Annotated in this window: 50 protein-coding genes, 1 pseudogene and 1 riboswitch (1 of these 52 running past the window's edge); of the genes and pseudogenes, 24 read left to right on the forward strand and 27 right to left on the reverse strand. The window is 41.8% G+C overall.

Going from position 1 to position 55,678, the window contains the following annotated elements; genetic code table 11:
* Window positions 1–289 carry the 5' portion of a 50S ribosomal protein L3 N(5)-glutamine methyltransferase gene (gene prmB / locus AC5YCD_RS08875; protein WP_496129695.1) on the reverse strand. 722 nt of this gene lie to the left of the window's left edge, so only the first 289 of its 1,011 coding nucleotides appear in the window; it begins with the start codon at window positions 287–289; the stop codon falls past the left edge of the window.
* 481 nt (window positions 290–770) lie between these two features.
* On the opposite strand from prmB, the gene AC5YCD_RS08880 reads away from it, so the two are divergent.
* The 4 genes from AC5YCD_RS08880 to AC5YCD_RS08895 all read left to right on the forward strand — a co-directional run bounded on the left by AC5YCD_RS08880 (window position 771) and on the right by AC5YCD_RS08895 (window position 4,264).
* A complete protein-coding gene (locus AC5YCD_RS08880) occupies window positions 771–1,751 on the forward strand; it encodes an aliphatic sulfonate ABC transporter substrate-binding protein (protein WP_496129696.1) in 981 nt (326 codons plus the stop codon).
* A 112-nt stretch (window positions 1,752–1,863) separates the two neighbouring features.
* Window positions 1,864–2,166, forward strand: a complete 303-nt coding sequence (locus AC5YCD_RS08885; RefSeq protein ID WP_496129697.1) for a hypothetical protein — start codon at window positions 1,864–1,866, stop codon at window positions 2,164–2,166.
* Window positions 2,167–2,353: 187 nt separating this feature from the next.
* A complete protein-coding gene (locus AC5YCD_RS08890) occupies window positions 2,354–3,727 on the forward strand; it encodes an ABC1 kinase family protein (RefSeq protein ID WP_496129698.1) in 1,374 nt (457 codons plus the stop codon).
* Window positions 3,728–3,778: 51 nt separating this feature from the next.
* Window positions 3,779–4,264 (forward strand): GNAT family N-acetyltransferase, encoded by a 486-nt coding sequence (locus AC5YCD_RS08895; protein ID WP_496129699.1) that lies wholly within the window; start codon window positions 3,779–3,781, stop codon window positions 4,262–4,264.
* A gap of 28 nt (window positions 4,265–4,292) precedes the next feature.
* On the opposite strand, the gene AC5YCD_RS08900 is transcribed toward AC5YCD_RS08895, so the two are convergent.
* Both AC5YCD_RS08900 and lpxB read right to left on the reverse strand, forming a co-directional pair.
* The gene (locus AC5YCD_RS08900) at window positions 4,293–7,022 is read right to left on the reverse strand and encodes a TonB-dependent receptor plug domain-containing protein (protein WP_496129700.1); all 2,730 of its coding nucleotides are present in this window, start codon (window positions 7,020–7,022) and stop codon (window positions 4,293–4,295) included.
* Window positions 7,023–7,527: 505 nt separating this feature from the next.
* Window positions 7,528–8,697, reverse strand: a complete 1,170-nt coding sequence (lpxB, locus tag AC5YCD_RS08905; RefSeq protein ID WP_496129701.1) for a lipid-A-disaccharide synthase — start codon at window positions 8,695–8,697, stop codon at window positions 7,528–7,530.
* Between the two features lie 405 nt (window positions 8,698–9,102).
* Here lpxB and AC5YCD_RS08910 point away from each other — a divergent pair, with 405 nt between their 5' ends.
* The 3 genes from AC5YCD_RS08910 (at window position 9,103) to AC5YCD_RS08920 (ending at window position 11,821) form a co-directional block, all read left to right on the forward strand.
* Complete coding sequence (locus AC5YCD_RS08910; RefSeq protein ID WP_496129702.1) at window positions 9,103–9,999, forward strand: sulfite exporter TauE/SafE family protein; 897 nt, start codon at window positions 9,103–9,105, stop codon at window positions 9,997–9,999.
* A gap of 127 nt (window positions 10,000–10,126) precedes the next feature.
* Window positions 10,127–11,218, forward strand: coding sequence for a 3-deoxy-7-phosphoheptulonate synthase (locus AC5YCD_RS08915; RefSeq protein ID WP_496129703.1), 1,092 nt, complete (start codon window positions 10,127–10,129; stop codon window positions 11,216–11,218).
* 78 nt (window positions 11,219–11,296) lie between these two features.
* Window positions 11,297–11,821, forward strand: coding sequence for a protein tyrosine phosphatase family protein (locus tag AC5YCD_RS08920; protein WP_496129704.1), 525 nt, complete (start codon window positions 11,297–11,299; stop codon window positions 11,819–11,821).
* Here AC5YCD_RS08920 and ispF read toward each other — a convergent pair.
* Entirely contained in the window at window positions 11,809–12,300 is a 492-nt protein-coding gene (gene ispF, locus AC5YCD_RS08925; protein WP_496129705.1) for a 2-C-methyl-D-erythritol 2,4-cyclodiphosphate synthase, read from the reverse strand. The two genes, AC5YCD_RS08920 and ispF, sit on opposite strands and share 13 nt — an antisense overlap.
* A gap of 100 nt (window positions 12,301–12,400) precedes the next feature.
* Here ispF and AC5YCD_RS08930 point away from each other — a divergent pair, with 100 nt between their 5' ends.
* Entirely contained in the window at window positions 12,401–13,036 is a 636-nt protein-coding gene (locus AC5YCD_RS08930) for an A1S_1983 family putative colistin resistance protein (RefSeq protein WP_496129706.1), read from the forward strand.
* A gap of 20 nt (window positions 13,037–13,056) precedes the next feature.
* Here AC5YCD_RS08930 and AC5YCD_RS08935 read toward each other — a convergent pair whose 3' ends face one another.
* Window positions 13,057–14,304 carry a D-amino acid dehydrogenase gene (locus AC5YCD_RS08935; RefSeq protein ID WP_496129707.1) on the reverse strand — a complete coding sequence of 416 codons (1,248 nt, stop codon included), beginning with the start codon at window positions 14,302–14,304 and terminating at the stop codon, window positions 13,057–13,059.
* Between the two features lie 122 nt (window positions 14,305–14,426).
* Window positions 14,427–14,510: riboswitch (glycine riboswitch) on the reverse strand.
* 120 nt (window positions 14,511–14,630) lie between these two features.
* Between AC5YCD_RS08935 and AC5YCD_RS08940 the strand changes: the two genes are divergently transcribed.
* The gene (locus AC5YCD_RS08940; protein WP_496129708.1) at window positions 14,631–15,395 is read left to right on the forward strand and encodes a hypothetical protein; all 765 of its coding nucleotides are present in this window, start codon (window positions 14,631–14,633) and stop codon (window positions 15,393–15,395) included.
* A gap of 35 nt (window positions 15,396–15,430) precedes the next feature.
* Here AC5YCD_RS08940 and rodA read toward each other — a convergent pair whose 3' ends face one another.
* The 6 genes from rodA to pyrG all read right to left on the reverse strand — a co-directional run bounded on the left by rodA (window position 15,431) and on the right by pyrG (window position 21,647).
* Entirely contained in the window at window positions 15,431–16,564 is a 1,134-nt protein-coding gene (gene rodA / locus AC5YCD_RS08945) for a rod shape-determining protein RodA (RefSeq protein WP_496129709.1), read from the reverse strand.
* Between the two features lie 106 nt (window positions 16,565–16,670).
* Entirely contained in the window at window positions 16,671–17,396 is a 726-nt protein-coding gene (gene ispD / locus AC5YCD_RS08950; RefSeq protein ID WP_496129710.1) for a 2-C-methyl-D-erythritol 4-phosphate cytidylyltransferase, read from the reverse strand.
* Window positions 17,353–17,751, reverse strand: coding sequence for a septum formation initiator family protein (locus tag AC5YCD_RS08955; protein WP_496129711.1), 399 nt, complete (start codon window positions 17,749–17,751; stop codon window positions 17,353–17,355). Before AC5YCD_RS08955 ends, ispD begins: the two co-directional genes overlap by 44 nt.
* 13 nt (window positions 17,752–17,764) lie before the next feature.
* A complete protein-coding gene (gene eno / locus AC5YCD_RS08960; RefSeq protein ID WP_496129712.1) occupies window positions 17,765–19,054 on the reverse strand; it encodes a phosphopyruvate hydratase in 1,290 nt (429 codons plus the stop codon).
* Window positions 19,055–19,118: 64 nt separating this feature from the next.
* Window positions 19,119–19,976 (reverse strand): 3-deoxy-8-phosphooctulonate synthase, encoded by an 858-nt coding sequence (kdsA, locus tag AC5YCD_RS08965; protein ID WP_496129713.1) that lies wholly within the window; start codon window positions 19,974–19,976, stop codon window positions 19,119–19,121.
* A gap of 30 nt (window positions 19,977–20,006) precedes the next feature.
* Window positions 20,007–21,647 (reverse strand): CTP synthase, encoded by a 1,641-nt coding sequence (gene pyrG / locus AC5YCD_RS08970; protein WP_496129714.1) that lies wholly within the window; start codon window positions 21,645–21,647, stop codon window positions 20,007–20,009.
* A gap of 226 nt (window positions 21,648–21,873) precedes the next feature.
* On the opposite strand from pyrG, the gene AC5YCD_RS08975 reads away from it, so the two are divergent.
* On the forward strand, window positions 21,874–22,368 hold the full coding sequence (locus AC5YCD_RS08975) for an internalin (protein WP_496129715.1): 495 nt from the start codon (window positions 21,874–21,876) through the stop codon (window positions 22,366–22,368).
* Here the strand turns inward: AC5YCD_RS08975 and AC5YCD_RS08980 are convergent.
* Complete coding sequence (locus AC5YCD_RS08980) at window positions 22,365–23,504, reverse strand: YheT family hydrolase (RefSeq protein WP_496129716.1); 1,140 nt, start codon at window positions 23,502–23,504, stop codon at window positions 22,365–22,367. The two genes, AC5YCD_RS08975 and AC5YCD_RS08980, sit on opposite strands and share 4 nt — an antisense overlap.
* A 319-nt stretch (window positions 23,505–23,823) precedes the next feature.
* Window positions 23,824–25,848: a 2,4-dienoyl-CoA reductase FMN-binding domain-containing protein gene (locus AC5YCD_RS08985; protein WP_496129717.1), complete on the reverse strand. Its 2,025-nt coding sequence runs from the start codon at window positions 25,846–25,848 to the stop codon at window positions 23,824–23,826.
* 122 nt (window positions 25,849–25,970) lie between these two features.
* Here AC5YCD_RS08985 and AC5YCD_RS08990 point away from each other — a divergent pair, with 122 nt between their 5' ends.
* Together AC5YCD_RS08990 and AC5YCD_RS08995 are read left to right on the forward strand one after the other, a co-directional pair.
* Window positions 25,971–26,525, forward strand: a complete 555-nt coding sequence (locus AC5YCD_RS08990) for a PadR family transcriptional regulator (protein WP_496129718.1) — start codon at window positions 25,971–25,973, stop codon at window positions 26,523–26,525.
* Entirely contained in the window at window positions 26,512–27,402 is an 891-nt protein-coding gene (locus AC5YCD_RS08995) for an alpha/beta fold hydrolase (RefSeq protein ID WP_496129719.1), read from the forward strand. Before AC5YCD_RS08990 ends, AC5YCD_RS08995 begins: the two co-directional genes overlap by 14 nt.
* Here AC5YCD_RS08995 and AC5YCD_RS09000 read toward each other — a convergent pair.
* The 3 genes from AC5YCD_RS09000 to AC5YCD_RS09010 form a co-directional block, all read right to left on the reverse strand.
* On the reverse strand, window positions 27,399–28,646 hold the full coding sequence (locus tag AC5YCD_RS09000) for a CaiB/BaiF CoA transferase family protein (protein WP_496129720.1): 1,248 nt from the start codon (window positions 28,644–28,646) through the stop codon (window positions 27,399–27,401). The genes AC5YCD_RS08995 and AC5YCD_RS09000 overlap by 4 nt on opposite strands.
* A 37-nt stretch (window positions 28,647–28,683) precedes the next feature.
* Window positions 28,684–30,078 (reverse strand): MFS transporter, encoded by a 1,395-nt coding sequence (locus tag AC5YCD_RS09005; protein ID WP_496129721.1) that lies wholly within the window; start codon window positions 30,076–30,078, stop codon window positions 28,684–28,686.
* A gap of 145 nt (window positions 30,079–30,223) precedes the next feature.
* Window positions 30,224–31,444: an acyl-CoA dehydrogenase gene (locus AC5YCD_RS09010; protein WP_496129722.1), complete on the reverse strand. Its 1,221-nt coding sequence runs from the start codon at window positions 31,442–31,444 to the stop codon at window positions 30,224–30,226.
* A 182-nt stretch (window positions 31,445–31,626) separates the two neighbouring features.
* Between AC5YCD_RS09010 and AC5YCD_RS09015 the strand changes: the two genes are divergently transcribed.
* Together AC5YCD_RS09015 and AC5YCD_RS09020 are read left to right on the forward strand one after the other, a co-directional pair.
* A complete protein-coding gene (locus tag AC5YCD_RS09015) occupies window positions 31,627–32,562 on the forward strand; it encodes a LysR substrate-binding domain-containing protein (RefSeq protein ID WP_496129723.1) in 936 nt (311 codons plus the stop codon).
* Window positions 32,559–33,269: an SIR2 family NAD-dependent protein deacylase gene (locus AC5YCD_RS09020; RefSeq protein ID WP_496129724.1), complete on the forward strand. Its 711-nt coding sequence runs from the start codon at window positions 32,559–32,561 to the stop codon at window positions 33,267–33,269. Before AC5YCD_RS09015 ends, AC5YCD_RS09020 begins: the two co-directional genes overlap by 4 nt.
* On the opposite strand, the gene dnaX is transcribed toward AC5YCD_RS09020, so the two are convergent.
* The 4 genes from dnaX to AC5YCD_RS09040 all read right to left on the reverse strand — a co-directional run bounded on the left by dnaX (window position 33,262) and on the right by AC5YCD_RS09040 (window position 38,183).
* Complete coding sequence (dnaX, locus tag AC5YCD_RS09025) at window positions 33,262–35,271, reverse strand: DNA polymerase III subunit gamma/tau (protein ID WP_496129725.1); 2,010 nt, start codon at window positions 35,269–35,271, stop codon at window positions 33,262–33,264. The genes AC5YCD_RS09020 and dnaX overlap by 8 nt on opposite strands.
* Window positions 35,272–35,397: 126 nt before the next feature.
* Complete coding sequence (locus AC5YCD_RS09030; RefSeq protein ID WP_496129726.1) at window positions 35,398–35,859, reverse strand: copper resistance protein NlpE N-terminal domain-containing protein; 462 nt, start codon at window positions 35,857–35,859, stop codon at window positions 35,398–35,400.
* Between the two features lie 69 nt (window positions 35,860–35,928).
* Window positions 35,929–36,771 (reverse strand): MaoC family dehydratase, encoded by an 843-nt coding sequence (locus AC5YCD_RS09035; protein ID WP_496129727.1) that lies wholly within the window; start codon window positions 36,769–36,771, stop codon window positions 35,929–35,931.
* A gap of 20 nt (window positions 36,772–36,791) precedes the next feature.
* Window positions 36,792–38,183, reverse strand: a complete 1,392-nt coding sequence (locus tag AC5YCD_RS09040) for a 3-oxoacyl-ACP reductase (RefSeq protein WP_496129728.1) — start codon at window positions 38,181–38,183, stop codon at window positions 36,792–36,794.
* A 271-nt stretch (window positions 38,184–38,454) separates the two neighbouring features.
* Here AC5YCD_RS09040 and AC5YCD_RS09045 point away from each other — a divergent pair.
* Window positions 38,455–39,735, forward strand: a pseudogene (locus tag AC5YCD_RS09045) (acetyl-CoA C-acetyltransferase); the annotation flags it as partial.
* A 29-nt stretch (window positions 39,736–39,764) separates the two neighbouring features.
* Here AC5YCD_RS09045 and aceI read toward each other — a convergent pair.
* Entirely contained in the window at window positions 39,765–40,193 is a 429-nt protein-coding gene (aceI, locus tag AC5YCD_RS09050; protein WP_496129729.1) for a chlorhexidine efflux PACE transporter AceI, read from the reverse strand.
* Window positions 40,194–40,286: 93 nt separating this feature from the next.
* Here aceI and AC5YCD_RS09055 point away from each other — a divergent pair, with 93 nt between their 5' ends.
* The 4 genes from AC5YCD_RS09055 (at window position 40,287) to AC5YCD_RS09070 (ending at window position 44,210) form a co-directional block, all read left to right on the forward strand.
* Entirely contained in the window at window positions 40,287–41,180 is an 894-nt protein-coding gene (locus AC5YCD_RS09055) for a LysR family transcriptional regulator (protein WP_496129730.1), read from the forward strand.
* A gap of 87 nt (window positions 41,181–41,267) precedes the next feature.
* Entirely contained in the window at window positions 41,268–42,251 is a 984-nt protein-coding gene (gene tal / locus AC5YCD_RS09060; protein WP_496129731.1) for a transaldolase, read from the forward strand.
* A 74-nt stretch (window positions 42,252–42,325) separates the two neighbouring features.
* On the forward strand, window positions 42,326–42,976 hold the full coding sequence (gene leuE, locus AC5YCD_RS09065; RefSeq protein ID WP_496129732.1) for a leucine efflux protein LeuE: 651 nt from the start codon (window positions 42,326–42,328) through the stop codon (window positions 42,974–42,976).
* A 61-nt stretch (window positions 42,977–43,037) separates the two neighbouring features.
* The gene (locus tag AC5YCD_RS09070; RefSeq protein ID WP_496129733.1) at window positions 43,038–44,210 is read left to right on the forward strand and encodes a benzoate/H(+) symporter BenE family transporter; all 1,173 of its coding nucleotides are present in this window, start codon (window positions 43,038–43,040) and stop codon (window positions 44,208–44,210) included.
* A gap of 9 nt (window positions 44,211–44,219) precedes the next feature.
* On the opposite strand, the gene AC5YCD_RS09075 is transcribed toward AC5YCD_RS09070, so the two are convergent.
* Window positions 44,220–45,206 (reverse strand): alpha/beta hydrolase, encoded by a 987-nt coding sequence (locus AC5YCD_RS09075; protein ID WP_496129745.1) that lies wholly within the window; start codon window positions 45,204–45,206, stop codon window positions 44,220–44,222.
* Window positions 45,207–45,431: 225 nt separating this feature from the next.
* Here AC5YCD_RS09075 and AC5YCD_RS09080 point away from each other — a divergent pair, with 225 nt between their 5' ends.
* Window positions 45,432–45,875, forward strand: a complete 444-nt coding sequence (locus AC5YCD_RS09080) for a universal stress protein (RefSeq protein WP_496129734.1) — start codon at window positions 45,432–45,434, stop codon at window positions 45,873–45,875.
* 9 nt (window positions 45,876–45,884) lie between these two features.
* Complete coding sequence (locus AC5YCD_RS09085) at window positions 45,885–46,334, forward strand: universal stress protein (RefSeq protein ID WP_496129735.1); 450 nt, start codon at window positions 45,885–45,887, stop codon at window positions 46,332–46,334.
* A 20-nt stretch (window positions 46,335–46,354) separates the two neighbouring features.
* Here the strand turns inward: AC5YCD_RS09085 and AC5YCD_RS09090 are convergent, their stop codons facing one another.
* The gene (locus AC5YCD_RS09090) at window positions 46,355–47,623 is read right to left on the reverse strand and encodes a DUF2254 domain-containing protein (RefSeq protein ID WP_496129736.1); all 1,269 of its coding nucleotides are present in this window, start codon (window positions 47,621–47,623) and stop codon (window positions 46,355–46,357) included.
* 83 nt (window positions 47,624–47,706) lie between these two features.
* Window positions 47,707–50,316 (reverse strand): aminopeptidase N, encoded by a 2,610-nt coding sequence (gene pepN / locus AC5YCD_RS09095; RefSeq protein WP_496129737.1) that lies wholly within the window; start codon window positions 50,314–50,316, stop codon window positions 47,707–47,709.
* 290 nt (window positions 50,317–50,606) lie between these two features.
* Between pepN and AC5YCD_RS09100 the strand changes: the two genes are divergently transcribed.
* Window positions 50,607–51,770, forward strand: a complete 1,164-nt coding sequence (locus tag AC5YCD_RS09100; RefSeq protein ID WP_496129746.1) for a hypothetical protein — start codon at window positions 50,607–50,609, stop codon at window positions 51,768–51,770.
* Window positions 51,771–51,781: 11 nt separating this feature from the next.
* Window positions 51,782–52,624 carry a hydroxyethylthiazole kinase gene (thiM, locus tag AC5YCD_RS09105; RefSeq protein ID WP_496129738.1) on the forward strand — a complete coding sequence of 281 codons (843 nt, stop codon included), beginning with the start codon at window positions 51,782–51,784 and terminating at the stop codon, window positions 52,622–52,624.
* Between the two features lie 157 nt (window positions 52,625–52,781).
* Here thiM and gltS read toward each other — a convergent pair whose 3' ends face one another.
* From gltS to AC5YCD_RS09120, 3 genes are all read right to left on the reverse strand, one after another.
* Complete coding sequence (gltS, locus tag AC5YCD_RS09110; protein ID WP_496129739.1) at window positions 52,782–54,005, reverse strand: sodium/glutamate symporter; 1,224 nt, start codon at window positions 54,003–54,005, stop codon at window positions 52,782–52,784.
* A 152-nt stretch (window positions 54,006–54,157) separates the two neighbouring features.
* The gene (locus tag AC5YCD_RS09115) at window positions 54,158–54,379 is read right to left on the reverse strand and encodes a hypothetical protein (RefSeq protein ID WP_496129740.1); all 222 of its coding nucleotides are present in this window, start codon (window positions 54,377–54,379) and stop codon (window positions 54,158–54,160) included.
* A 41-nt stretch (window positions 54,380–54,420) separates the two neighbouring features.
* Window positions 54,421–55,242: a hypothetical protein gene (locus AC5YCD_RS09120; RefSeq protein WP_496129741.1), complete on the reverse strand. Its 822-nt coding sequence runs from the start codon at window positions 55,240–55,242 to the stop codon at window positions 54,421–54,423.
* Window positions 55,243–55,421: 179 nt separating this feature from the next.
* On the opposite strand from AC5YCD_RS09120, the gene AC5YCD_RS09125 reads away from it, so the two are divergent.
* The coding region (locus AC5YCD_RS09125) for a transposase family protein (protein WP_496129742.1) at window positions 55,422–55,678 on the forward strand (257 nt) is incomplete at its 3' end.

Consider the following 55,678-nt stretch of genomic DNA (forward strand, 5'->3'; position numbering starts at 1 on the left):
AAGATGTTGGCACACGTTCGTTAATACGACGTTCGAGCAGGCTTAAAAATTCAGCTTTTTCACTTGGGAGAAGTTTAGCATCTAAGATTTCGTTGTCTGCATTCCAATCTAAAGACAAGGTTTGTAAAACCAAAGCAGAGCTTTCTGCAAAATAATCTTCTGTACCTTGACCTAAATGCGCATCGTATTGACGTAATGCTGTGACACCAAAACGAATAAAATCACGAATGGTGATTAGTGTTTCAGCGGCTTCCTGTAAATGTTCAGGGCTAATTGTCGGTCGATCCACTTAAGGCGTCTCCAAGGTTAATTTTTTAAAACGCTCTATGATACCTTGTTTTTAGTGCTTTTTCGCCCATCTGTATAGAAAAAATCCTCTAGCGCCTATGGCATCAAAATTCAGCCAAGCCCCCAAAATGCCTTTCGCTTAATCTGATTAGAATTGAATCTGTCGTATGCATTTTGCAACAGCTAAAATTTAGCTAAGTTAGGCTAAAATCTATAAATATTATGGATTCAAGAAGTTAAGCCACTATAGCATTTTCGTTGATGTGCTTATGCAAAAATTCTGCAGTAAAGCTTAAAAAACTACTTTATTTTGAATTTAGATCCACAACAACAGTATAAAACAATGAAAAAAATCATCTTTACATGGCTGTTTTCAGCTCAAGCTAAGAATCAACCATCGAGCTTAAGTGATGCGCGAATGGACATGTGTATTTTTCTTTAAATCCACATGTTCATTTTAAAACGATAAGAGGCATCCCAGCATGAAGGCACCATATTTCGCACTCACATTCATCACAAGCTGTGCTTTAAGCGCATGTACCCAACCTACCAATCAGACTACAAGCCCTCAACAACCTGCTGCGAACGAGTTAAAGCATTTGGTGATTGGTTATCAAAAATCATCTCTAAATTCAATTACGTTAAAATCTGATCCAACACTTTTAAAAACTTATTTCCCGCATACGCAAATTGAATGGAAAGAGTTCCCTGCAGGACCACAACTCTTAGAAGCTTTATCCGTAGGTTCGGTGGATTTTGGTTCAGCGGGCAATACTCCGCCGCTCTTTGCACAATCAGGCAATAAAAATTTAACCTATGTGGCTTATGAAAAATCGCATCCCAAAAGTTTAGGCTTGTTGGTGGATAAACATAGTCCGATTCAAAGCTTGCAAGATTTAAAAGGCAAACGTATTGCCCTGCAACGTGGTTCCAATGCACATGACTTATTGGATAAAATTTTACAAAAAGCTGAGCTGTCATGGTCTGATATTGAACCGATTTGGCTCGCACCTGCCGATGCACGCGCAGCTTTTGATAAAAAAACTGTGGATGCTTGGCTGATCTGGGAACCATTTCAATCTGTAGCCTTACAAGGTGGACATGCACGAGTACTTACCGATGCACAACCTTTTGAACAAGGCTATAGCTTTGTGATTGCCAATCCAGATTTTGTTCAACAACACCCTCAAGCAGTTACTCAATATATTCATGCTTCTAATGCAGCTGCAAAATGGGTGGTTCAACAGCATCAAGATGCAGTGCAACTGTATAGTAAAGCCATTGGTGTCAGTCCTGAAATTGCTGATATAGTTTTGCAAAAGCGTTATCAACCGTCTTTGCTGGCCACCCTGACACCTGATGTGGTTCAAGCCCAACAACATATTGCCGATCGTTTTAGCGCAGAAAAACTCATTCCGCAAAAAATTGAGGTAAGCAAATTTGTCTATAACAGCCTCCCATAACAACATGCATCCAAACTGTAGCAGCCTCTGGGCTGCTTTTTTTATCGGGCTTGATTTTTAAAAGATTGACCGCATATTGATGCTGTTTTTCTTTTTCAGCCAAATTATTTTTATGAGCTATAAGCACAATAACTTAATGGCCATGCGTCAACAGTACTGGCAAGATCAATCCGAGCAGGTTTGTCATGAAAAAGCCGCGCTACAACAGCTCATACATGAGCAAAAGCTATTTGCGCAGCCCAGCCTTGAAGATGCCAAGTACGTGTTCTTTCAACTTCCGAGCCAAATTATTATTCAAGGTTATGCCTTAGGTTTTATCCATCCCAAAGTGCAAAGTTTAATGATTGCCTTTTTAAGCGCCTATAAAGATCAATTGATGCAAAAATTACCTTTTAAAGTGGCTTATCGTTGTTAAGTTAATGCATATACAGCTCTAAGCTTATAATGTCGATTGATGTAAAGCTTAGGCTATTTTTTAGGTGATCTGTTGCCAAAATGTTGTTGCTTGAATGTTTGAACTTTTTTAATACGTTCAGACAGGTTAATATCCAGTACAATCAAATTATTCTGCGAATTATTGCATCTTCAAAGGTTTAATATACATGTCAGATCAGCACGATAAGCTTAAACAACTCAAAACCTCCTCTATGGATCGACGCTTATCGATCGCCAAGGCGTCGTTACTTGCCGGTACGCGTTGGGCTGCATCTAGTGCGACTTCGATGTTTTCAAGCGAAGCGGAAAAAGAAAAAAAGCGCAAGCAAGCCATGAAAGAACAAGCTGAGTATTTGGTGGCCGAAATTGGCAAGCTCAAAGGCTCAATTGTTAAAATTGGCCAAATGATGGCGCTGTATGGCGAACATTTTCTACCCGAAGAAATCACCCAAGCTTTAAATACGCTCAATAACCAAACTGTAGCACTCGATTGGCCTGCCATTAAAAGCCAGTTACGCAGTCAATTGGGCAATAAACTTGATGATTTAACCATTGATCGTGAACCTTTAGGCACGGCGTCTTTGGCTCAAGTGCACCGTGCAGTGCGTAAATCCGATGGTTTAGAGTTGGTGCTTAAAGTGCAATATCCGGGCGTGGCCGATGCTATTGATTCCGATATGAGTCTGTTTAAAAACATGCTTAAGTTGACTCGTATGGTGCCGCAAACCCGCGAATTTGATCAATGGTTTGATGAAGTACGCGAGATGATGCACCGTGAGGTGGATTATGAAATTGAAGCTGCCACCACCCGCCGCTTTAACCAACGCTTAAAACAAGACCCACGTTATATTGTGCCAACCATCATTGATGAGTATTGCACTAACCGCGTGTTGTGTATGACCTTTGAACGTGGTGTCCCCATCAACAGCCCTGTGATGCTGTCTTTACCGCAAGAACGTCGTAATCGTTTAGGTGAAGCCTCGCTTGAAATTGCGGTAAGGGAAATTTTTGAATGGGGCGAGATGCAAACCGACCCGAATTTTGGTAACTATTTGGTACGTTTGGGCAATGGCACAGAGATTCAAGACCAAATTGTGTTGCTAGACTTTGGTGCGATTCGTCAATTTGACCAGCATTTACTCGGCATGGCACGTAACTTAATTAAAGCAGGCTACCATCATGACCCTATTGCTATGGTCAACGCCATGCGCGGCTATGAGTTTTTTGATGCCATTCCTGAGGCGATTAAACCAGATATGGCCAAGGTATTTTTATTGGCTACAGAAGCATTTAGTAGTTTAGACAACAATAAACAAATTCCTGAAGGCGTGATGGATACAGATCATCGCTATGATTGGAAAAAAAGCCAATTGCATAGTCGTGTGATGCAACAAGCCTCTAAATCAATGGCATCGCGTTATTTTAGCGTGCCGCCTAAAGAATTTATGTTTATTAGTCGCAAGTTCATTGGTGCCTATACCTTTATGACCGTGATTGAAGCCAAAACCGATGTGCATAGCATGATTCAAAAATATATTTAACGATTGTGACGCTAAAGAGGTGCCCTGCATCTCTTTTTTTATGGGTTTATTATGTATTTTCTACGTTCGATTCAATCACAAGATGATGCCGCTTTAGCGACAATTATCCGCCAAGTTTCCCAAGAATATGGCTTAGCACCAGACTCTGGTTTTGCTGTCGCTGACCCGATTCTTGATCATTTATCAGAAGTTTATAGCCAGCCCAAAGCCGCGTATTGGGTGGTTAGCAATGATTATGGTGAAGTCTTTGGCGGTGGCGGAATTGCGCCCTTACAAGGCGCGGATCATATTTTAGAAATTCAAAAAATGTATTTTTTAAGCGATATTCGCGGGCAAGGTTTAGCCAAACAAATCTTAACGCAGGCTTTTGAATTTGCGCAAGCTCAAGGAGCAAAGCAAATTTATTTAGAAACAACCGCTTGCCTAAAAGAAGCTGTCAGCTTATATGAGCGTTTAGGTTTTGAATATTTAGATGCACCACTTGGCAACACTGGGCACAGCGCTGCTTGTGAAATTTGGATGGCAAAAACCTTATAAAAAAGCCCGCGATTGCGGGCTTTTTCAATTAAAAGGCGAATTTCAAATTCAGATAATACTGCTGTAAGCGTGGATCACTAAATTTACTTAAATAGGTATTGCTCATGTCTTTTTCTGCTTCACCAAACAGATTTTTGATGCCAAAGCTAATTTCAGGTGAGCCATATTGCGCTAATTTACTGCTATAACGTGCATACACATCATGGTACATCTGTGCATCGACTGTATCTTTGCCTTGTAGCAAAATTGCGGTTTCATTTTTTAGATCGTATTTTCCATAGTATTGCATGGCCCAACCAAAGCCCCATGCATCTGTGGCTTGTAAAAATGCCGCTGCATTAAAACGATGTTTTAATGGCCCTGCATCATCATTATTGGGGTCATTCAAATAGCTTGTTGCTGCTTTGCCGATTTGTTCTTGCTGATTATATTTTTCTGTCCAAGTATAACCAGCATTTAAGTTAAGCTCCCCCAAACGCGTGTTCATTTGATATGACAGTTGCGTATCAATGCCACTGGTTTCTAACCATAAGGCATTAAATGGCGTGGTATTTACAGTTTGTAAATTGCCCGCTGCATCACGGTGAATACGGTTGGCATAGCTCCCATCTTGGGCATTGGCATCTAAAATCGCCTGTGCACTTAAACTGGTAATGTTATTGTTTTTTTGAATGTTAAAGTAATCAATTGTCCAACGTAGACCTGCCAAGGCTTGCGGGGTAATCACTAAACCTGCTCCAAAACTGGTGGCGGTTTCTGGGGTTAAATTTGGATTCCCCCCGCCTGTGGTAAACAGCTCAACTTGCTGATTGCCATTTAAAGGATCAGTGACTGTGGTTTCTGTGGTGGCTAAAGTTTCTTCGGCTAATTGTGCAGCCGTCGGCACAATAAAACCTTTGCTATATGAACCACGCAGCATAATGCTGTCATTGGGTGCTAAACGAAAACCCAATGTGGGTGAAGTTTGGCTAAAATCACCACTGTTTTTAATGCTGTAATTTTCATAACGTGCTGCCAATTGTAGATCAAATAGCTTCAACCATGCTAAATCCTGCTGTGCTGAAATCAATGGAATATTCAATTCGGCATACAGCGACTGGCTATCAACCGCTTTTTGGGTAAAAGGTAAATCAGGATTATTTAAAGATTGGGTTTCAGAACGGCTGCTACTTTGCCAATCCGTGTAACCAAGACCTGTCGCAAGGGTAATGTCGCCAGCATACCAAGTGGCAAGCGGGCCATGCGCGCGTAAGTTCCACTCTTGTAAAGTTTGATCGGTATCGTTTTGCGCAACAGCCCAATAACCTTGATTTAAATCTAAATCAAAACTGGTCACATCGCTTAAAAAGTCAATTTTACCACTGGCAATATCTGCATTAAATTTGTTGGTGCCTTTGGTTGGACGACGTTGGTAACGAATACTTTTATCAGTATTGCTCCAAGCATAATCACCAATCACTCGCCAATCATCTGTCATTTTATATTCAAAACCTGTAGCCACACGTTGCATGGTGGCGTCCATTTCACGGTTACGCAAACTCAAGCCATTGGCATAATTTGGTGAATAGGTAATGAATATATCTTTGCCAAAGGGGTTTTGCGGATTATCTGCCGTGAGTGTTACTGTACCAAAACCATGATAATTACCAGCACTTGCCACATGTTGGCGCTCGTAAGCCGCTTCTACATAGACATTCAGTTGATCGCTAAAATCACGATTAATATTTAAACTATAAGATTCGTTGTCTTGTTCGCCAATTAAAGTGGCAGCACCTGAATCACCGCCAATACCACTCGCAAGCCCTAAGGCATATTGCCCAATAGTTTCTTTAAATGGTTCAATGCCTTCAGCCGAGCCAGTATAGCCTTTGGGTACATACGCATAGCTTGAACCTGCGCCTGCAAAGAGTTCAGAACCATCTTTGCTACGAATATTGGTGAGATGTCCCATCGGTGGATTGACCGCTACACCTTTGCTCATGCCATAAATGGCATCTGGGTTATTCGCAAGTTCAATTTGACGTTGTTTAAGTTTAAAACCACGATCCCGCGCTTTAAGCTGATTGCTCTCTTGTTTTTGTGCCGTCAACATCACTTGAGTACGACCCTCCTCAAGTGCAAAACCTGTGGTGAGGTTTAAAGTGGTCATGGCACTATCAGAATTGACGCTATTGTCATAACGCAGATTAGCTTCTGTCCCCACATAATCACGGCGTAATACCACATTAATAACACCACCAAGAGCATTACTGCCATAGAGTGCTGCCGCGGAACTCGGTAACACTTCAATACGCTCAATAGCAGCCAAAGGAATACCTTTTAAGTTTTGTTGATCACTCGCTTCAGATACACCTCGCCCGCCTACCCCTGCGCCACGGCGCCCATTAATCAGCACCAAAGTATGACTTGCGCCCAAACCACGTAAATTAATTTGACTGCTGTTGCCTGTCCAACCACTGGCAGAATCGTTGGCAACTGCAACGTTCATGCTCAAGCTTTTTTGCAGCAATTCATCAATCGTAGTCGCACCTGATTTAGCAATCTCTTCGCGGTCTATTATTTGTAAAGCCTGTGCATCATCTTCTGTGCGTACCAAGTCCATATTGCCTTGAAAAGCGTGTTGTTCTGCCTGTGCTGTGACAGAAATGGTTTCTAAAATATTGTCTTGAGCCCATGCAGATGCGCTTGGTGCACACATCGCAAACACTATAGAAAGACGTAAAAATTGCTGCGGCGTAATAGAAGCCAAAGACTGCATGCACATCATCCTGATCATGAATTATGATAAAATTTCAGCGCATGATAATCTAATTGATAATTATTTTCATTATCATATGTTTGTGTTTTTCTGATAAATCATATCAATGACACTGATCAAGCGGTTTCTCTACAGTTGTTATAAACAAAAGGATTGCTATTGCTGTTTTTAAATTATTCAGTGTTCAAGTCAAATACAGCCTACTGTTTACTCAGCAATGACCCTCTCTGAAGAACAGAATACGACTTAGCTGACGCAAATTTAGAGCATGGACTGTGCAGAGCAAGATATTGAGTTTCAATCGCACATAAAATCTAAGCCAATTTACCCTAACACATACAGTGATAGGCAAGCAGAGAGAGATCCAAAGAAACATCTCTTGGCTCTCCCCTGCTCAGCTGTATTGTATCTCAGCGACTAAAATGCTTAGGCTATTTAAACATCACTGATGACCACAAAGACCTGCGCTACATTTAAATGCAAGTCTTCTAGTTAAGTGTACTGTTTAGAGTAATGCTAAAATAGCTTGGACTGGATCTTCGCTATTACCCGCTAACAGTTGTTTATGCATGGTAATATGCTGCATCACTTGAATCTGTGCGGTTTCGACCGACATTAATTTTTCAATCTCTTGGCTAAGTTTTTCAGGTGTAGCATCATGCTGAATTAATTCCTGAATGACTTTTTTGCCAGCAATAATATTCGGTAAGGAATAATACGGAATCTTGATTAAGAATTTAATCACATGATAGGTTAGCCAATTGAGCTTATAGAAGGTTACCATCGGACGATGCAATAACATGGCTTCTAATGTTGCGGTACCCGAGGCTAAGGCAATAATATTCGAAGCATTCATGACCTGACGGCCAATTTTAGATTCTTGGCTACTGTTTTCGATCACACGGATTCGATCTTGTACCGTTTGCGGATACGTTGCAACTAAGGCGTTTATCTGTTGCTGACGTGCTGCATTAATCGCTGGAATTAAAAACTGATAATCTGGATGCTTCGACATTAAGATTTGGACAGTATCTAACAGCAAAGGACCTAAGCGTTCAATTTCTCCACGGCGACTACCCGGTAACAGCGCAATATGTTTGGCATTGATATCCAAGCCCAACTCAGCTTTGGCATCTTGCATAGAATTGTTGAGTGGTAATTCACTGGCAAGGGGATGACCCACACATGCCGCTGGCACTTGCCAGCGTTGGAAAAAAGCTTTTTCAAAGGGAAATAAGCACAACACCAAATCAATGCAGGCTTTAATGCCATGCACACGCCCTTGTCGCCATGCCCACACCGAAGGACTGACATATTGTACGGTTTTAATAGGCAGTTGCAGTTGTTTAAGTTTTTTTGACAGACGTAAATTAAAATCCGGTGCATCAATACCAATAAAGACATCTACAGGGTGTTTACGCCAGCGCTCGACGAGACCATCACGTACTGCGAACAGCTTTTTAATATCCTTTAAAACTTCCACAATCCCCATCACCGATAACACGTCCATGGGATACTCACTTTTAAAACCTTCAGCAATCATTTGCGGCCCACCAATGCCCTCAAATTCTGCCTCTATGCCCTGCTCACGAAAACTGCGCATCAGTTTCGCGCCTAAAGTATCCCCAGAGACTTCACCCACTACGATCCCGATTTTAAGTTTTCTATTTTGCAAGTGCTTGTCCTGATCCAATTTTATGAGGAGCGCTATCTTAACATAGACTCTAATTACCAGTTGTGACAAAAGCCGTGTGGCTGATGTTAAAAAATCAACATCAAGCGACTATTAATACAATACATACTCGTACCTTGAACAATACTGAAGCTCAATAGTGTTGAGGCGTATATGCTCTTTAGACGATTCACAACTACTCTTTTGCACTTCACTTAAACCTTTTAAAAACCAACATGATGGTTTAAAAATCATACGCTTAGCGGTGTATAACGAAGCGTAAATGACGCTTAGGCTGTTCTTTATTGTGCTTATCTTTTTTTTGCATAAATAAATCACTAATCAAGACAACGACTTATACATAAAAGTCATAACATATGCGTGTTTTTTGATATCTGGCATATAAGCATGTTTGGTCCACTTGAATTTATTTTAGCAGGCGTCTTGGTTGGTTTTTGCGTCGGGGTGACAGGTGTAGGCGGTGGTTCGTTAATGACCCCGATTTTAATCAGTCTATTTCGCATTGAGCCGCATATCGCTATTGGTACCGATTTGTTATATGCCGCCATTTCTAAATTCTGTGGCTCTTTGGTGCATGCCAAGAAAATGAATATTGTTTGGCCCATTGTATTGTGGTTGGCTGTGGGCAGTATTCCTGCTTCATTTGCAACCCATTGGGTATTAGAAAACTTCTTAAGCCAATCAACATATTATAAAACCGTACTCACCATGGTTCTGGGCTTTATGTTGACCTTAACCGGTTTATCAATTGTATTTCGTGGCACAGTTGAAAAATTCTTTAATAAATTTCGTGCCAAAGAACAGCTGGATATGAACCATGAACAGTCGCGTCAAGATATTGCCGAACAAGCTAAAAACAAACGTGTTTTTATTATTGTCATGGGCATTGTACTAGGGGTCTTTGTCACTTTATCTTCGGTAGGTGCCGGTGCCTTTGGCATCATGGCTTTAATTATTATGTTCCCTAATTTACCCATGATCCGCATTATTGGTTCAGATGTGGTGCATGCTGTGCTCTTGACCTTAGTCGCAGGTCTTGGTCATATGAGCTCTGGAAATGTCGATTTTGCCTTGCTCGGCTGGTTATTATGCGGCTCGATTCCTGCCATTATTGTCGGCACCTTAGTTAGTTCACACATGCCAGAAAAAATTATTCGTAAAATTTTGGGTATTACTTTATTTGCCCTTGGCGTCAACTTTATGGTGAATCCGGTTAAAAGCAAACCTATTCAATCTGCTCAAAACACTGCGATTGTCGTACCAGCAGCCCAGTCAGTTGCTTAAATTTACCGCACGATTCATCACTTTTTTTTGGAAGGCCTATTAGACTTTTTGATAGGAAACCATCAGTTGAATCGTGCTATATTCAAAGCAGGAACTTTTTTATTTGTAGATCAAACCAGTGACGGCAATGAATACACGACAGTCAAATCCAATTACACAATCTGACATTGATGACGTGAATGTAAAAAGCATTCAGCCACTTGTAACCCCTGCTGAACTTAAAGCAGAATTACCTTTGACTGAAAATGCTTATCAAACCGTCCTTAAAGGTCGTGAAACGATTCGCAATATTTTAGATGGTCAAGACAAACGCTTATTTGTGGTGATTGGCCCATGTTCGATTCATGATCCAAAAGCAGCCCATGAATATGCGGATCGTCTCAAAGTGTTAAGTGAACAAGTCAAAGACACACTGTACATTGTGATGCGAGTATATTTTGAAAAACCGCGTACTACAGTGGGCTGGAAAGGTTTGATTAACGATCCAGATATGAATGATTCATTTAACATTGAAAAAGGTTTACGTTTAGGGCGTAAACTATTGCTAGAGTTAAATGAAAAAGGCTTACCATGTGCCACAGAAGCCCTTGATCCAAACTCACCGCAGTATTATCAAGATTTGATTTCATGGTCAGCGATTGGTGCACGTACCACAGAAAGTCAAACTCACCGTGAAATGTCATCTGGTTTATCTTCACCAGTTGGCTTTAAAAACGGTACCGATGGCGGCTTAACTGTGGCCACCAATGCTATGCAATCGGTCAAACACGGTCATAGCTTCTTAGGCCTAAACGAAGCAGGTCAAGTGTCGGTTATTCATACCTCGGGCAACCCATATGCACACGTGGTACTGCGTGGCGGTAATGGCAAACCCAACTATGATGCGGGCTCTGTCGCTGAAGCTGAAGCTGCCTTAGCCAAAGCTAAAGTGAGCAACAAAATTATGATTGATGCTAGCCATGCCAACTCAAACAAAGACCCGTACTTACAACCTTTAGTGTTACGTAACATTACCGAACAAGTGCTTGATGGCAATAAATCCATCGTTGGGATTATGGTCGAGAGTCATTTAAAAGGCGGTCGCCAAGATATTCCAGCCAATTTATGTGATTTAGAATATGGCAAATCAGTCACTGATGGCTGTATCGATTGGGATACCACTGAACAGGTCTTGCTCGAAATGCACCATGCCTTAAAAGATGTTTTAGTAAATCGCTAATACAGACTTGCATAATGCTAGACGCCATCTTAGGATGGCGTTTATCATTGAGAAACAATAAAAAATGAAGGCAGCACGATGAATGAACTTGAAACTCACTTAAGTCAAATTAAGCATTTCCAATTTGTGCACGAGCATTTATTTACTTCAGGACAACCCACTGCTGAACAACTGGCACAGATGAAAGCTTACGGAATCACCACGGTGATTAATTTAGCCTTAAATCATGCCGATCAGGCGATACAACGTGAAGATCAAATCTGTTTAGATTTAGGTTTAAACTACTTACAAATTCCAATTTCTTTAGATACTCCATCGCCTGATCAATGCATCTTGGTACTGGATTTAATCGATCATTTGGTGGGTGAACAGCTGCTTTGGGTGCATTGTGAAAATAATCACCATGTCAGCAGTTTGATGTACGTTTATCGTCAATATTATATGAATATGGACATGCCAAGCGCCCAAGCATTGCTGCATGAGATTTGGGAACCAGATTCAACATGGACCGGTTTGATTCATGCGGTTACTTTACAATTACAAGGTCGTAAAGCAACCCAAGAACTCAATTTATCTTTGATGAAAGCTGATCACTTTGCTTGACGACTAATCAGCACCGTGGCAGTAGATAAAATACCTTCTTGACGACCAGTAAAGCCTAATTTTTCCGTGGTGGTGGCCTTAACGCTAATTTGATTCACGTCTACCTCTAAAACATCAGCAATACTTTGGCGCATGGCTAAATTATGTGGTGCTAATTTTGGACGTTCACATGCCACGGTAATATCGGCATTATTGAGGATATAACCACGATCTAAAATTAGCTGATAGACATGCTGTAATAATACCCGACTGTCTGCACCTTTAAATTTTGGGTCGGTATCCGGGAAATGCTGCCCGATGTCACCCAAAGCCAGCGCTCCTAATAAGGCGTCGCTGAGCGCATGCAACACCACATCACCATCTGAATGGGCTTTTAAACCCTGACTATGGGGAATTTGAATGCCAGCCAAAGTCACAAAATCACCTTCTTCAAAGGCGTGTACGTCAATACCTTGACCAATTCGAATGTGTGGCATCATGCTTGTTCTCCCAAACAAATAAATCTTAGAAATGTTGTATTCATGCTTTTGATTTCGCTATATTAGCAAGCAGCACAATCTCGACAAAGTATAAGCGATCATGTGGCAAAATACTGATAACAATCTTATTAAAACACTGGGCCTTGTAGCTTTAGCCTGTTGCTCAACATTTGCCACGGCAAGCGTGATTGAATGTCAGGACCACCATCGCCCAGGGATTTGTGCAAGCGGCTTACAAGAATCTAGAGAAAAGCTCAACAATCATTATCTGACTGCATTATTGGTTAGTGATGCACCCATTCGTTTACTGCAAGATACCCAAAAATTATGGCTCAAGCGTAGCCAGCAATGTAAACAAACTCGCTGTTATCGCCAGCAAATTGAACAGCGTGTAGATGATTTAAATTTATATATTTCACTCAATCAAACCCTTACCCAACATTATTTAAAATTTGAACAAGGTCAGATTTCGGCACAGCCTGTGCATTTAAAACTGCATCAATTGGGTAAAGACAGTATTAAAATTGAAGGCATTGCCTATCGTAATCCTAATAATCGTGTAGAAACCCAAACGATCAATTTTTTGGCGTATACTACCCCCCAAGAAAAAACCCAAATTATTGATAATGAACATGATTGCAAATATTCTTTTGCCTACTCTAAAGCTATTTTAGTGGTGAAGACTCAGCAACAAGGCTGTGAACGCTTTAGCGGCGTATATAGACTCTACGATTAAAAAAGCCAGTATACACTGGCTTATTCTGTTGGATGTTGACGGGCAATAGCTTGACTGACCATCACCGCTGTAGCGGCAGATAAGGTCCATCCTAAATGGCCATGACCAGTATTATAAAAAATACGCTCGCGTTTCCCACGTCCCACCACAGGCATCATATTAGGCATCATCGGTCGCAGTCCTGCCCAGGGCACTACACTTTCGGTACACACACGAAAGTTACGATTCACCCAATCAATCAGTGGTTGAATACGATCAGCACGAATATCACGGTTATAGCCATTAAATTCTGCTGTACCGGCGACACGTAAGCGATCTACCCCCAAACGTGATGTGACAATTTTAGCACTTTCATCGAGTAAACTGACCCAAGGTGCATGGCTTTGACTATGACTGTCATTTAAATTCACAGTAATAGAATAGCCTTTAACGGGATAAACATTCACGCGATCACCGAGCATACGTGCCAGATGATAGCTGCCCACCCCGCCGCAGACTAAGACTGCATCCACCTGCATTTCCTCAATGACTGCTGCATCAGAGTGCATATTTTCTTGACTGGCGCGATATTCAACCCTTACCCCTGTGGCATGTGGCTGCATCTGGGTGACTTCCTTAGCAAATAGGTAATCTACCCCGTATTTTTTTGTCGCTTGAGCTAATCCCATGGTGAATTTATGGATATCACCTGTGGCATCTCCTGGACAGTAAAATCCGCCGTAATAATTGCCAGTTAAGCTGGGTTCAATAGTTTTTATTTCCTCTAAGGTGACCGCATGACGCTCCAACCCGCCTGTACAGAGTAAATCGTTGACACGCATGGCCACTTGATAGTCGTGTTGAGTATGATAAAAATGTAAAATGCCACGTTTTTCTAGGTTAAAGTCGATTTGTTCTTGTTTAGCAATGGCAAATAAACGCTGCCGTGCCAAGAGTGCCATTTTAACCGTATCACGCGTATTGGCTTCATAGTGTTTGATATTACCTAAAAATTCGATTAACCAAGCATATTTATGTAAATCAAATGAAGGATTTAATAATAAGGGCGCAGTTTTTTGCGACATCCATTTTAAACCTTTTAATACTGTGGCTTTTTGGTTCCATACTTCCGCATTACAGGCGGACAGTTGCCCACCATTGGCAAATGAAGTTTCCATGGCAGGATAGAGATGTTTATCAATGACAGTGACCTGATAACCGAGTTTCACTAACTCATAGGCAGAGGTCACACCGGTGATACCTGCTCCAATGACAAGAATATGGCGCATAACAGGCTCCTTGAAATGTTATTATTATTTTGCATTTCATTTTCTCCCCATCTGTCATGTTTACCTGAGAGCTTTACCCCTTCGGTGAGTTAAGTCGAGCCTAACTTCTCTCCAGAATGTGATAGCAGCTTGTAGTCCTTTTGCCTGAGAGTTTCCTGGGGTGTTGCTCCTTCGGCGGACTGATGTCTCTCTCCTACAAGCTGTAGTAGATCAATCATTATGAGCAATTTTTATACCAAGCCAAGCATAAAATTTGTTCACATTTTGCAGCGTCATATAAAAAATTTTAAATTCAAATGAAATCAATTTTTTTAGGAAAAATACTAATGTTGTTTCAGCACTATAAAACTTTATTTCAACACTATCCTTTAGAGCAACTGCTACACACTGATCTGTTACAGTTAGCACATCAAGCTAAAATCAGCAGTTATTACACTCCCTTTGAGTATATCAATACACAGGCTAAAGTGGTGTTGCTCGGGATTACCCCGGGGCGATTACAATGGCAAAATGCCATACAGGCTGTACAACAAGCGCTTGCTCAAGGTTTAAACGATGATCAAGTTTTGGCATATGCCAAACAGCAAGGTGCCTTTAGTGGTCCAATTCGCCGCAACTTAATTCAAATTTTAGATCATCTTGGTTTACAGCAAAAGTTACAGCTGAACTCAACCGCCGCATTATTTAATGAAGCACAGCATTTAGTAAATATGAGCGCTGTCTTACCGCACGCTATTTTTATCAATTGTCAAAATTATAATGGCACGAGTCCTCATATACTCAAAAATGATTTTTTATATCAACAGCTTGAACAGTACTTTCTGCCACAGTTAAAAGTGTTACCCAATGCTGTTTATATTCCGCTCGGTCAAAGTGTGGCGCATGTACTCTCTCATCTAGCTAACTTAGGCTATTTAAAAAAGCAGCAGATTTTACAGGGTTTTCCTCACCCATCTGGTGCCAATAGTGAGCGGATTCAATATTTTTTAGGGAAAAAAGCCCAAGCTGAACTGTCACGCGCAACAGATCCCATTAAAATTGAACAAGTCAAAGCAAAGTTAATACAACAAATGCAGCAGCTACAAATTTAATACATGAAAAAAGCCTCATATTGAGGCTTTTTGATTTAACGATGGGTGTGTACTGACATCACAATCCCCATACTGGCCATTAAAGAAATTACGGCTGTCCCGCCATAACTCATAAAGGGTAAAGGGTCACCTGTAACGGGCAAAATACCGCTCACCATGCCTGAGTTTAGAAACACAAAGAAGAAGATCGTTAAGCCCACTGTACCGGCATATAACTTACCAAAATTATGAAAACTGTTTAAACCAATGATTAAGCAACGAAAAATAATCGCGGCATATAAGCAAATTAAGGCAAATACCCCGATAAAACCAAACTCTTCAGCAAAGGTTGACATAATAAAGTCAGTATGGTGCTCAGGTAAATAACCTAAATGCGACTGAGTACCCTCTAAGTAACCCTTACCACTTAAGCCACCAGAACCAATGGCAATTTTAGATTGAATAATATTCCAACCTGCCCCTAATGCATCAGACTCAGGATCAAATAAGGTTAAAATTCGTTTCTTTTGATAGTCTTGTAAAAAAAACATCCATAAGGCAGGGGCTGCTACCAGCAATGCACCTATAGCACCGCCAATCAGTTTCCAAGACATACCACTTAAAAACAGCACAAAAATACCCGGAATAATCAAACCAATATTCAGATCGGGTTGTAAGACCACCAAAATAAAAGGCACCAGCAAAATTAGCATAGCAACCACAATATGGCGGAATTTAGGTGGAAATGGACGCAAGGAGAAATACCATGCCATCATTAAAGGCATCGCAAATTTCATAAATTCACTCGGTTGCATACTGCCAATGCCCGGCAAACTAATCCAGCGTTTTGCCCCTAAACGCCGCTCACCAATAAATAGTACCAAAACCAGGAGCACCAACGAAATCAGATAGAAATAAGGACTGACCGCTTGATAAACTTTGGGTGGAATTTGTGCCAAAGTAAACAGTAAAATAAAGCCTATCCCAAAACTAATGGCTTGACGCATTACCATGGCACTATCTTGCGAGGCACTATAGACCACACACAGACCTAAGGCAGAATTGAGCAATAAAAAACACAATAACCAAGGATCAAGGTGCAACTTGGTCCAACGTGAGGAATCACTTTTCATGCTTAAGCCGTCACGAACTCCATGACGTAAAAAGCGATACTGTTGAGAGGGAATCATTGCAAGGGCTTTAACAGAAAAAAGACAAGGCAAAAATTATAAGATTAAAGTGTTAAGGATTAAACACTTTTACTCTGTAGTTTGAGTTTTAAATGATAATTGGCTGTTATTGCTGAGCATTTAAGATCAAACGTGCTAACTCTAAATCATCCGGATAAGTAATTTTTAAATTATCCGCACGGCTCTGTACCACTTCTACACAATGCCCTGCATGTTCTAAGGCGCTGGCCTCATCTGTAATATTGATTTGATCGTGTAGCGCCTGTTCAATGGCTGACTTGAGGAGCGCTAATTGGGCCAATTGTGGGGTTTGTGCTTGCCATAACTGGCTGCGGTCTACGGTTTGTTGAATTTGATCACCTGTTACGACCCGCTTTAAGGTATCACGTACAGGAATGGCCAAAATTGCACTATGCCCTGTTTGACTGGCACGTTCAACTAAGGCCTGTAGTGCAGAAAAACTAACGCAAGGACGTGCCGCATCATGTACCAAAACCCAATCATCAGGCTCAGCAATCTCTGTTAAATATTTTAAGGCATTGAGTACTGAATCAACCCGTTCGTTACCACCTTGACAAAAATGGGCTTTGTGTTTATTCGACAATGCTAAGCTTGCTGCAACATGATCTTGGGCAGAAATCGCCAATACATAACCCTGTAGGGGTAGTTGATTCAAACGCGCAACCGTATGTTCAAGTACAGTCTGCCCTTGAATCATTTGATACTGTTTGAGCTCAGTTTTAGAAAAACGACTTCCCGAGCCTGCTGCCGGAATAACCAACCACAATTTAAGGGGTAATGGGTTGTTCAGGGATTGGGCTGTCTTCTTCATTGGTACGAGGATCTACTTTAGCATTAGGATCAAGATAAATCGGCTTGTACTGGGTACTAATGGTACTCATTTGTACAAAGGTTTCATTGGGTTTAATTAAACCTAAATCGAGGCGTGCATGTTCTTCTATCGCTTCAACGCCATTTTTTAAATCATAAACTTCGGCTGCAAGGACACGATTACGTTCTTTTAGCTCGTCATTATCTTCGACTTGTTGTTGAATCTTTTGCATTAGTTGCAAGTGTTCGTGATGACCACCATCACCTAACCAATACTTATATTGAAACCCTGCGATCAAAATGATCGCAAGGCCCAACAGTACTTTACTCGAGGTCGAGTCGAATACATTTAACATTGACATATGTCGCTTAGTTTAAACCTTTAAACTCAGCTTTACCGCGATATACAACTTGAGTCAACTCTTCGATACGAAGCAATTGGTTGTATTTTGCTACACGGTCAGAGCGGCAAAGTGAACCAGTCTTAATTTGACCAGCGCCTGTACCTACTGCAAGGTCCGCAATAGTTGAATCTTCAGTTTCGCCTGAACGGTGTGAAATAACAGTAGAGTAACCATTTACTTTTGCAAGGTAGATGGCATCTAAAGTTTCAGTCAACGTACCAATTTGGTTGTATTTAATTAAAATAGAGTTACCAACTTTTTCATTAATACCACGTTGAAGGATTTTAGGATTCGTTACGAACAAATCGTCGCCAACCAATTGGATTTTGTCGCCAAGAATAGACGTTAGGTAAGACCAACCTTCCCAATCCGACTCATCCAAACCGTCTTCAATTGAGATAATTGGGTATTGGTTAACAAGACCTGCAAGGTAGTCAGAGAACTGGTTGCTTGTGAATGCTTTGTTGCCTTCACCTGCAAGAATGTACTGACCATTTTTGTAGAATTCTGAAGATGCACAGTCAAGCGCAAGCATAATGTCAGAACCTGCTTTGTAGCCAGTTTTTTCAATTGCTTCAAGAATAACGGTAATTGCTTCTTCGTTTGAACGTAAGTTTGGCGCAAAACCACCCTCATCACCTACCGCAGTGTTTAAACCTTGTTTCTTTAATACAGATTTTAAAGAATGGAAGATTTCTGCACCAGCACGAAGTGCTTCAGAGAAAGATGTAAAGCCCACTGGCTCAATCATAAACTCTTGAATATCTACGTTGTTGTCCGCATGTGAACCACCGTTTAAGATGTTCATCATAGGTACAGGCATAGTTAAGATGCTGTTGTTACGTAGGTCTGCGATGTATTGGAAAAGAGGAATTTTCTTTTCGTCAGCAGCAGCACGCGCAGCAGCTAAAGACACTGCTAAAGTTGCGTTTGCACCCAATTTTTCTTTGTTTTCAGTACCGTCAAGTGCGATCATCGTATTGTCGATGTCTTTTTGTTCAAATACTGATTTGCCCACTAAAGCATCACGGATTAAAGTGTTTACGTTGTTAACCGCAGTTTGAACACCTTTACCTAAGTAGCGTGCTTTATCGCCGTCACGAAGTTCTAAAGCTTCACGAGAACCAGTTGAAGCACCAGATGGTGCACATGCACGGCCAACAACGCCAGAGGCTAAGATTACGTCTGCTTCGATGGTTGGGTTACCACGAGAGTCCAAAATTTCACGTGCACGAATGTCAACGATTTGGCTCATGAACAATTCCTCAGTTGATTAATAAAAATGATGCGTCAAAAACGACGCATCAAGGTGTAACAATTTAGTGTGTATCTAGCTTTTGGAAACCTTTGACCAAAGTATCCAATTCTTTGAGCTGCGCTAAGAATGGCTCAAGTTGCGACAATCGCAGCGCACATGGGCCATCACATTTGGCTTGTTCAGGATCAGGATGTGCTTCTAAGAACAAACCTGCCAAACCTGTTGCCATACCTGCGCGTGCCAATGTGGTAATTTGCGCACGACGACCACCGGCTGAGTCGCTACGCCCACCTGGAGTTTGCAGCGCATGGGTCACATCAAAAAACACTGGAACATTCATGTCTTTCATGGTGTCAAAGCCCAACATATCGACAACTAAATTGTTGTAACCAAATGCTGAACCACGTTCACACAGAATCAGTTTGTCATTTCCAGCTTCTAAGCACTTATGCAAAATATGACGCATTTCATGTGGTGCTAAGAACTGTGCTTTTTTAATATTGATGATGGCATCCGTTTTGGCCATGGCTTCAACCAAATCAGTTTGACGACTTAAAAATGCCGGCAACTGAATGATATCCGCCACTTCGGCTACAGGCGCCGCTTGATACGGCTCATGCACATCAGTAATGATCGGCACATTGAAATGCTTTTTAATGTCCGCTAACCACTCGATACCTTTTTCAAGACCTGGGCCACGGTAAGAATTCAAACTTGAACGGTTGGCTTTATCAAAACTGGCTTTAAACACATATGGAATATCCAAACGTGTGCAGATTTCAACATAAGTTTCTGCAATTTCAAAAGCCAAGTCTTTAGACTCGAGTACGTTCATGCCGCCGAATAGTACAAATGGCAAATGATTTGCCATTTGTATATCGCCTAAACGTACAATTTCTTGTGGTTTTAATTGTGACATTTAAACATTCCTAGTTATGCAAAACACCAATTACTTGGCTTTTTGGTACTGCTGTTTCGCAGCATCAATGAAGCTTGCAAATAATGGATGACCATCACGTGGTGAGCTGGTAAATTCTGGGTGGAATTGTACCGCAACGAACCAAGGATGTGCAGGAATTTCAACCGTTTCCACCAAGCGTTGAATCGGTGAATAACCTGAAATCTTCATGCCTTTTTCTTCTAAAGCAGGAATAAAACGGTTGTTCATTTCATAACGATGACGGTGACGTTCAATGATTTCTGTTGAACCATAAACTTCCGCTGTTTTTGTGCCCGCAACCAATTCAGATTTTTGAGCACCTAGACGCATAGTACCGCCAAGGTCAGAATCTGCAGAGCGTTGTTGTACTTCACCGCGCTCATCTAACCATTCAGTGATTAAACCAATTAAAGGTGATTTAGTTGAACGGTTAAATTCAGTAGAGGTTGCATCAGAAATACCTGCCACATTACGTGCATATTCAATCACAGCCAGTTGCATACCTAAGCAAATGCCTAAAAATGGCACACCATTTTCACGTGCGAATTTAATCGCTTGCATTTTGCCTTCGGTACCACGTTCACCAAAACCACCTGGCACTAAGATGGCATCAGCATCTTTTAAGACTTCTGCTGCATCTTGGCTTTCTAGCTCTTCAGCATTCACGTAATCGATTTGGACTTTAACGCGGTTTTGAATACCCGCATGCAGTAACGCTTCGTTGACAGATTTATAGGCATCTGGCAGTTCAACGTATTTACCCACCATCGCCACACGTACTGTGTATTCAGGATTCAGTAAAGCTTCTACGACGTTATCCCAGTCTGTTAGATCAGCTTCTGGAAGATCGTTGTAGCCAAAACGTTCACAGATTAAATCATCAACGTTTTGTTCATAGAATGTACGTGGAATTTGGTAAATCGTACGCGCATCTTTACATACCACAACAGCACGCGCTTCAACGTTAGTAAATAACGCAATTTTACGTGTCGTATCAGCATCAACATCATGCTCAGTACGGCAGATTAAGATATCTGGCTGAATACCAATCGACAACAACTCTTTCACAGAATGCTGTGTTGGTTTAGTTTTTAATTCTGCTGCTGACTTAATGTATGGGAGTAAGGTTAAGTGCATCAGCATCGTGCGCTTGTGACCAAGTTCAACCATCAGCTGACGTACAGATTCCATGAATGGGAGAGATTCAATGTCACCTACTGTACCGCCGATTTCCACGATCGCAACGTCATAGCCTTCGCCTGCGCGAAGTACACGTTCTTTAATGTTATCAGTGATATGTGGAATAACTTGAACAGTACCGCCAAGGTAATCACCACGACGCTCTTTGTTCAATACATCTTGGTACACGCGGCCAGATGTAAAGTTATTTAACTTGGTCATTTTCGCACGACGTAGGAAACGTTCGTAGTAACCCAAGTCTAAGTCAGTTTCTGCACCATCCTCTGTGACAAAAACTTCACCATGTTGGAATGGGCTCATTGTCCCTGGATCGACATTAATGTATGGATCCATTTTGACCATGGTCACTTTTAAACCACGGGCTTCTAAAAGTGCAGCAACTGAAGCAGCTGAAATACCTTTACCTAGTGATGAAACTACACCACCAGTCACGAAAATAAAATGGGTCATTGGGTTTCTCGTACAATCGAGCCTAAATCGGCCTGCAATGTTGCGCAATTTTACTTTACTCTGCACCAATAAAGCAAAGTCATTGTGCATCAATTCATGGAACAATAAACAATTGGTTATTGTATCAGCAATTGCGATAAAAATTTAGCTTATCTTTTGATGATTTTTCTATTGCTTTTTATGGTTATAATATGTTTGTCCATCTAACGCGTTATTTTGTGCAGTTATGAATAAGAAAATTTTAATCTGTGGTGCAATTGCAACTAGCCTTTTATTAAGTGCATGTGTCAAGAAAGAAACTCCCGCTGAAGAAGAGACGCGTGCCGAAGCACCAACGACTCAACCGAAAGCTGAAGCTAAATTTGAAAACTTAAGCCCAACTGAGCCAGAGCAGCCAGCGCCAGCTGCTGAAGCAGCCAAACCTGCAACTGCGCCACAAAAAGTAGAAGTGATTCGCGAAGAAACACCAAACACCACGACTGAAATCCGTCGTGAAACTCGCCCAGCACCTGCTGAGCCAAAACCACAAGTGACTACGCCTAAAGCTGAAGCGCCTAAAGCTGAGCCAAAACCACAAGTGACTACGCCTAAAGCTGAAGCACCTAAAGCTGAGCCAAAAGCAGAGGTGCCTAAGACTGAGGCGCCACGCAGTACAAATACACAATCACAAGATGATGCAGTTGCAGCAGCGATTGCCGCTGCCACGCCAGCGCTGGATTAAGCTGCTTGTAGATTTAAAAACCCAGCTTGTCTGGGTTTTTTTGTCTGTATGAGACTGGCATAGTGACGGAAATAATCCGCAATCACACAGCTCGCCCAAGAGTTGGTTTTAATTAAGCCTTGATAAAAAACACAATGACTGCCCTTGGTTGTTGTCACAATTAAAACATTTGGCATATTGATAAGCACTTGTTTATGTGGCACTAAATTATCGATCCTGCAAATCGGATCGTCTTCAGCGTTAAGTACCACCAAGGGTATTTGGATATCTTGCATCACATAAATAGGATTTACTGCTTTGGCATAGCTTTGGTAATCATGAAACCCAGCCATTTTAAAATAACATTGTTCAAACTCGGCCAAGGTTTTCGCTTGCAATAGCGTTTCTAAATTGGTCCATTGCCAAGTACTACTATAGGGCTGTATAAATGCCTTAACTAATTTTTTGGTCATCAACTTGCTATAAATAGGATGAACACGTGCAAAACCTTGTTCGCTATCATAGCCTGGACTTAAAGCAAAAGCCGCTTTAAATGGTGCTTTCTTGCCCATTTCACCTAAATAGCGCACCAATAAGCCGGTGCCTGCCGATGAGCCCACAGCATATAAATCTGACTGAGAATATACGGTTTGAATATGCTGGATTTGCTCTGCTAAGTCTTCTGTGGAACCCAAAATATTAATTTTTGGCACGGTTAACGGTAATTTGCCATGGCCACGGCGCAAACACAAGGCAATCCGCCAACCGGTATAGTGATGTAAATCCTGTACCAATTCACGCATGGTTTCAGCTGTACCTGTTAAAGTATGCATCAGTACAATAGTCGGAGTAGTTGGACTTAACTGTTGACCATACCAGGCAATGGCTGTAATGCCGCCATCTTGCATGGTCAATTGTTCAACGGCATCATATTCTAGATGAATACGATGGCGTTTAAATAAATCAAAATACAACATTTGCGCATGTGGATTTGCAAGCCACAGCGTTGGACAATATTTTTTTTGTAGAGATTTCAGTTCAGGAACCAATTGGGCAAAGATACCCTGTGGATGATAGGATAAACTGGGTGTAGCCGCACCTGCCCAGTGCTCTATACAAGCGGCCAAGCGATGACTTAATTTTTGTAATCTTAACATCGTATACTCCTTCTTGGCTGGTGTCGTTTTATGTGGGTCTTGTTGTTATCGTCGGCTCCATCTGCCTCAACAATTTTTTCTTTTCGTCTACAATCAGGCTCTGAAAGCTCACAATTAAATTAAGCAGCCTTTCATGACTTATGCTGAATTTATCCATCAAATTCAAGTGCAATCTTGTAGAGCTTAATTTTCTACTGCGCCGCGTGGTGCCGCCCTTGATATGGAGCTTTGCAGAGCATGCATAGTCCTGATTTAAGATAAAAAACCTGAAGGTCAAGCAGCAAGTGCTCAACCTAGTGCTTATCAGTGATGTATATTCTTATAAGCTAGCAGCCAAATAAGCCCCGTCGGCAATCGCACGTTTGGCATCTAATTCTCCTGCAAGTTTCGCGCCACCAATCAAATGCACCTGCTGACCTGCTGCCACTAATTCGTCATATAAAGGGGTATAAGACTCTTGCCCTGCGCAAATGACAATATGATCGACATCTAATAAAATCTGTTGTTCACCTACACTAATATGCAAACCGCTATCATCAATTTTATCGTATTGCACCGCATTCAACATTTGTACATTACGCTGCTTCAAACCGCTACGATGAATCCAGCCAGTGGTTTTACCTAAACCTGAGCCGACGCTACTGGCTTTACGCTGTAATAAGAAGATGTCACGCACTGCAGGCTTTGGCTGTGCCAGCTTTAAACCTCCCTCATATTGGTATTTCGGGTCAATCCCCCACTCATCATAAAACTTTTGTGGATCTAAACTGCTGCTTTCGCCGCTATGGCTTAGATATTCAGCGGTATCAAAACCAATCCCCCCTGCACCAATAATGGCCACACGTTGCCCCACAGCAACGCGCTCTTTTAAAACCTGTAAATAACTGAGTACTTTTTCATGGTCAATACCCGGAATATCGAGTTGCCGTGGTTCAACACCAGTCGCCAGCACGATCTCATCAAATTGATGATCAATCAGCTCTTGGACTTTAACTTGATAACCGAGCACCAATTTAATATTGGGCTGTAATTCTAACTGGCGTTTAAAGTAGCGAATGGTTTCATAAAATTCTTCTTTACCCGGGATGGTTTTGGCAATATTAAATTGTCCACCAATCTGAGCACTCGCTTCAAATAAAGTGACTGTATGACCGCGCTCTGCAGCATTTAAAGCAAAACTTAAACCCGCAGGTCCTGCCCCCACAACCGCAATATTTTTACTGTGTACAGCACTCTCCATGGGCAACTCTGTTTCATGACAGGCACGCGGATTGACCAAGCAGGACGTGAGCTTGCCGCTAAAAATATGATCTAAACAAGCTTGGTTACAACCAATACAGGTATTAATCTCATCACTACGATTTTGCTCTGCTTTGAGCATAAACTCAGCATCAGCCAAAAACGGGCGTGCCATAGAGACCAAATCAGCATGCCCTTGTGCCAGCACCTGCTCAGCCATGGCAGGCGTATTAATCCGATTTGAGGTCACCAGTGGAATCTTGACTGCACTTTTGACTTTTTGCGTGACCCAAGTAAAAGCTGCGCGGGGCACTTTAGTGGCAATGGTGGGAATCCGTGCTTCATGCCAACCAATGCCGGTGTTAATAATAGTAGCGCCTGCAGATTCGATGGCTTTGGCCAATTGCGTCACTTCCGCCAAGGTCGAGCCACCTTCAACCAAATCGAGCATGGATAAACGATAAATAATAATAAAATTTTCACCCACTGCTTGGCGGGTACGACGCACAATTTCCACTGCAAAACGGATGCGATTCATATAACTACCGCCCCACGCATCATCCCGATGATTAGTACGTTTGGTAATAAACTGATTAATTAAATAGCCTTCAGAGCCCATAATTTCCACACCGTCATAACCCGCGTATTGGGCTAATTTCGCACATTCGACAAAATCAGTAATGGTCTGCTCAATTTCCACAGGTGTTAATGCATGTGGAATCACAGGATTAATCGGTGCGGCAATCGCTGAGGGTGCAACGGCTTGGTTTTGATGCGAATAACGTCCGGTATGCAAAATCTGTAAGGCAATTTTACCTCCTGCCGCATGCACTGCTTGAGTGACAATTTTATGCGGCTCTGCTTCTGCAAGTGTACTGAGCTTACTCGCACCTGCGCGGGTTAAACCTGCACTATTGGGTGCAATACCGCCTGTAACAATTAAACCAACACCACCACGCGCGCGTTCAGCATAAAATGCTGCCATACGCTGATGACCATTGGGCGCTTCTTCTAAACCCACATGCATAGAACCCATAATCACGCGGTTTTTTAAGGTCGTAAAGCCTAAATCTAATGGGGTAAATAAGTGCGGATAAACTGTCATAGCGAGCTCCTTGCAGACATTTTTAGTTTTATACAACTCTGCCCTCGTTTATAAACGTGATCGCTTTTTTATGCAACATGTTGCATAATTTTAGACAGCTTTAAAAATGACTGAGGCGTCCAATGTCCCTTGCACATGTATTACTCACCAGTTTATTAGAAAAACCCAGTAGTGGCATTGAATTGGCACGGCGTTTTGACCATTCGATGGGCTATTTTTGGAGTGCGACGCATCAGCAAATTTATCGTGAATTAAAAAATATGCTAGAGCAAGGCTGGATTAGCACCCAAGCCCAGCCCGATCTAAAACAAAAAATTTATCAAGTTGAAGCCCAAGGGCGCGAAGCCTTAGCAGCATGGATGCTTGAGCACAGTGCCCCCGCGCAATTACGTGAAGATTTAATGGTGCGTTTACGTGCCGAAGCACAGCTTAACTCGCAAGCTTTAATGTCTGAGTTACAAAAACATCTCGTTGAGCATCAAAACCGCCTTCAGACCTATCAAGCGATTTTTGCTAAAGATTTTTCCAATGCTGATCCATCTCATCGACAGCAATATATTCATCGTATGATTTTGCAATTGGGTCTAGATTTAGAACAAAGCTGGGTGACTTGGTTAAAGCAACTGATATACGGTTTAGGTCAATATAAACCAGAGGATATCCATGATGCGCCTTAAAATGTCAGATGGCTCGCTCCTCTTTGTACGTGAATTTGGACACGGTCAACCTGTATTGGTGCTGTCAGGACTTGGCATGACCAGCCAGCAATGGTTGCCCTTTGTGTATCCCTTTAGAAAGAATTTTCGTTTTATTATTCCAGATTGGCGTGGTTTTGGTGGCTCGAAACAAGCCAAAATTCCACGCCTAGATGCCATTTCTAGCCATTGGCAAGACTTAAACAGTATTTGCCAACAATTAAAATTGGATGATGTACGCGTCATTGCCTATTCGATGGGTGCTACCACTGCCATGTATGGCATGCAATATGCTGATTTTTCTAGCAAGATCAGCCACTATTTACATATTGACCAAAGCCCGTGTATTAAAAATCGACCTGATTGGCAATACGGTTTATATGGCGCGCAACAAACCCAATATTTGGCCTGTTTAAGCCAGTTAAGAGCGACTTTACAGGATTATACTGCGCTAGAGCATATGCCATACGCACAGCAACAACAGCTTTTTAATGCATGGCAGACGCTACTGGCCTTTCAAGGTTCTCATCGCCTGTTGTTGCAAGGTTTAAAACAGCTCAATCGATTCCCACAACTTGCTGCTTATACTTTAGCGCTTAAAAATTTACAGATGATGGCATGGTATTTAGACAGTTATATTGGGCATGATCTAGATTTGCGCCCCAGTTTGCACACACTGAATTGTCCAATGACATGGCTGAGTGGTCAAAAATCAACGTTGTATCCGATTCTTGGGCAACAGTTATTAGCACAAAAATTAAAAGCGACGCATGTAATCTTGCCTAAATCTGGCCATGCGCCGCTGATCTCTGAACCTTTAGCGTTTTATCAAACGCTAGGTCGGTTTCTTATGCCTTAAGCCACTGTTGCTATTGCTGTGGGCAACGTTTCAATAATGCCAGCATCTTGTAATTGTTGCAGTTGTTTAGGGGTATAAAACTCACTGAGCACTTGCTCGGTGTGTTCACCCAATTGTGGCGGTGCATGACGATATTCAACGGGAGTATCCGATAGTTTCATCGGTGAGCCAATGACCTTAAAATCGGGATTTAAGGCATGTGGCAGATTAACCACCAAACCACGATGTTGAATTTGCGGTTCAGCTAAAGCATCTTCAATGGAGTTAATCACGCCAACAGGCACTTTCACTGCATGAATTTGACTGACCCAATGCGCGGCATTATGCTGTACAAAGTAGTCGCTGAGTAAACCGACCAATTCACCGCGATGTTTAACTCGATCTTGATTGCGCTGAAATTTTGGATTGTCTAAAAGCTCAGGCAAGCCAATCGCAAGGCACAAGTCTTTAAATTGTTTATCATTACCGCAAGCAATAATAAATTCTTTGTCTTTAGCCATAAAAGTTTGGTACGGCACAATATTGGGATGATGATTACCCATGCGCACTGGAGATTTGCCACTGCTTAAATAGTTCATACCTTGATTGGCAAGGCTTGCTACCTGCACATCCAATAACGACATATCAATATATTGCCCACATCCAGTATGCTGGCGTGCCAATAATGCCGCTTGAATCGCAATGGTCGAATACAAACCAGTTTGTAAATCTACCACTGCCACCCCAACCTTTTGTGCACCTGCACCTGGTAAACCGTCTTTTTCACCAGTAATGCTCATTAAGCCTGACATGCCTTGAATAATAAAGTCATAGCCTGGTTCATCAGCACGCGGGCCATCTTGACCAAATCCGGTAATGGAGCAATAGACTAAATTTGGATTTAATTCACTTAAGCTCGCGTAATCTAAGCCATACTTGGCCAATGAACCCGTTTTGTAGTTTTCAATCACCACATCTGCGGTTTTGGCAATGTCACGAATAATCTCTTGCCCTTGCAGTGAGGCAATGTCCACCGCCACAGAGTATTTATTGCGGTTGGCACATTGATAATAACCCGATTCACGCGTGGCTTGACCTTGGGCATTATTCATCCACGGCGGACCCCACATGCGGGTGTCATCTCCCACACGCGGTCGTTCAATTTTAATCACCTCTGCGCCAAGATCGGCTAAAATTTGCCCACACCACGGCCCTGCCAAAACACGGCTTAAATCCAATACTCGAATGCCTTGTAATGCACCCATGCTTTATTCCTCCAAGGTCAGCTGTAATGACCTGATATTATTTGTTAGCTGTGGCAGCCACGCTTGGGGTTGTTGCTGTTGTTGCTTCTGATTCAGCATCCGTATCCACCTTAACAAGGCTCGATTGCTGTGGGTCATATTGACGTTCACGAATAAACAGCCCCGGAATCACACCTGCAATAAAATAAGCTGTTCCCATCACAATAAACGCCATCCCAAATGAGCTACCTGCTGCAATCATGCCAATGGTGGCTGGCGCAATTGCTGCACCTAAACGGCCCATGTTATATGCGCCACCAATAGCGGTACCACGCACATCCGTTGAGAAGCTTTCAGCCATGTAGGTTGCGTTGACGCCATAAGGAATCCCGTATAAGAAACCAAAGGTAATCAGTAAATAGGCAATGTTATCTGGAGTATTAAAGAAGATAATCACGGGTAAAAAGGCGGCGGTACTTACTGTACCAAATACAAAGGTGACTCGACGACCCAATTTGTCAGCAGCATAACCCGCTAAAATTTTGCCTAAAATCATGGCGGTATATGCACCCACCATATAGCCGGTTAAAGACTTAAAGTTCATATTCAGTTCGGTTTCAAGATACATCGGCATCCAGTTATTGACGCCGTAGTAACCAAACTGTAAGAACGCGGCTGTGCCCATCCACAATAAAAACATTTTACGATGCTGATTGTGCCCAAAAATGCGTTTATAAATACTTTCAGACGGTGCTTTACTGACTTGAGTATTACTTGCGTCTAAGCTTAGGCTATTACCCTGTAATTGTTGGATTTTAGCTTCTTGCCATGCCGCAGGTTCAGGAACCAAACGCATAAAGAACAGTGCAAATGCCGCAGGAATAATGGTCACGTAAAACAGCATACGCCAGCCATGATCTGGAATAATCGCGCCTGCCATTAAGGTTGCCACAATATAGCCGACCGTTTGACCTGTTTGCAGTGTCCCTAACACCGTGGTGCGGTATTTGGTTGGAACATATTCTGCCATTAAAGTATTACAAGCCATATACAATGAGCCTAAACCAAAGGCACCAATAAAACGTAGCACCATGAATTGCTCATAGCTTTGGGTAAAACCTAAAATACAGGTCATGATCGAGAAAAACACCACCGACCATGCAATGGTACGCACCCGACCAAACTTATCACAGGCCCAACCACCCGAAATACCGCCCAGTGCCATACCTGCAAGTGAGGCACTGCCAAGCATCCCCGCTTCAAAGGTCGATAAACCAAATTCTGCTTTTAAACTACTTAAACTAAAGGACAAAAGCATGATATCTACGCCATCGATCACTAAGGATACGAAGGCAAAAATAAACGCCAGTTTCCAGGTATTTTTATTAATTTTATGTGCAGTGCCGAGATTAGACGGCAGTTTTACAGTTGAATCCATATGCTGTTCCCTCATTTTCCCAAATGAGTTATCTTGGTCAGTTTAAGGTCTCCATGACCTCATATAGTTATAGATCACTGCCAAGATTAACTTTTTTATGGTTGCATGAACCTAAGAGCGCGCTAAAAAGCGCGCCCGTTTTTGATGATTATTCAATATTTTAGTTTGAGAATGCGGCAATACCAGTTTGCGCACGACCTAAAATTAAGGCATGTACATCATGGGTACCTTCATAGGTATTTACGACTTCAAGATTGACTAAGTGACGTGCCACGCCAAACTCATCACTAATGCCGTTACCCCCCATCATGTCACGTGCGAGTCGTGCAATATCTAAGGCCTTACCACAGTTATTACGTTTAATCAGTGATGTACCTTCAACCGCAGCAATGCCTTCATCTTTCATACGACCAAAACGTAATGCCGCTTGTAAACCTAAGGCAATTTCAGTTTGCATATCAGCCAGTTTCTTTTGAATCAACTGATTAGCAGCCAATGGACGACCAAATTGTTTACGATCCATGGTGTATTGATGTGCAGTATGCCAGCAGAACTCAGCCGCACCCATCGCACCCCAAGCAATACCGTAACGTGCGCTATTTAGACACGTAAATGGCCCTTTTAAACCACGTACTTCTGGGAAGGCATTTTCTTCAGGCACAAACACGTTATCCATCACAATTTCACCGGTGATTGAGGCACGTAAACCCACTTTGCCATGAATGGCAGGTGCCGATAAACCTTCCCATCCTTTTTCTAAAATAAAGCCGCGAATATCACCCACATTGCCTGCTTCAGACACTTCTTTAGCCCACACCACAAATACATCGGCAATTGGACTGTTGGTGATCCACATTTTTGCGCCACTTAAACGATAACCGCCTTCAACTTTTTTAGCACGCGTAATCATGCTGCCCGGATCGGAACCATGATCTGGCTCAGTTAAACCAAAGCAACCAATATATTCACCTGTGGCAAGTTTTGGTAAATACTTTTGCTTTTGCTCTTCTGAACCAAATTCGTTAATCGGCACCATCACCAATGAACTTTGTACACTGGCCATCGAACGGTAGCCTGAATCGACATACTCAATTTCACGCGCCACTAAGCCATAGCTCACGTAGTTTAAACCTGCACCGCCATACACTTCTGGAATGGTTGGGCCTAATAAACCCAATTCACCCATTTCACGAAAAATTGAAGCATCGGTTTTTTCATGGCGGAATTGCTCTAAAACACGCGGTTGTAAACGATCTTGGCAATAGGCATGTGCCGTATCGCGAATCATACGTTCTTCTTCTGTGAGCTGCTGTTCAATTAAAAATGGATCCTGCCAGTCAAATTGAACTTTAGGTTTTTTGGTATTGAGCATTTGATTCATTGCGTCCTCTGCCTTTTTGATCATGTTTTGATTATTTGAGTTGATCGTAGAGCAAAAGTCCAAGCTGGCGCAAACGATAATTTTGCATACAGATATGCAAAAAGCACATACCTTATACACATTATCCGCTATTATTGCCTAAAAATTAGACCAATATGCATATCTTCACGTGAGAACACACCATGCGCCGCCAAATTCCTCCTTTACAAAGTCTGCTGTGTTTTAGTGCTTCGGCACGTCATTTAAGCTATACCCATGCAGCGCAAGAACTGTTTATGAGCCAAAGCGCAGTATCTAGACAGATTCAACAACTCGAGGAATTTTTAAATTTAAATTTATTCCATCGCACGCGACATGGTGTTGAACTCACCCCTGCGGGGCAGCAGTATTATCAAGCTATTCAACCTTATTTAGAGGGACTCGAACGCGCCACCTTAGATGTGATGTCACACAAAGGTTTAGGTGGCACCCTAAAAATTGGCGTTGTTCCCACCTTTGCCACGCGTTGGTTATTACCAAAATTGCATGAATTTAATCAGTTACATCCTGAAATCACCATTCATTTAGAAACCAGCACCAAACCATTTTTATTTCATGACAATATTTTTGATGCTGCGATTTATGCAGGTACGCCAGAGCAAGTACAGCGCTGGCCGGGAACGCAAAGCCACTTTTTAATGCCTGAAGATGTGATTGCCGTGTGTTCGCCACGTTTAATTCAGCAATATTTCCCCAATTTACCCCCCGATGCCGATAAAAGCTATGATCTAAAGCCCGAGCAACTGCGCCAATTACCCTTATTACAACAAACTACGCGTCCGAGCATTTGGCAAGAATGGCTACAAAGTGCAGGTGTTTCATATCCCAATCCTTATGATGGTCAGCGCCATGAACTGTTTTCCATGCTGGCCGTTGCCGCTACCCATGGCATGGGCGTTGCCCTTATTCCGCAAATGCTATTAGAAAAAGAACTCAGTGATGGCAGCTTAGTCATTGCTTCCAAACATCAACTACAAGGCAGCCGTAGTTATTATGTGATGCATTCTGACAGCGATTTATCGCCTTTATTGGCAAAATTTGTACAATGGTTAAAAACGGTAGTGAGTACAACGGTATGAAAAAATTAGTGGTGTTTTCAGGTGCAGGCATGAGTGCCGAAAGCGGCATTCAAACCTTTCGTGATAGTGATGGCTTATGGGAGCAGCATCGAGTCGAAGATGTAGCAACGCCTGAAGCTTGGGCTAAAAATCCACAACTTGTACAGCGCTTTTATAATGCACGGCGCAAAAATATCTTAGCGGCCAAGCCTAATGCTGCGCATCACATCATTGCCGAATTAGAACAAGATTTTGATGTACAAGTGATCACGCAAAATATTGATGACTTGCATGAACGTGCTGGCAGCAGCAAAGTGCTGCATTTGCATGGCAATATCCGTTTGGCGAAAAGTTCTGACCCCAAAGCGCGTGATGATCAGGAACTCTATCCCATTATTGGTGATGCTTTAGATTTAAACACCGACAAATGTCCTCAAGGCTATCCGCTGCGTCCACACGTAGTGTGGTTTGGCGAGGCGGTACCTGCCTATAGTGAAGCCGAACGCTTAGTACAACAAGCGGATATTTTTGTGGTGATTGGCACCAGCTTACAAGTCTATCCTGTGGCAGGCTTAGTTCATTGCATTTCAGCCACTGCACAAGCCTACTATATTGACCCGCAAGCCAAGCTACAGCATTTACCACAGCAGTATCAAAAAATTGCCTTAACAGCGAGTCAAGGTTTACAGCAACTCCAGCAGTTGCTGCTAAAATCATCACTTATTTAATCTGGACGTTATCCAATGTCGCATCAAACTGACGGATTAAGTCTTTAACTACAGGCTCATTTTGCAGCAGTTCCACAGCGCGCTGCTGTGCCAATTGTTTACGCTGCGCCTGTAAGTGATATGGGGTCGTGGTAGTTAGATCTTGATATTTGACACTAAAGCGGGTTTTTGGCCATGTCGCATGCAATGCTTGCTCTAAATGGCTTTGCAACGATGTCAGCAATTGTTCATATTGCGGTGCAATAACAAATACACTCTGCGCATTAATCTGACCTTGCATGAGGCCATGCTGTGCCAATTCTTGCAGCGCTGGACTTAAATCCGATTCTCTAAACCAATATTCCCATTTTTCCAGTGTCCATTCTCCGCTTAAATCCTGAACAGGCACTTGGAGAATATCTTGTGGCATCTGTGTGCTATGACTTACTACTGCCATTGGTGGAACGAACTCTACAGCTGGCGCTACTGCAAATAAATCATCTACAGCTTGATTATCTGTTGTATCAGCAACTTCAGATAAATCAGCAGGTTCTGCAGCATCTACTGTTAGGTCTTGTATTTGAGCTGCTGCATTGTCTAAAAAGAAGATATCTTCAGGCAAGGTGCTGTCTATGCTGGACGTTTCACCTAAATCAAAATCGAGTAGCTCATTATTGGCAGCAAAGACCACTTGATCGGCATTGAATTCAGGCGTTTCGCTCAATGGCTCTACAGCTTCTACAGCTTCTACAGCTTCTACAGCTTCTACAGCTTCTACAGCTTCTACAGCTTCTACAGCTTCTACAGCTTCTACAGCTTCTACAGCTTCTACAGCTTCTACAGCTTCTACAGCTTCTACAGCAAGCGTCGCAGGTTCATCGACGGTTGCAAGCGCCGTAGTTGTGTTTGGTGTCTGGCTGAGCAGCACTTCATGTGGCTGCATGGGACGAAATGCCAATAAACGCAAAATACACATTTCAAAGCCTTGCTCTTGGGTCACTGCCCACTGCAAATCGGCACGGCCTTTACAGGCAATTTGATAATATAACTGTAAATCTGGCGCACTGATTAATTTGGAAATCTGTGTAATTTTTTGATTAATTTCGTTGCTATATTTCAGGCTTAAATCAGGTAAATATTGTAATAGTGCCAGTTCATGTAAGGTCGAAATCAACTGATCCAACACCAAAGATACATCTAATGCCTGCTGTCTAAATTGCAATAACAATTGACTAACACGCGCAGGTTTATTTTGATGAATCGCCAGCAATAAATCATAGATAATGGTACGGTCAATTAAGCCGAGCATTTCTTTGACATCTTGATGACGAATTGCCCCTTGACCATAGGCAATCGCTTGATCGGTTAACGACAATGCATCACGCAATGAACCTTGTGCAGATTCAGCAATTTGCCAAATCGCATCTTGGTCAGACTGAATGGTTTCGCGAGTTAAGATATCAGTTAAATGATCGGTAATTTCATCTACCGCAAGTGGTCGCAAGGTAAATTGCAAACAACGTGAAATCACGGTAATCGGTAATTTTTGCGGATCTGTGGTGGCAAATAAGAATTTAACGTGTTCAGGCGGTTCTTCTAAAGTTTTGAGTAAAGCATTAAACGAGTGCGTCGAGAGCATATGCACTTCGTCAATTAAATACACCTTAAAACGTCCTTGCGTTGGTGCATACGGTACGTTATCGAGTAATTCACGCGTGTCTTCAACTTTGGTACGTGATGCTGCATCAATTTCAATCAGGTCAATAAAACGTCCTTCATTGACCGCCACACAGGTTGGACATACTTCACACGGCGTTGAGGTCACACCAGTTTCGCAGTTTAAGCATTTGGCTAAAATACGGGCAATGGTGGTTTTACCTACCCCACGCGTTCCGGTAAATAAATAAGCATGATGCAGACGACCACGTTCTAAAGCGCTGGTTAAAGCACGTGAGACATGGTTTTGACCGACCAATTCATTAAAATTACGCGGACGATATTTACGCGCGAGTACCTGATACATGTATGCTCCTTATTGCAAGCATTAGCATACTGTTTTTTTAGTCATTAGTGAATCAGGCCACGTCATTTGCTCAGCAATCAACGATAAAAAAGGATGATCATTGATCATCCTGATAAGCACTTTAAATCAACTGCTTTGCGTAGCTTGCTCAAGTAAGAAATCATCACTCGCGGCATAGCCATTACCAGTCACATCTTCACGAATTTCTAAAACTTTATGTGCAGTATCAACAATCAATAAATTACGGGTTTTGACATTCAGCAATTCTAGCTCGGTCTGGTCGGCATCACGAAAACGCATCATACCGGTTAAAGTTTCAACTGCATTATGACCACTTAAACTTTCACGCACTAAGGTATAACTCATATCTTGATTTAAAGTTAAATCCACCGCCATCCCTGGGCAGTCAGGACAACGTGAGATACAGCCCAAGCACGGCGTCGTGCCTTGATACGTGCCCACCCACTGTGCCTGTTGTACTTTTTGCTCCATGGCTACGCTTTGCTGCTGTGGGCTACTCGTATCCTGACAACCACCCAACACCACCACACTGGTGGCAAATAAAGGAATAAGAATCGGCTTTTTCATGCTGCATTACCACTTAAAATCACTCTGGCAAAATAGCATATTCACAGAAAAAATCACCCTTTAAATGCGCTATAGCGTACTGACAACCCCCACCAAATGCGGTTTATGATCTTGGGTATTACGCAGTAAAAACTCGATTTTGCCGTTTTCAGCCGTCAATAATTCAACCCGTGAAGGCAAATAAATCGGCAATTTAAAATCAACCCAAGCACGGTAGGCTTCAGGCAAATCTAAACGTGATAACACCTGTGCCTTACTCCACATACCATGGGCAATCGCACGTTTAAAACCAAAGGCTTTGGCAGTGAAACGATGCAAATGAATTAAATTAAAATCCCCTGAATTTAACGCATATTGACGACCCGTATTTTCTGCCACCTGCCATTCATCTTTAAGCAAATAAACTGGCTGAGCTGTGCTTTTCGTTTTTTCTAGCGTACTGCCCTTTTGTTTAGATAAATAACGGCTCACACCACACATCACGATTTGATTAGCCACTTTGACCTCAGTGATAAAATCAAATACGACGCCTTTTTCATGCGCAGATAACTCACCTAAACGACATGACAAGCTAAAATGCTCATCGGCCAAAATGACACGTTTTTGTTCGATTTCGTTGGCCACATGCACCAAACCTAAGGCTTGAAAAGGAAACTCAGGCAAACTCATCATTTGCATCTGTAAGCTTTGTGACAGCACAGCAAAATATAAAGCCGGCACGTGCTGATTCTGGGCAAAACCCGTCAGCGCCTGATATTTGGCCAAATGCTGGCTGTCTAGACGCAAATCATCTACCACATAATGTAATGCGGGTAGCGACTGTGCTTTAGGTTTTTTTTGAATTAAACCCTGAATGATTTTAGGATAGGCCAAATAGGGTTTTGGCAAATGCTGAAAATGACGCGTTAACATATGAATAGTCCTTTAAATTTTTAAGCACCCAGTACGCTTTGTCCACAAACTCGAAGTACATTGCCATTTAAGCCACCCGATGCAGGACTGGCAAAAAATGCAATCGCTTCTGCCACATCTACAGGTAAACCGCCTTGACTCATAGAGTTCATGCGACGCCCTGCTTCACGAATGGCAAAGGGAATGGCTGCAGTCATTTGGGTTTCAATAAAACCTGGTGCTACAGCATTAATGGTGATTCCTTGCGTTAGGGTTGGCGCGCTATATTTCACTACACCAATCACGCCGGCTTTGGAAGTGGCATAGTTACTTTGCCCCATATTACCTGCAATCCCAGAAATAGAAGAGACACAGATAATTCGACCTTGCGCTCGAATCGCATTTTGCGCCAATAAGGCAGTATTAATGCGTTCAATACTGGATAAATTAATATTTAAAACTAAATCCCAAGCCTCAGCTTTCATATTGGCTAAAGTTTTATCACGGGTAATGCCAGCGTTATGCACCACGATATCTAAACCACCCTGCGCTGCTGCCGCTTGAATAATTTCTTCGCTGGCCTGTTCGCTGGTAATATCTACGGTTAAGATTGATCCTTGAATCCGACTCGCCACCCGTTCTAAATCTGCCTGCTGCGCCGCCACATCTAAACAAATTACATGTGCGCCATCACGTGCCAACACTTCTGCAATCGCTGCGCCAATGCCACGACTCGCACCAGTGACTAAAGCGGTTTTACCTGCCAAAGGTTGCTCCCAATCAAGTTGTTGTGCTTGCGCTTTTTGCACTTTTAACACTTGACCCGAGATATAAGCTGAACGCGCTGACAAAACAAACCTTAAACTCGATTCGAGCTGCTCGGCTGCGTCAGGTGCAGCATAAATCAGCTGAGCAGTAATGCCCTTTTTTAATTCTTTGCCCAGTGACTTAACAAAGCCTTCTAAAGCACGTTGAGCAATGGCCTGTGAGACAGTTGTGGCATGCTCAGGATCAATTCCTAGCACCACCACCCGTCCAGATGCCGAAACTTGACGCAGCACTGGATGGAAAAAATCATACAGTTGCTTGAGTTGTTGACTGTTTTGAATCCCTGAAGCATCAAACACCAAGGCTTTAAATTTTGATTCTTTATCACCTGCGTTAAAAGCGCCTAAGTTTAAGCCTGCTGTTGCGGCTTGTTGCTGCAATTGAGGATTATTGCCTGCATAGCTATTGGCATGAATATTATTCAGCACTTGCGCAATAGCGGGTGTCAATGTGCTGTTATTGGCTACCCCTAAAAGTAGAGCCCCTTTTAATACTGGTGTGGCACTGCTAAAGCGCTCCAATACATGTGGATGAGGTAAACCTAAATTTTTAATGACAAATTTACCAATAGGAGAATGGGAAAAATTTTGATATTGATCAGTCATGGTTATTATCTCGCATCAAATATAAGTTGAATTGATCTTTTGTTTATAGAGATATTAAACACTTATCAGGCAAAAGATCTATGTTTTTCACTGCGATGATACGTGAGTTTACAATTTGATGACTTGACCTTGTCACAAAATCCGCTGTCAATCTAGTCAATCCCCTTTGCTTTAGAGTATGTTAAGGTCAAGACTGAACAACAAAAAGCACAGCAATCATAATCATATTGATTTTTGTTATTTGCACCACCCCATTTTAGGACGAGAATTTATGACCCAAAATACTATTCGCCGTGTGGCTATTTTAGGCGGTAATCGCATTCCTTTTGCCCGTTCTAACGGCGCTTATTTTCAAGCCAGCAATATTGACATGCTCACCGCCGCGTTAAATGGTTTGGTCGAGCGTTTTCATTTACAAGGTCAACGTTTAGGTGAAGTGGCGGCCGGTGCAGTGCTCAAACATAGCCGTGACTTTAATATGACCCGCGAGTGTGTCTTAAACACCAAGCTTGCTCCTGAAACGCCAGCTTATGATTTACAGCAAGCGTGTGGCACAGGCTTACAAGCGGCGTTTCAAGTGGCCAATAAAATTGCTTTAGGTCAAATTGATGTCGGCATCGCAGGTGGTGTGGATACCACATCCGATGCGCCTATTGCCTTAGGCGATGGGTTACGTAAAGTCTTATTAGAACTCAACATCGCCAAAACTGCCAAAGCACGCTTACAAGCTTTAGCCAAACTTAATGTCAAAGATTTAATGGATGCCCCGCGTAATGGTGAGCCGCGTACAGGCTTATCTATGGGTGATCATCAAGCTTTAACCACCTTAGAATGGGGCATTTCGCGTGAAGCGCAAGATGAGCTGGCTGCCAGCTCCCATCAAAAAATGCATGCAGCCTATGAAGCAGGCTTTTTTGACGATTTGATGACGCCATTTTTAGGTTTACAACGTGACAATAATTTACGCCCTGATTCTAGCATAGAAAAGTTAGCCAAACTCAAACCTGCTTTTGGTAAAGGCGATGCGCGCACCATGACCGCAGGTAACTCAACACCCCTGACCGATGGCGCGTCTTGTGTGTTATTGGCCTCAGAAGAATGGGCCAAAGCCAATGGGCATGAAATTTTAGCCTATTTAAGCTTTAGCGAAACTGCAGCGGTGGATTTTATTCATAAAAAAGAAGGGCTTTTAATGGCACCGGCCTACGCTGTGCCCCGTATGCTACAGCGTGCCAATTTAAACCTACAAGATTTTGATTTTTATGAAATTCATGAGGCATTTGCTGCACAGGTACTTTCAACCTTAAAAGCCTGGGAAGATCCGAATTTCTGTAAAAATCGCTTAGGTTTGGATGCGCCACTCGGTGCAATTGACCGCACTAAGCTTAATGTCAATGGCTCATCACTCGCTGCCGGTCATCCTTTTGCAGCTACAGGTGGGCGTATTTTAGCCACCGCTGCCAAATTAGTGCATCAAAAAGGTTCAGGGCGTGCCTTAATTTCAATTTGTGCTGCCGGTGGTCAAGGTGTTACCGCCATTATCGAAAAATAAACAGCAATAGCACCCCACGGGGTGCTTTTTTAATGCTTGTATTCAGGGCGATCCCCTAAACGCGCTTCTATATAGTCATAACACCACTGAAAAATAAAGGTATACAGCAAAATACATAAAGTCATGGAAAAATCGAGCACCACCGCTTGCCATAGACCAATGTTAAGTGCATAAGCCACCATCGGAATGGTGGCCAACATCAAACCGCCTTCAAAACCAATCGCATGCAATATTCTAACCTTAATGGTGCGTTGCAACTGATGCTTGGCTTCAAACTGTTCAAACCAATGGTTAAACACCATATTCCATAACATTGATGTTAGCGCCATCGCCACACCTACTCCCCCAGTCACCTCCATCGGCATATCAAAAATAATACTGAGCGCGATGGCAATGATCACCAATAAAATACCTTCATAGCTCACAGCATGAATAATTCGACGCTTAGATAACCACATATTTCCACGCAAATGTTTTAAATTGAAAGCATCATATGTGTTAAATATTGATAAATAAAATCAGATTCTTTCAATTGTATTGATAGGTAGCACATGAATTTAAATCAAGAGCAACTGACAATTTTTAAAGTGGTGATGGAGTATGGTTCTTTTTCCGCTGCGGCACGGCATTTAGGCAAAGTGCCTTCTACGGTGAGTATGGCGATCAGCAATTTAGAACTTGATTTAAATTTAAAGCTATTTGAACGCCTTGGCCGTGAACCTCAACCTACCTTAGCCGCACAAGAATTGTATGCCAAAGCACGCCAATTACTGGCAGATATGCAAGCATGGCAACAACATGCTTTAGCATTGAGTCAAGGCTTAGAAGCAGAGCTAAATATTGTAGTGGTGTCAGAATTACAATATAGCAGTTGGCCAGTCTATGTCGCGCACGTGGCCAAAGCTTTTCCAAGCTTAAAAATTAATATTTTAAATGCCCCACAAGAGGATGCTTTAGGTTTACTCAAAGCACAGCGGGCCCAATTGGCTTTTATGTTTGAGCGTGAACATTTAAACAGTGACGAACAATTTATTGAAGTTGAACAACAAACCTTGGTGGCCGTAGCAGCCAAGCAACATCTATTGGCCCAACAAGCACAGGTGGGCTTAACCGACTTACAACAGCACCGACAAATTGTTGTGGCAAGTCGTGAACGCGATTTAGTTCCGGAATTAAGTTTTTCGAGCCAAGCGTGGCATACTGATCATCATGACTCAGCATGTCGTTTGATTTTACAAGGCTTGGGTTGGGGCGTGTTGCCATTACAAATGCTCAAAGAAAATCCTTATTTGGCCGAGCAGCTGCAGATTTTGGCCCTCCATGACTTTACGCCACAGTTTACCTATTTTATGGACTTAGTTTGGCGACGCGATCAAGCTCTTGGACAAGCTGCACAATTTTTAATCCAATATTTGCAAAATCACAGGAAAAATCAAGTTGAATAAGCCCAATTGCCCTGTTCAGCACTTGGCAATAGGGCTTTATTTGCTATATAACACTACTACAGGGTCATTAAATAAAGAATTACAGCAATGAAAGCAAACGCCTTAACGCAATTAAAACAATTCACTACCATCGTTGCCGATAGCGGCGATTTAAACGCGATTGCACAGTTGCGCCCACTCGATGCCACCACCAATCCATCTTTGATTACCGCTGCAGCAAGGCAAGCTGAAAACCGTGCCCTCATTGAGAGTGCCTTTACTCAAGCACGTGCTGAAGGCTATCAAGATGATGCCTTAATTGAACGCAGTATTGATATTTTAACGGTCAAACTCGGCGTAGAAATTTTAAAACTGATTGATGGCCGCGTCTCTACCGAAGTCGATGCCGCATTGTCTTATGACACCCAAGCCACAATTGCCAAGGCCAAAGAATTATTGGCGCTGTATCAAGATTATGGCATTGCCCAAGAACGTATTTTAATTAAAATTGCCTCCACTTGGGAAGGCATCCAAGCGGCACGGGTTTTGGAAGCTGAAGGGATTCATTGTAATTTGACTTTACTGTTTGGTTTAAGCCAAGCACGTGCCTGTGCCGATGCACAGGTTACTTTGATTTCACCCTTTGTAGGACGAATTTTAGATTGGTACAAAAAAGCTGAAGGAGTTGATGCATATCCCATTAGTCAAGACCCGGGTGTACTCTCTGTTAAACAAATTTACCAATATTACAAACAACATGGCATTAAAACCGAAGTGATGGGCGCGAGTTTCCGCAGTATCGAACAAGTATTAGGCCTTGCGGGTTGTGATTTACTGACCATCGCACCTAATTTATTGCAACAACTCGAACACAGTGAAATCCAAGTCATTCGTCAGCTTTCGCCTGAGCATGCAGCACCGCATCAAAATCATCAAGTGGTGTTGGATGAAGCCACTTTTAAAGCCGAAGTTGAGCGTGATTTGATGGCCAGTCAATTATTGCAAGGTGGTATTGAGGGTTTTATTCAAGCACGCCAGCAACTGCATCAATTATTAGCCACAGCTGTAGCACAGGCAGAAATTTCTGCTTAAACATTAAAGGCTAAGCACACGCTATTGAGCCGATGTTGTTATAATCAGCATCGGCTTTTTCATGGATCTGTCACGTGCTCGGGATTACTGATTTACCCACCTATATCATTGGCACCACGTTAATCGTATTATTACCGGGGCCAAACTCCTTATATGTGATGTCTGTGGCTTCACGTTATGGCATTAAAGTCGGTTATCAAAGCGCGTTTGGCGTGTATATGGGCGATTTAATTTTAATTTTGCTTACCGCTTTGGGGGCGGCCTCTTTATTACACCATTTGCCCTGGTTATTTACCATTTTAAAAATCGTTGGTGCGGTATATTTAAGTTATTTGGGCATTAAATTATTAATGGCCGCCAAACACAGCTGGCAATCTCCGCCCTCAGTACAAGCACAACGTAGCACACAACAACATATTGATCAGCTGAGTCCGTTTCGCACCGCTTTAACCATCAGTATTTTAAATCCAAAAGCCATTTTATTTTACTTGTCCTTTTTTGTGCAATTTGTTGATCCGGCTTACCCTTATCCTGCCTTGACCTTTACTGCTCTGGCGGTGATTTTGCAATGTATTAGCATGTCCTATTTAAGTGTGCTGATTTTCTCTGGAGCAAAATTATCTGGCTATTTTGCCCATCGTTATCGCTTTACTGCGCTGTGTGTTGCCTCCGTGGGAGTTTTGTTTTGCGGTTTTGGATTAAAACTGGCTACATCAACCTTATAAAAGTAGTAAGTGAAAAAAAACAGCGTATGATGCTTAAAACTTAAGCATCTTTATATTCTCTATGCATCATTTACTGCGTGATTTTTCTGTGCCTGCTGCCTTTGCAGGCTTTATTACTTGTTTGGTGGGCATTAGCGTATCGGCTGTATTGGTCATTCAAACTGCACAACTATTAGGTGCTAACCAAGCCCAAATTAGCTCATGGTTTTGGGCTTTATGTTTGGGTATTGGGCTGTCTGGATTATTGTTGTCATGGAAGTTTAAATATCCTGTTGCGACCTCATGGTCAACTGCGGGTCTAGCCATGATTTTGGCCACGGCTTCTGGTTATAGTTTAGCGGAGGCGATCGGTGCCTTTATCGTCTGTGGTGTATTAACTGCTATTTTAGGATTTTCTGGCATTTTTGGCCGTCTTTTGGCTTTTATTCCCAGCACTCTAACCGCTGCCATGCTAGGCGGCGTTTTGCTTAAATTTGGCGTACAACTCTTTAGCAGTTTAAATGACAATCTCGGATTCATTTTAGGGTTACTGGCCATTTATGTCATTAGTAAACGACTGATGCCGCGTTATAGTATTGTCGTAACGGTCTTAGCTGCCATGATGACATGTGCATTGTTTATGCCATTTGATCTTGCTCCACTGCATTGGAGCATCACTAGCCCAGTGTGGATGGCACCTGAGTTTAATCTGGCAGCAATCTTAGGCTTAGCGTTGCCCTTATTGGTGATTAATATGGCATCACAATATTTACCTGGTATTGCCATTATTCAAGCTTATGGCTATCAACCACATGTCAAACATCTGATTGGTTGGACAGGAACCGTGCAAACCCTTTTGGCACCTTTTGGCTGTTTCTCTGTAAATACTGCGGCCATTAGCGCAGCCATTAGCCTTGACGACCAAGCACATCCTGATCCAAAGCGGCGCTATATTGCTGGGATGAGTTCAGGGCTGTGTTATATCATTGTGGGGATTTTTGCTGCCACTTTAACGCAAGCCCTACTGAGCTTTCCAAGCTTACTCATTAGCGCCATTGCAGGTAGTGCGCTATTGGGTACCATCAGCCACAACATTACGCTGGCTTTTAGTGAACCTGAGCATCGCGAAGCGGCCCTAATTACCTTTTTAATGAGCGCATCAGGCATACAATTTTTAAATATTGGTGCTGCCTTTTGGGGTTTATTATTAGGTTTAGTGGTCACTACAATTTTAAATCATAAAAAAGCAGCTTAAGCTGCTTTTTTATGGGCTATAGGTGTTGATAAACGCCAAGGTCTTTTTAAATGTAGCTTGGCTAGCATGTTGATTTAAAAAGAATTGATATTCATGTAACAACCATTCTTTTGAATCTGGATAAAATACCGCATCTACCGCAATATTTTTTGCCTCTAGTGCCCTGACAAAAGGTAGCGATTGGCTCTTGGTTAAAAAGTCTTTATTGCCGCCACTGATCAATACAGGCGGATAATCGGCTGTGAGATGCTCAATTGGAGACAATTGTTTTAAAAAATCCCGATCACGGCGCTTTTGCCCGGTATAAGCCTCCACCAATTGATACACGCCCCATTCCACCACGCGTATTTCATCGGGTGCTGTATCCACAAAGGCATTTAAGTCATAAATACCACAGTGCAAAATCAAGCCTTTTACATCACTACGCGGTGTTTTTAGTTTTAGCTGAGCAGCTTGAGCAAAGTCAGAATTGCTGAGCAATGCTGCATAATGACTGGCCAAATTGGCTCCGGCCGAATCGCCGGCCAAATACAACTGCGTTGCATCTACATGTAAACTCACCGCATTTTGGCGGATAAATTCTAAAGCTTGATCAATTTGTTGTAATTGCGTGGGATAAATATAGCGCGGTGCCAATTGGTACTCCACAGCAATCACATTATAACCCGCTGCCGCTAAGCGCTTAAAATATCCACGTGCATGTTGTTTAGAACCAGAAATCCAGCCACCCCCATGAATCCACACAATCGTCGGCTTTGCAGCTTGTGCATAGACATGCTTTGCTTGATACAGATCAAGATGTAAATCCGGCTGAACCTGATAAGCAATATTATGTTTAACCAGTACATCTTGTGGTGCACCACGATCCATTAAACCTTGCTGCATTTTAGTGGTCACATTAAAGGCTTTGGCAATCACTTGACTCGATTGCGGACTTTGACAACCCGCTAGAGTCAAGCCCACTGCTAGCGCCAATGCCTGAGCGTATATTTTCATCATCAATGGAGTAGACTTTTTTAGCTTTTATAGCGCCATTAAAGCATAAAAACACTGCAATATTAAGGGTTTAAAATTTGATTATTTTAGTTGGATTTCTCCAATTTAAAAATAAGCTAATACACTGAATTTACAAATATTTTTAGCTCTTTTATTGTATATATATCCACAATATGCTATGTATAAATTATACCCAATAACGATAAATGTATCAGGAGCAATTCCATGTCTTACCAACATATTTTAGTCCCTGTGGATGGTTCTGAAATTTCTTTTTCTGCTGTCAAACATGCCGCTCAAATTGCTCAAGCTTTTCATGCCAAGCTGACTTTAATTAGCTTAATTGCCGAAGATCCTTTTACAGGCGTAGATTTTTATTATTCTGCGGCCATTATGAAAGAATATTTTATTGAAGCAGAAGCCAATGCAAAAAAAGCCTTAGCTGAGGCACTCAACCTTGCTGCTGACATCGGTGCCAACGCCGAATCTAAAATTGTCAAAGGTGCCGTATCAGCAGAAGGCATTGTGGCCAGTGCCCATGAATTACAAGCTGATTTAATTGTCATGGGCTCACATGGGCGTAAAGGCTTCCAAAAATTCTTCTTAGGTAGCTTTGCTCAAGATGTATTGGCAAGCTCTGAGTTACCTGTACTTGTGATTAAAGCGTAAGAGGCCGTGATGAGCCAATCCTATCAACATATTTTGGTGGCCATGGATGAATCTCCGATCTCTTATGCTGCCGTCGAACAGGCTAAACTTTTAGCGCTGGATTTAAATGCACAAATCACTATTATGAGCGTGATTGCGGTCGACCCTTTTGTGGGTGTGGATTTTTATAAAGTCGCACCTGCCATTACTGACTACTTTATGCAAGCAGAAAGTAATGCCCAAAATCGGCTCAATGAAATTCAAGCCAGCTTAGCAAATGACAATCTTCGTGTTCAGGTTAAATTAATTCGCGGCGTCTCACCATCTGAAGGCATTATTCATGTGGCCGATGAAGTTGGCGCCGATTTAATTATGATGGGCTCACATGGGCGCCAAGGTTTTCAAAAACTCATGCTCGGGAGTGTGGCACACAATGTGCTGACCCAATCTCCCATTCCCGTCTTGATTGTCAAAGCCTAAAGCCAAGATCCCCTGTCTAGTCAGGGGATCTTTTGAAATGCCTCATCAAAACATTGCTGCAAACATTGTTGGTCTAGCTTTAGGCTTAAATGTGCTAAAGCGCGCTCTAGTATTTCTTGAGCTTGAACTGCTGCCGCTTGTTGTAAACCGACTTCGGGTGCATATTGGGCAATTAAAGCCAAACACTTGATTAAGCGCTGATTGATTTCTAAATTATTGACCGAATCACGTGCAATCGGAGCAAAAACACTGTCAATCCATTCCGCTTCATCCAAAGGCACAATACTTAAATGCTCAAATTCTGGCAATTCTTCTTCTAAAGCTTGGGTATCAAGGATCACTCGCGTTAAAGCATTTAAAACGCTAATCGCGGTGGCAGGATCATTAATTGAGGCTGACATAGCACGTTGCCCTACCTCACTCATGACCAATAAACCTAAGCGTGGGTCTTGTTCATAACGACGGTTTTGTTCTAATAGCACACATGCCATCAGCTGTTGTTGCAGCTTATGCATACTGTCCTGATCTAATGGATTAACACGATAGACCTGTAAAATCGTTTGTTGGAGGGCCACAAATTTACCCGGACGTGCGGCAATATGCACATGTAGTTGTTGCTCAGCTGCAATGTGGTTTAGTGTCTGTAAGTCAATATCACAAATATATGCGGTAACTGGACTCAGCACTTCAAAATCAGCTTGCCTTGTGGGTCCTGCATGGATTGCGCCTAAATTGGGCTGGGCCCGATAACGCGCTAAACTGCTGGTTGCTACATCTTCAATACGCTGAATAGCATCCCCTAAAGAACCCAGTTGCGATAAAGTATGTACCCAACGAATCAGAGTAAAGATGATATACATCAGCACTAAAATGGTACTAATAAATAAAATAAAACGCCCTTGTACCCCGTAGTATTCTAAACTCAAAGCAATTTTTGCAATCACAGAATAAATAAACGCGGCAATAAAAGAAGCAATCGCAATACGCGCAGTCCCATCTGCCATAATTAGCAAACGCGCACGTGGTGTGGCACTGTTTGAACTCGATGCCAAGGCCGACACCATAATAGATAAAGAAAATGTGGTGACAGCCAACATACTCGAAGCAATAATATTGAGTAAATCGGATAAGGTATCCACTGAAATATTGGGTACTGCATCACTTGCAAACAAATACACGCCTAATTTGGCAATTAAAGAAAAGACGACTGCAAACACAGCACCAAGGGTTGGATGTACCCATAAGCTTTTGGCAGGATTAGCGAGAATTAATTTAATTTTATGCAACATATCTTGCTCATTTTTATATTAATTTTTAAGCAACATAGCATAAAAAAAGCCCGTTTAAAAACGGGCTTCTTCGCTTTAAGCGATTAAACGCTGAGCATACTGTTTAAAGTTTCAGTCACGTTCTTAGATTTTACCAAAGGTTTGAGTGCTTCAAGTTCCGCTTGCACTTGGCTGCGCTGTGGTTCGGCTAAGGTATACCAACGTGATAATACTTGTAATAAGCGTGAACCCACAATCGGGTTTTTCTCATCTAAGTATTTAGCCAAATTGACAAAATGCGCTACACCAAAACTCCAAGTATTCACAGGATTACTGTTTAAGCCACCCGATACCGCGCGAATACGATTGGGTACCGCCAAATCATAATCAGGATGTTCGGTTAAATAAGCAATGGTGTCTGCTGTGGCTTTCGGATGTGCAGCTTGAATCATAAACCATTGATCCATCGACAAGGCTTCATCTTTAAAGCGTGTATAGAAATCTTCTAAGGCAGCCTTGGCTTGTGGTGCATCATTCCATACCAAGACTTTTAACGCGCCTAAACGCTCAGACATGTTATGAGTATTTTGATATTGCTGTTCGGCAAGGCTAAAGACCGCCTCGTCACCTTGGCGTGCCATGAAGCTCAGCATAATATTTTTGAGCGCACGCGTACCCATGGCTTGCGAAAAATCATGTTGCTGCGCTGGATCTAAGCTTAAATAGGTGTCTTTACAGAATGCACCCAACTCACGCGCTAAAGTATTCAATAACGCTTCACGTTGTTCTTGTACTATAGCTGGGTTGTAATCATGATCAATGCGACTACCTAAATAGCCTTCACTTGGTACATCAAATAAACGGGATGCCAACAGTGGGTCTTTAGCAATCACCTGTGGAATGCTGTTTTGCATGGCTTGAATGTAGATGCTGGCGTCATGACCATTTAATAAAATACGTTCAAGCAAGGTTTGGGTCGCTTGCCATTGGTTAAAACCGTTGGTTTCATACTGTAATAAGAACGCTAGGTCTTGATCTGAATAGTTAAATTCGAGATTGACCGGCGCAGAGAAATTACGTAGTAAAGACACCACAGGTTCTGCTGTCACCGCTTTAAATTCGATGGTTGCTTCATCTCTATCAAATAAATACACGCCATCTTTGACGCCATTTTCAAATAATGCGTCAGAATTTAAGGTCAGTTGTTCACCTGTTGCGGCATCAAAGAGTGCCAATGCCACAGGAATTGGCACTGCTTTTAAATTTGGATATTTAGCATGTGCTTTTAAGCTTTGTTTAAAACGTAAGGTATAGGTTTGTGCGTCTGCATTATACTCACCTTTGGCTTCAAGCTTTGGTGTACCCGGTTGGTTATACCAGGTCAAGAATGCAGATAAATCAACGCCTGAACCCGCAGTCAATGCTGCTACCCAATCTTCAACCGTCACCGCTTGACCGTCATGACGTTTAAAGTATTCATCTGTGCCGGCACGAAATTTTTCTTTGCCCAAAAGCGTTGCCATCATGCGGTTAATCTCCGCACCTTTTTCATACACAGTTGCGGTATAGAAGTTATTAATTTCTACAAAATGATCTGGACGTGGTGGGTGTGACAATGGCCCTGAATCTTCAGGGAATTGGTGCGCTTTTAATACGGCCACATCATCAATACGTTGTACCGCAGCTGATTGTAAATCTTCTGAGAAAGACTGATCACGGAATACCGTTAAACCCTCTTTTAAACACAACTGGAACCAATCGCGGCAGGTAATCCGGTTACCGGTCCAGTTATGGAAATATTCATGCGCAATCACCGATTGCACACGCATAATCGCAGCATCGGTGGTAAATTCTTCATCTGCCAAAACACATGAGGTATTAAAGATATTCAGACCTTTATTTTCCATGGCCCCCATATTAAACGCAGAGGTTGCCACAATCATATAATTGTCTAAATCATAAGGACGACCATAATGCTCTTCATCCCAACGCATCGAATGCTTAAGCGCTTGCATAGCAATATGACATTTTGGAATGTCTTTTTCTTCGGCATAAATTTCTAAAGCCACATCACGGCCTTCAGAAGTCACATAACGATCTTTTAAAACCGCCAAATCACCAATCACACAAGCAAATAAATAAGCCGGTTTTTTGGTTGGATCTTGCCATGTGGCAAAGTGACGATTCTCACCAACTTCACCCTTTTCAATTAAGTTACCATTGGCAAGCAATACAGGGAATTTTTTATCTGCTTCCACACGCGTGGTAAAGACTGACAATACATCAGGACGGTCTGGATAAAACGTGATTTTACGAAAACCTTCAGGTTCATTTTGTGTGACAAATAAATCTGCTGCTGCTTGGTATAAACCTTCAAGCTGGGTATTACTTTCAGGATGAATCAACACCACCGTTTCAATCAAAGCTTGATCGGGTGCATTGCTAATCACCAGTTGTTCTGCATCGAGTTGATAGGCATCAGAAGTCAATGCTGTACCGTTTACACAAACCGATTCTAAAGTTAAATCACGTCCAAGCAGTACTAAATCGCCCGCCGTTTGACGTTGCATCATCAGCTTAGCAGTGACTCTAGTATGTTCGGCAAACACCTGAATATTTAGATCGACTGAATCGACTAAAAAGCTTGGTTTTTGGTAGTCTTTTAAATAGATCGTTTGGTCTGCTTCGACCACTGGATTTGCCGCAATATTCATATAATCTTCATCCTATCTACAGATTTTTATGTGCTTTTACTCGATGATACGTCAAGTGCTACGCGCTGTGTGGGTTTTATGTCTAAGTTTTTATATGGGTTGCTTTACAGGGTTTTCAATTGCTTGTGTAAAAATTGCGGCACAATCGTGTAGTGGATAAACAATCCTGCATTAGATCAAAGTCATGTTTAAATTATACTCAGGCAATTGAGTGGAGTGTGCCGCTTGGCAGCGCAGTACACGTTAAAATCTGTGTATAATTGGCTTAAGTTCTTATGCGTTTGCGACTGATGAGTTTAAATATTTTACGTAAAAGTTTGGACGACAGCGCCTTTTGCCCGTTGTGTCAGGCAGCCATGTATTGGATTGATGCCGAACAATTTGACCAAGATCTTAATTTTCATGAATGTAGCCATTGTCAACATCGCCTGTTTCAAGAGCCACAGCATAGCTGCCATTGTGACAGTTGCTTAGGCGAACGTAAAAAAGCCATGCGCGCCACCCGTTTGCAAGAAACCCGTAAAAGCCAAGGTCGGCGTAAAGATGTGGTTGAACTCGAATTACATCAACTTAAATTTATAGAAAAACTATTTTTGCTGGCCGTGCTCGATCCACAGGTACAAGAACATACCAAACATGATGAATATATTCATTGGGATGAAATTAAATTTCAAAATATTAGCCCCAATTTCTTATTTCAAAATGCCATTGTTAAACATTTGGTCAAACAGCATATTTTAGTAGATCCCGATGCCAATACTGACAGCGAGCGCTATTATTTAAATCTGCGTTTAGATGGGTATTCTGAACCAAGCTTATTTAGTGTGACTCAGCAACTCCGTCATTGGTTTTATCAGAATTTATCCTTAGGGATTCCATTTAAAAATAGCGAAGAAGTAAAAGACGCGATTTACTTATTGCTCTATCAAGATATTATTCAATTTACCCAAATGTATTGTCGCACTTGGGGCATTCAATTTGCTGGCAATCATAGTTTTCAAATGTTTTGCTACCGATTAATGGATAGTCTTGCCGTGGGGCAAATTTACTATTTGGTGCAAACCGCGCTGGAATATTTATATAAACAGCAGATTTTACAAACGCGTAACGACAATTTTATTAATACCAATATGCTGAAAAAAACCTTACAGCAATATCGTGAACGTGCTATTCGTGAATGCTGGGAAACCTCAACCTTACCCCGTCCGCCCAATTTGCCGTTAAGCCGTATGAGCAATATTCTATTTTTCCGCTTTTTAGGCTATGACGAGAGCATTTTTGTCCAACCGATGTGGCGCTCATGGAAAAAAATTGAACCGCGATTAAAATTCTATGCTGAAAAACGCTGTATGCACTGCGGCTCGAATGAACTGAGCGTCGATTATGATGCCGAAGATTATGTCACGCTCACTTGCCGTAAATGCAAGCATCAAGACCATTACTTTACCCAATAATTGAGCTTTGAATGACTGATCTAGAAAAAACAAAAATCGATAAACAGCAATTACTGCAAGAGGTGGTGGCTGCTTGGCAAAGTGTGCAACAACAGCAACCGCTAGTGCACTATATAAGCAATAGCGTGGCTGCCAATTATGCCGCTAACGTGGTTTTGGCTTGCGGTGCATCACCTGCTTTAATTGACAACCCCTATGAAGCCGAAAGTTTTATGACTATTGCAGGGGCTTTAAATATTAATTTAGGCACCCCGACCGAGCAACAAGTAGCAGCGATGCGCTTTGCAGCTAAAACTGCGCATGATTTAAATAAACCGTGGGTACTTGACCCAGTGGGTTATGGCGCAGTATTGGCTTGGCGCTCTAAAATTGTTGATGAATTACTTGCGTATCAACCCACGATTATTCGCGGCAATGGTTCAGAAATCAGTGCTTTAGCAGGTCAACAAACGGCCAGTAAAGGCGTGGATAGCACTTTAAGCAGTGTCGAAGTCTATCAGCAAGCCACAGTCTTGTTGGCACATAGTCAATGTATTGCCATTTCTGGCGAATCTGATTTTATTTTGTCTAAAGCCTTAAACTGCGTGATTCAAGTCAATGGTGGCTCTTATTTACAACCCAAAGTTACCGCTACAGGCTGTGCTTTAGGTGCACTCATTGCGGCTTATGCAGCTGTCACTACACCGACTATTGCTGCGCTGGCCGCACATGTGCATTTTGCCATTGCTGGCAAGCTAGCTTTTGCCAAATCACAAAGTGTCGGTTCATTTAATGTGGCTTTTTTAGATGAACTGTACAATTTAACTGCAGATAGCATTGTGCAGCATGCAGATATTGAGCTATTGGCAATTTAAGCTCGCCTTTTAGCAAAGCTTATGTTTTAATGCGCGCAGTATGAGATGAGCCTCTTACAGTATGCAGCTTAGATCTGTATACGACTAGCCCCTAACCATGGGGCTTTTTCATGTCTAAAATTAACACTACAGCAGGCAAAAGCGCTTTCGTTTCAGCTTAACCCAATATACTTAGAGTAAACTGAATGACAATCGCATTCACAATATCAATAAAAAATGCCCCAGTAAGCGGAATAATAAGAAAGGCTTTATGCGAAGGGCCATAGCTATTGGTGACTGCTTGAATATTGGCAATGGCAGTTGGGGTTGCCCCTAAGTTTACGCCACACTGTCCTGCACACAACACTGCTGCATCATAACTTTTACCCATCACTCTAAAAGTCACTAAATACATATATAGAGCTAAAACCAGTGTCTGTACCACCAAAATAAGCACTAAAGGTCCGGCCAAATCTGCCAATAACCAAAGCTGTAGAGACATAAGTGCCATGGCAAGAAACAGCGCCAATGAAGCATTGCCAAATACATCAATACAACGGTCAAACATTTCCACTTTAAGGCCATGTTCAAGTACGTTACGAAGAATCACCCCGCACATCAAGGCCCACACAAAACTAGGCAATTCAAACCATTGTCCTTTGGCAATCGTCGTCATGAAATAGGCAAAGCTAATGCATAATGCAAACATGCCTAAAGTTTTCACCGCATCATTAGCTGTAATTAAACGGGTTTTTTGTGGATACTCAAATGGTGCGGTTTGTGCAGCCGGTGGAATATCGGTTTGTGGGTGACTGGGTGAGATTTCTTCAGCCAATTGGTAACGACGGATTAAAAATTTAGCCACTGGCCCACCCATCATGCCGCCAATCACCAATCCAAAGGTAGCACTGGCCATGCCTAACACTACTGCGCCTTGTATGCCGTACTCTTGTTCAAAAATGCTTCCCCAAGCACCTGCTGTGCCATGCCCACCGGTTAGCGTCACTGAACCTGTAATCAGACCAATCAATGGATCTAAACCTAACAAGGTTGCTAAGCTAATACCAACCACGTTTTGTACCAGCACATATGCAATTACGCAGCCTAAAAATAAAATCAGGGCTTTACCGCCCTCTTTAAGTTTGACTAAACTGGCACTTAAACCTACAGAGGTAAAAAACATCAGCATAAAAACTTGCTGAATATTGGCATCAAAACTGACCGTCAGATTAAAAAATTTAAACAGAATATAGGTGATGACTGCAGCCACTAAACCACCTGCCACTGGTTCTGGAATATTGTAGCGCTTTAAAATGCTTATTTTATTGACCACCGTAAAGCCCACCAGCAACACCAATACAGCTGCTACAATGGTCAAGAATGCATCTAACTCATAATTCATATATGAACCACTTCTATAGTTATTTATATTGATTTTTATATAGATTTAATGCGGAAGTCAGCTAGAGAAATGTTACCTTGTCTGTGTGGTAGCATTTTTATACGTTAAAAAAATACTCAAATTTTTTAAGATTTGAGTATTGGATAAGGCGTTTATTTAGGTTTGATGTCATAGACCCAATTACGGGCTTGTTGGTCTGTTGTAGTTTCACAAACGTAGTAATCGTGATCCCATGAATCAGGATGGAAGATTTCTTTTTTGCTGTAGGTGACGTTTTTACCTTTTTCGACGCAGATAAAGCTGTCACCTTGGTCTTTAATTTGGGTTCCGTTTAGGAAACCACCAATACAGAGGAAACGGGATTGTTTAGGCATCGAAATATATATAATGATTGCTGAACAATTAATTTACCACGTCACATGTAGTATTCGCTATCAATTAATATTTCTGGCTCATCAACTTCCAATATCAATTCATTATTATCCTCATGTATGCGAATAGTTATCTCACTACGTTCAATATTAAAGTCTTCAAAATCTTTAGAATATTTTAATTCTAAATATAAAAAGCAATGACCACCCGATTTTTTAATATTAATATTTTCAGCCAAATGATCATCAATAAAAAAACGTCCTTCTCGTTCATAAGCAGTTATACAAAAATATTCATATCCTCTAAAATTCTGAGATCTAAAAATAATTTCAAATCCGTTATCAAAATTATTATTAACATATATTCGATCATAATTTTTTTTATTCTTTATATTCTTACCCATTAAATAATTGATAAAAGGCAAGATAATATCAGAACTATCATAACTATAAATTCTATTTAAAAAAGGATTATTATTTAACCATATGTTACCTAGAAATGCATTTTTATTATAATAAGAATATGCACATATTAATGGAAAAAAAAACTGTTTATCATTAGTTAATACAGATACTTTTTCAAAAATCTCAAATTTTTCTAATAACTTCTTAAAATTACTTTCATCATTATTTTCATCTTTTAATTGATAACAATAGACAACTAATATCAATAAAAAATCATTAGATATCTTTGATTTTATAACTCCGATATAAAACAAAAGATCATCATTTTTAAAAACTTCAGACTTACTATTAACTAAAATAAGAATTAAATATAAATCCCGAATTGATTCATCAGAAAATAGTGAATGATTCATTAATTCATATTTTGCATTTATAAGATTTAAATTTTTAATATCTTTCACAATACTATAGTTATTAGTATTTCTCTCAGAATTTATGAAACTCTCTAGCAAAATAAAAAATTTTCTATCAAAGTCATCTATATGCTCCTTTCTTTTATCTTTTTTATATGTCCTCCTAATATAATATAGTGCAACAATAGACCTCTTGCGAAAGTAAAAATCACCTCCATATAAATTTCATGAGATATCAGAAATTAAACCGTTTTTCAGATTCTGAATTCAAACGCTTAGTTGGCGTACCTCGACAAGTTTTTACTGAGATGGTAGAGGTTCTAGAAATAGCAGAATCACTCAAAAAGAAATCAGGTCGACCTCATACTTTAGATATAGAGGATCAGTTGTTATTAACTCTCAATTACTTACGCAACTATAGTACTCAACTGGAATTAGCGGCAAATTACCATATCGCTGAAAGTAATGTGAATCGAACCATTAA

Source organism: Acinetobacter sp. CY05, from assembly GCF_059515805.1.

Excerpts from the sequence above, each read along its gene's own strand:
- AC5YCD_RS09055 (WP_496129730.1), top strand. The coding sequence starts at position 40,287 with ATGAATTTAAATCAAGAGCAACTGACAATTTTTAAAGTGGTGATGGAG.
- AC5YCD_RS08975 (WP_496129715.1), top strand. The coding sequence starts at position 21,874 with ATGAATAAGAAAATTTTAATCTGTGGTGCAATTGCAACTAGCCTTTTA.
- AC5YCD_RS08885 (WP_496129697.1), top strand. The coding sequence starts at position 1,864 with ATGAGCTATAAGCACAATAACTTAATGGCCATGCGTCAACAGTACTGG.
- AC5YCD_RS09070 (WP_496129733.1), top strand. The coding sequence starts at position 43,038 with ATGCATCATTTACTGCGTGATTTTTCTGTGCCTGCTGCCTTTGCAGGC.
- AC5YCD_RS09090 (WP_496129736.1), bottom strand. The coding sequence starts at position 47,623 with ATGTTGCATAAAATTAAATTAATTCTCGCTAATCCTGCCAAAAGCTTA.
- AC5YCD_RS08995 (WP_496129719.1), top strand. The coding sequence starts at position 26,512 with ATGATGCGCCTTAAAATGTCAGATGGCTCGCTCCTCTTTGTACGTGAA.
- AC5YCD_RS08920 (WP_496129704.1), top strand. The coding sequence starts at position 11,297 with ATGAATGAACTTGAAACTCACTTAAGTCAAATTAAGCATTTCCAATTT.
- ispD (WP_496129710.1), bottom strand. The coding sequence starts at position 17,396 with ATGAAGAAGACAGCCCAATCCCTGAACAACCCATTACCCCTTAAATTG.
- AC5YCD_RS08955 (WP_496129711.1), bottom strand. The coding sequence starts at position 17,751 with ATGTTAAATGTATTCGACTCGACCTCGAGTAAAGTACTGTTGGGCCTT.
- AC5YCD_RS08895 (WP_496129699.1), top strand. The coding sequence starts at position 3,779 with ATGTATTTTCTACGTTCGATTCAATCACAAGATGATGCCGCTTTAGCG.
- AC5YCD_RS08935 (WP_496129707.1), bottom strand. The coding sequence starts at position 14,304 with ATGCGCCATATTCTTGTCATTGGAGCAGGTATCACCGGTGTGACCTCT.
- AC5YCD_RS09085 (WP_496129735.1), top strand. The coding sequence starts at position 45,885 with ATGAGCCAATCCTATCAACATATTTTGGTGGCCATGGATGAATCTCCG.
- thiM (WP_496129738.1), top strand. The coding sequence starts at position 51,782 with ATGACTGATCTAGAAAAAACAAAAATCGATAAACAGCAATTACTGCAA.
- eno (WP_496129712.1), bottom strand. The coding sequence starts at position 19,054 with ATGAGCCAAATCGTTGACATTCGTGCACGTGAAATTTTGGACTCTCGT.
- AC5YCD_RS08985 (WP_496129717.1), bottom strand. The coding sequence starts at position 25,848 with ATGACAGTTTATCCGCACTTATTTACCCCATTAGATTTAGGCTTTACG.
- AC5YCD_RS08980 (WP_496129716.1), bottom strand. The coding sequence starts at position 23,504 with ATGTTAAGATTACAAAAATTAAGTCATCGCTTGGCCGCTTGTATAGAG.
- AC5YCD_RS09100 (WP_496129746.1), top strand. The coding sequence starts at position 50,607 with ATGAGTTTAAATATTTTACGTAAAAGTTTGGACGACAGCGCCTTTTGC.
- AC5YCD_RS09080 (WP_496129734.1), top strand. The coding sequence starts at position 45,432 with ATGTCTTACCAACATATTTTAGTCCCTGTGGATGGTTCTGAAATTTCT.
- tal (WP_496129731.1), top strand. The coding sequence starts at position 41,268 with ATGAAAGCAAACGCCTTAACGCAATTAAAACAATTCACTACCATCGTT.
- pepN (WP_496129737.1), bottom strand. The coding sequence starts at position 50,316 with ATGAATATTGCGGCAAATCCAGTGGTCGAAGCAGACCAAACGATCTAT.
- AC5YCD_RS08930 (WP_496129706.1), top strand. The coding sequence starts at position 12,401 with ATGTGGCAAAATACTGATAACAATCTTATTAAAACACTGGGCCTTGTA.
- AC5YCD_RS09040 (WP_496129728.1), bottom strand. The coding sequence starts at position 38,183 with ATGACTGATCAATATCAAAATTTTTCCCATTCTCCTATTGGTAAATTT.
- AC5YCD_RS08940 (WP_496129708.1), top strand. The coding sequence starts at position 14,631 with ATGTTGTTTCAGCACTATAAAACTTTATTTCAACACTATCCTTTAGAG.
- AC5YCD_RS08990 (WP_496129718.1), top strand. The coding sequence starts at position 25,971 with ATGTCCCTTGCACATGTATTACTCACCAGTTTATTAGAAAAACCCAGT.
- ispF (WP_496129705.1), bottom strand. The coding sequence starts at position 12,300 with ATGATGCCACACATTCGAATTGGTCAAGGTATTGACGTACACGCCTTT.
- AC5YCD_RS09030 (WP_496129726.1), bottom strand. The coding sequence starts at position 35,859 with ATGAAAAAGCCGATTCTTATTCCTTTATTTGCCACCAGTGTGGTGGTG.
- AC5YCD_RS08900 (WP_496129700.1), bottom strand. The coding sequence starts at position 7,022 with ATGCAGTCTTTGGCTTCTATTACGCCGCAGCAATTTTTACGTCTTTCT.
- kdsA (WP_496129713.1), bottom strand. The coding sequence starts at position 19,976 with ATGTCACAATTAAAACCACAAGAAATTGTACGTTTAGGCGATATACAA.
- AC5YCD_RS09035 (WP_496129727.1), bottom strand. The coding sequence starts at position 36,771 with ATGTTAACGCGTCATTTTCAGCATTTGCCAAAACCCTATTTGGCCTAT.
- AC5YCD_RS09015 (WP_496129723.1), top strand. The coding sequence starts at position 31,627 with ATGCGCCGCCAAATTCCTCCTTTACAAAGTCTGCTGTGTTTTAGTGCT.
- dnaX (WP_496129725.1), bottom strand. The coding sequence starts at position 35,271 with ATGTATCAGGTACTCGCGCGTAAATATCGTCCGCGTAATTTTAATGAA.
- pyrG (WP_496129714.1), bottom strand. The coding sequence starts at position 21,647 with ATGACCCATTTTATTTTCGTGACTGGTGGTGTAGTTTCATCACTAGGT.
- rodA (WP_496129709.1), bottom strand. The coding sequence starts at position 16,564 with ATGATTCCCTCTCAACAGTATCGCTTTTTACGTCATGGAGTTCGTGAC.
- AC5YCD_RS09075 (WP_496129745.1), bottom strand. The coding sequence starts at position 45,206 with ATGAAAATATACGCTCAGGCATTGGCGCTAGCAGTGGGCTTGACTCTA.
- AC5YCD_RS08890 (WP_496129698.1), top strand. The coding sequence starts at position 2,354 with ATGTCAGATCAGCACGATAAGCTTAAACAACTCAAAACCTCCTCTATG.
- aceI (WP_496129729.1), bottom strand. The coding sequence starts at position 40,193 with ATGTGGTTATCTAAGCGTCGAATTATTCATGCTGTGAGCTATGAAGGT.
- AC5YCD_RS08910 (WP_496129702.1), top strand. The coding sequence starts at position 9,103 with ATGTTTGGTCCACTTGAATTTATTTTAGCAGGCGTCTTGGTTGGTTTT.
- AC5YCD_RS08915 (WP_496129703.1), top strand. The coding sequence starts at position 10,127 with ATGAATACACGACAGTCAAATCCAATTACACAATCTGACATTGATGAC.
- AC5YCD_RS09010 (WP_496129722.1), bottom strand. The coding sequence starts at position 31,444 with ATGAATCAAATGCTCAATACCAAAAAACCTAAAGTTCAATTTGACTGG.
- AC5YCD_RS09000 (WP_496129720.1), bottom strand. The coding sequence starts at position 28,646 with ATGGGTGCATTACAAGGCATTCGAGTATTGGATTTAAGCCGTGTTTTG.
- AC5YCD_RS09115 (WP_496129740.1), bottom strand. The coding sequence starts at position 54,379 with ATGCCTAAACAATCCCGTTTCCTCTGTATTGGTGGTTTCCTAAACGGA.
- AC5YCD_RS08880 (WP_496129696.1), top strand. The coding sequence starts at position 771 with ATGAAGGCACCATATTTCGCACTCACATTCATCACAAGCTGTGCTTTA.
- gltS (WP_496129739.1), bottom strand. The coding sequence starts at position 54,005 with ATGAATTATGAGTTAGATGCATTCTTGACCATTGTAGCAGCTGTATTG.
- AC5YCD_RS09020 (WP_496129724.1), top strand. The coding sequence starts at position 32,559 with ATGAAAAAATTAGTGGTGTTTTCAGGTGCAGGCATGAGTGCCGAAAGC.
- AC5YCD_RS09005 (WP_496129721.1), bottom strand. The coding sequence starts at position 30,078 with ATGAGGGAACAGCATATGGATTCAACTGTAAAACTGCCGTCTAATCTC.